This is a genomic window from Mycoplasmopsis canis PG 14 (genome assembly GCF_001553195.1).
Taxonomy (GTDB): Bacteria; Bacillota_I; Bacilli_A; order Mycoplasmatales; family Metamycoplasmataceae; genus Mycoplasmopsis; species Mycoplasmopsis canis.
Genome location: NZ_CP014281.1, coordinates 519,045 through 576,715 on the forward strand (window position 1 = coordinate 519,045; position 57,671 = coordinate 576,715).

Sequence of the window (57,671 nt, forward strand, 5' to 3'; positions counted from 1 at the left end):
GGTATTTGTAATATTCCTTAGTAAGGATATCTCAATAAATCTTATAAGCTTCTTCAATTTTTATAGCATTTTCTTTTGTGTTATATTTTTCCATAAAATATTGTCTATTTTTTAAAGACTCTATTTCTTTAATAAGTTCATTTTTTATAGTCAATGAATCTGGAACTGATTCAAAAATTACTGTTGGTTTTTCATTAGAGTCATCATAATTCTTAACTTTTTTATCCACATCGTCAAATAAATTTACTAAACTTTCAAAGTAAGTGCTTTTGTAGTTTTCTTTAGTTACAACATTTATTTTAGATATATATGAATTTATTTTATCTAGTTTTGGCGCTCCTTCAACAAGGAATGATGGCATACCATTTGGTTCAGAATCTTCTTGGAAATAAAATATGTAAGGTATGCTAATTCTTTTTTCTTCAAAATAAATAATTCTACTTTTTATATAATTAAATTTCTCTTGAGCAGCAAGTAGTTCATTGTTACTTCTTAATTCTTGTTCAACACTACTTTTTTTCAAATCTGTCTTAGGCGTAGATTTACCAAACTCATTTTTTGGATTTCCTTTATTTTTAGAGATTGGGCTAGAATCTTTTGGTTTTTCTTCCTTTTTATTAATTTCGCCATTTTTTAATGTGTTATCACTAGATTTGTTTACTTGTGTACCAACACAAGAAACTAATCCGATATTTAATAAGGAAGCGGTAAAAATTATTAAAAGTTTACTTTTAATTTTTTGCATTTCATCTCCTAATATATTTTTTATATATTTAAATTATATTACTAAATGAAAAAAATACCAAAAATGGTATGATTAAGATAATTGTATAAATCTAAAAAAGATATAAATTTTTAAAAAAATATTAAATTTTCTTGTATCAAATCATTTATTACTAAGTTTTGAATTTAACCTAAAAGTTGTATAATTAATGTGCATTGTTAGCTCAGTAGGTAGAGCAGCTGGCTCTTAACCAGCGGGTCGCAGGTTCGATCCCTGTACAATGTACCATTTCACTTTGTGGCCGAGCAAACTATAATTGGTTTGCTTTTATTTTAAAAGTATTTAAAGCACCTTTAGCTCAGTAGGTAGAGCAGTTGACTCGTAATCAACAGGTCGCAGGTTCGATCCCTGTAAGGTGCACCATTTCATTTTAAAAATGATCAAAATATGAAAAATTTTCACAAAAAATTTTTTTTATTAAACTTTTTAACAAAAATATTATAGAATAATAATAAGAAGAACAAATAATTACAACAATTATTGTGTATCTTTTTATTTTTTTATATCAAAGGAGGTTGATTGCAAATATGGAAAATGAAAATTTAAACAAAGACCATGGTTATGAAGAAAATGAAAAAAGTTCTTTTTTAAATAATTCTATTAAGACAACAAAAAATTGTGAAATTGAAGAAGCTATTATGGGTGAAGGGGTTTTTTCACATAAACTTGTTAAGAAAAATACTATTTATCATAGAACTAAGATGTCAAATTTTGGACTTAAATTAAGTTCTCTTTATTCTCAAATGCCAGCGTGAAAATTAGTATTAATTACTGTTATTACTGCTATTTTCTTTGGTGTTATTAGTGTATTTTTTGTTAAAAATGTTGGTATATATAATTTCGGGCTTGCTGCCTTTGGACAAGCACTTGCCCGTTTGGTAGTTGTGTTATTCAAAGAAGGACAAATTGATCCAATATTAAGAAATTTAATTGAGCAATTTATATTTTGAATCGCTTATATAATTTTAAGTATTCCTATTTTTATTTTCGGTTATAAGAAAATAGGTAAAACTTTTAGTAATTTAACAGTTTTATTCTTAGTTGTATCATCTGTTATTTCATTTTCAATAGGTTTAATCCCTGGAGCAAATGATGTTTATCTTATTGGTAATTTTTCAAATAGTGATGTTAAAAATGTTTTACCAGAGTTTAAACAAAAACTGAGTTCTATTATTCCATTATTATGAAAAGATGGTGGTAATATAATTGCATTATTTGTATATGCAATTGTTTATGGATATTTATTAGCATGAATTTTTGCTATCATACAAATTATAGGGGGAACAGCTGGAGTTACAGGTATAATAGGGGAATGGTATGCAAATGAAAAACAAAAATCATTTGGTTCTATCTCTGGTTATATGAATATAATAATTGTTCTTATAGGTGTTGCTGTAGGATCTTGGTTACCAGGTTCATTATTGCTTTCTGAAGCAGGTAAAAATATTGATATTAATAATCCTGCAAATAAAGAGTTATTAGAAATAACAAAAAAAGCTTGATCATTTGAGTTATACTTATCGCCTAATTTTATAGCAACTGTTTTAACAAATGTAGTATATATAATAGCTTTAAATAAACTTTATCCTAAATTCAAACTAGTGAGAGTAGAAATTTTTTCACTAAACAAGTCTAGCGAAATTTCGGAAATTATTACTCACGACAAAAAAATCGTTACAGGTCTAACAGAGTTCCATGCTCATGGTGGGTATTCTAAAGAAAAATTAAATGTAATTACAACAATTACATTATTTAGACAAGTTGATAGAGTAATTAAAGATGTAAGAAAAATAGATCCAGAAGCTTTCATTTCTGTATCAGACGTTACAAGTATTAATGGTTATATTTATTTACCAAAGAACAAATTTTAAAAAAACAACCTTATTAGACTAAAAAGTCTATTATAGGTTGTTTTTTCTTAAAAACTCTTTTTTCAACAAGTTATTCTTGAATTTTCATAACTTGTCTCTATTTTTTATAGCTCAATAAGTTATTTCTAAAACTATAAAAAACAAGAAAATTGGAAGTAACAATGGGAAAATTCTGTTATATAAACCTCTATCTTGATAGAATGATATTTTACTCGTTATTGTTATGGTTGCGAAAACACCATATGATACACCGTTTCTAGATGTATTTTCAAACTCAAAAACTACCAAAGACAAAATATCTTTTAATGCTTCTGGAAGAATTCTTTTTTTGTATATCTGCCACTTTGTTAATCCTAACGAAATATATAATTTCAACTCACTATCAGAATATGAATTAATTTTACTGTTAATATGCTTTGCCAAAGATCTAAAAGCAGCCAAAAATAAAACAATAGTTATAGCAGTTATCCCTTCTAAGAAAGTATTAAATAATAAAAAGTAAACTGAAACTGGTATCGATTTAATAATAACTAATAAACCTTTAAAAAATATTGCAATAAATGATTTAGAAACTTTTTCACTCATTAAAAATGCATATAGTATTGAAAAAAAAGTTGCAAAGTATAAACTTACATATGTCTTCATAAAAATAACAAGATAATCACGGTAATAAAACATAGGATCTTGGCTTATATCTGTAAAGTCAAATATAAAAAAGTTTTGGGTATAATTTTTTAATAATCTTATATTAATAGTTTCTTTTAGTAAATCAACTAAACTTAGTATAAATACAATTGTTATTATTGTTTTTATTATAATCAAAATAATTCTATTTCTATTGTAAATAAAAGTCCTATTGTAATTAATATTCTTGGTTTTCTTGTATATAAATTCTTTTAAGTATTTATTATAAAGAAACATAAATATTTCTATCGAGAATACAACTAAAAATATATAAAACAAACTTATACCTAGATAAACAAAATCATTTCTATTATAATCAATAATAAAACCTATACCAATAATTCCTATAGTACCTAAAACGGAGCTTCAACGTACATTTGATTCATAAGATAAAAGTGAGTTCATTGCATATCTATTTTTGTTTACTAATAAAATATTTTTATAAAAACTCTTAAATTTCCCTTTTCCTAAGTTAACATCTATTCAAAAATATTTAGTATTACTACTCTCAATTATTTCCATAAAGTACTTATGCATTCATAATCATGTACTCCAAAAGAATATTGCAAAAGCTGCTAAAAAAGCTGAAAAAATTGCTTTAAATAAAAGTATAAACATAACGATAGGAAAAGCCCTAAAAAACACCAGTATAAATTTAATTACATAAGTTCTTTTTCTACCTAAATGAATATTTGTTGATGAAAAATAAGAGGTGAAAAAAGCTAAAATTATGCCTAAAACAGTTCCACCGGTAACTGATTTCAGTGTTATTCATAAATACTTCAAGTTCCATAACCAAAGTGATCTTCCAGGTAAATCAGGATGCTCACTTTTAAATTTAAATAAGTCAGATATATAGAAACCAAATCTCCTTAACCCTGATAAATAAATGGGACTAAAAAAATCTAATTCAATCATAAAGAAAAGCAAAATAATTAATGAAACAGAAAACAAAAATATTTTTTTAAAATTTTTCTTTCTTATTTTTTTTGAAAAACTATTTTGATTACTCATAATAATACTTACCTAATTTCTCAATATCAAAATCATTACAATCTACTTCAATAATTTCTGTAGTGCTTGGTTGAAATGCAAATAATCTGTCAAATTTAGAAGTTGCAGATGTTAAGTCATGAATTGCGATTATTATATAAGCATCAATTTTGTATCTATTTAAGATATCAAATATTAATTTTGTATTAACAATATCTAAATTACTAGTAGGTTCATCAGCAAGTATTATCTCAGGTCTATTAAAAAGCATTTGAGCAATACTTAATCTTTGTTTTTGACCAGATGATAAATTAGAAACTTTTTCAAAAGCTAAATCTTCTACTTCAAGTTCCTTTAGAATATTAAAAAGTTCTTGTTTTTGCTCTTTAGTTAAAATTTTAAAAAATTTATAAATGCAATTTTTGTAGTTATTAAAATTATTTAAAACATTTTGATAAAAATCTAAAAATTCAACTAGATTATTTTCTGGTCTTAAATAAAAAATCTTATTTTTGTATTTCTTAGTCTCGTTTTTAGTAAATTTAGAAATATCTTTCCCGTTATAAAGAAAGTCTCCTTTTTTTATAATCGAAAAATCAAAAAAAGACTTTAATAGTGTTGATTTTCCACACCCACTTCTCCCTATTAAACCTGAAAGTTCATTTTTGTTAAATTTAATATTTATTGATTCTGCAATATTTTTATCAGAATACCCTATTGTTACGCCTTTTAATTCCATATTATCCTAATGTATTTTCAATTATTTCAAAAATTTTGTCTTCATCCTCTATAAATTTATAACCATGAAACCCTGCCGCTGGGCCTCATAAATCTTCCTTGTTTTTAGCTAAATCATTTAATGACTCAGAAAATATTTTTATATTTTCTTTACTAATTTTAGAATTGTACAAACCAATATTATATGGTAAGACATCTGTAACGGTTAAGAAAGTAAATTTTTGACCTGGTCTTTCAGTGCTTATTGAGAATGGGTCATTTACAATATCTTTAAATTTAGTTCAAGAATAAAGTCCTTCTGCATCAAAAAATATTTTTTTATCTTTTAAATTGACTTTATTGTTTTTTATAGGTTTTTTATCGCCTTTAAATGGACTTTTTTCCTTGTCGATTAAATCTAAAAATGACACAAATTTATTTCCAAAATGCTTTTTCAACAAAGCTTGAGGCAAGATATATTTACTTCCTGATTCTTTATCTAAACTATGGACATACCCATAACTTAAAAACTTTTCTAAATCTTTTGATTCTCAAGCTTTAATTATATTTTCGGTATCTTCATCATTTGCGATTATAAAAATAATTCCTCTATAAAATTCTGTTAATTTATCAGTGTAAAAATCCTTATATATGTACTCACTATCGCTATATGAATTACCTTTTTCTTTATCGTTTCATTTATCACGAGGAATACGGTCAAATAATTTTTGTTCTTTCTTTGCAATAATTCTTAATGGATCACTTTCTAAACCATGAATGTATTTTTCGGTATTATCATTTGTTCCTTTAAACATTTTCGTTAAAGTTTGAATACCTAATGATATATTTCCTCTTTTTAGTTCCTCTTTTTTTGAAAGAATTTTTCCTGAAGAAGTAAATACTAAGTCCTGTTTGCCTGAAAGTAAATCTGAAACATTTCTTTCATAACTGTCATTATCGCCTTCTACAGTTAATTTTATTACAAAATCACCTCCCTTTTTTCTAATTAGGGTGTTGATTTTATCCTCAAAGACTGGAATTTGATTTTCTTTTAAGTTATTACTTAATTTGACTTTAATAATATTTTTTTGTTCTTTATTTGAACATGAAATTGTTGCTATAGTTGCCATTGATGCACTTGAAACTAACAACATTCCTTTTAAAATTTTTTTTAACATATTTCTCCTTTGTTCGGACAAAAGTTGGAGAAAAAAAGACTCGCTACGCTAGCATTACCTAGATCAGCTGCTAAGAGTATTTCTCAACTATTTTAAGTCATTAAAATAGTACCCCTGTCCATAAAAATAATTATATTATAATTTGCTCGCTTATTAATAAAAAAATAGACATTTTGTCTATTTTTAATCTTGTTCAATAAGTTTTTTTGCTTCTTCTAATTCAACACTAAAGAAATTTGTAACTCCACGTTTTTGCATTGTAGCACCAAATAATGCGTCAACTCTCGTCATTGTTCCTGTTCTGTGTGTAATTACTAAAAATTGTGTTTTTTCCTTAAGTTCTTGAAGGTATTCAGCATATCTAACTACATTTGCCTCATCTAAAGCTGCTTCAACCTCATCAAGAATACATAAAGGAAGTGGTCTAGCTCTTAAGATAGCGAATAATAATGAAATTGCTATTAATGCTTTTTCACCACCTGAAAATAGTTTTAAGTTTTTAACTGTTTTCCCTGGAGGTTGGGCATATATGCTAATTCCGCTTTCTAGAATATTATTTGGATCCACAAATTCCACTTTAGCAGTACCACCACCAAACATTGATGAAAAGACTTTGTGCATTTCTTGATTAACATCGTTAACAATATTAGATAAACGAGTTACTATTTTTTTATCCATTTCATTGATAGCTGCTATACATATATTTTTTGCTTCAATAACTTCATCACGGTTAGAAACGTCTTCAGTATATCTTGCTAATACTTCCTCATATTCTTCTATAGAATCAATATTAACATTACCTAGTTCTGAAATTTCTATTCTTAGATCTCTAACGTTCTCAGCAGCTAATTGTGGAGACATTTCTAATTTAAAATTCTCTTTAGCATATTCTAATGTCATTCCATAATGAGCATTTAGTCTTTCTCTATCTAATTCTAATTCACTTAGCGCTTTTGTTAAAATAGTATTTTTTTCTTTGAATGATGACAATAAACTATTTAACATCTTATTATTTTCGATATTTTTCTTTCTAAGTGATTCAATATCAGCTTCTAAAGAATTTTTCTCATCGATTGCTGTATTAATATTGAAAACTAAAATAGATAGCTCTTTATTTAATTCTGAAATCTGCAACTCGGCATCGTTCAAATTTTTAAATTCATCTGAATTATTTTCTAAATTATTTACAGTGATATTTGCTTTTAATTCATTTGATCTTTTTTCTTCAGAAGCTATTGTTGCATTTAATGATCCTAATTGTACTTCAATATGTTTCTGTGAATTTTCTTCTTTTCTTAATTCATCTTTTTTAATTTCAACTTGAGATCTTAATTTTTCTTTTATTGCAGCAAAACCTGGTAAAAGTTTTTTAAGTTTCTCAATTTTGTCATCCATACCTAAAACATTTTCTGATGATTCAGCAGTACCACCAACCATAACACCACCAACTCTTATAATATCACCTTCCAATGTTACAACCATGTATTTTTTCTCCATAATTGTTGAAATTTCATTTGCTGTTTTTATATCTGAAACAACAATAACATTACCTAATAAAAATTCGCTTAATTTTCTAAAATCATCTTCTACACTTACTAATTCGCTAGCGATACCCACAAAACCAGGGTGATTTCTAATAGCAAATAAATAATCGTCGCGAACAAATTTTGCTTGTATTGTTGATAAAGGTATAAATGTAGCTCTACCACCATTATTCTTTTTAAGGAAATTAATCGCCTTAACAGCTGTATCAGAATGATCGACAACAATATGCTGTGCAGCGTTTTTAAGAATTGTTTCTAGTGCTACTAAGTACTCATTAGGAGTTTTAATTAAATCTGCAACAATTCCTTTAAATCCTTTAAAAATTGTTTTATTATCTAAAATTGTTTTTGTACCAAGAAATAAATTAGTTCTATTTCTTTTAAGATCTGAAAGAATATTTAATTGAATTTTTGCTTGACTTTCATCGTCATTAACTTGTTGTAATTTGATATTTAAAGAATTTATATCATTTGTAATTGTATTGATTTTTTCTTGTGATTCATGCTTATTTTTAAATAACTCATCATATGAAGATTTTAATTGTTTTAAAGTAATTTCTAAACTATTCACTTCTGAAATAATGGCCTTCATTCTTTCTTCATTGCTGATAGAACCACCACCCTCAGCAGTTATGCTTCTTCTTATTCTTAATTCTGCAATCGCTTTTTCAAGTGAATTAATCCTTACTTCAAGAGTTGTTTTCTTACCGCTATTTTCTGCGATTGACTTATTAACTTCCTTCAATAATTCTAACTTGTTATCTATATGAGATTCAATTGTTTGTATATCTTTTTTATATGATTCTTCAGTTTCATTAACACCTTCAAGTTCTTTTGAAAGCTTTTCTTCTAACTCTGAATTTTTATCAATGTTATAAACAAGATATCCAACTTCTATGCTTTTTAACATTTCACTTTTTTCTTTGTATTTGTAAGCTTTTTCGGCTTGTTTTTTTAGTACTTCAAGTCTTTTTTCTAATTCAGTAATTTTTGCATCAACAATTTTTAATGTTTGTTCAGCTGAATCTAATTTTCTTGTAGCTTCCAGTTTTCTAAATTTATATTTTGAAACTCCTGCAGCCTCTTCAAAAATCATTCTTCTATCTTCATCCGAAGATTGAGCGATATCAGAAACAGTCCCTTGAGAAATTATAGCTAAAGAACTTTTACCAATACCAGTTTCCATAGCAATGGTTTTTATATCTTTGTGTCTTGATTTTTCTCCATTAATAAAGTAATCATTTATACCTTTTCCACGCTCTAGTACACGTGAAATAGAAATGTAATCTGCATCAATAGAACTCAATCTATCTCTATTATCAAATGTTAAAGTTACTTGTGCTCTATTCATAGGTTGAACAGTTTTTGAACCTGCGAAAATAACATCTTCCATAGAATCACCACGTAATTCTTTTGAACTTTGTTCACCTAAAACTCATCTAATAGCATCATTAATGTTACTTTTACCTGAGCCATTTGGCCCAACGATACCAGCTACTCCACCATTAAAACGTAAGACAACTGGATCAGCAAACGATTTAAAACCATGTGCTTCTAATTTAATTAATTTCATTTTTTAACCCCTTATTTTAATTTTTTTAAAGCATTTTTAGCAGCATTTGTTTCTGCTTCTTTTTTTGAAGAACCTTGCCCTACACCATAAACAATTTTATCGTGAACAGCTTTAGCTTCAAAAAGCTTATTCCCTTTTTCTTCTACAATATATGATATATTTTCTCTACTAAAACTCTGAAAATGCTCTTGAAGCTCCGTTTTAGGATCTTTGATATCTGTGATAAAAAGATCGTTATTTTCATTTATTTTAGATAATAAATGTTCCTCAATAAATTTTTTAACCTTAATTAATCCTTGATCAACAAAAATTGCACCAATCATTGCTTCAAAAATATCCGCTTGTACTTTAGTTGATTCTATGACCTCTTCATGCATTTGTCCAGGCCCGGTTCTTAGTAATTTTAAAAGACCTATTTTCTTGCTAATTTCAGACAATGTTTCTGTTTGAACAATAGAAGATCTATACCTAGTTAATTCACCTTGAGAACTTTCTTTATTTTTATAAAAAATATAAGATGAAACTACAAAATCTAAAATTGAGTCGCCTAAAAATTCTAATTTCTCATAGTTAAATGTTTTACCTTCATGACCATTAAATGATTTATGAGTTGTCGCTTGATAAAAAACATCTAAGTTATTTGGTTCTATATTTTCTTTTTCTAAAAATTTTATTACATTATTTGAATAACTAGACATTTTTAACTTTATTCAACTCAGAAATTAAGTTTTTATCAATGGCATCATACATTTGTGTTAAAGCACTATAAATTGCTTTTTGATCACTAGAACCATGTATTTTTAATGCAAGACTCTTTACACCGATCACTCAAGCGGCTCCTATATTTCTATAATCTAATTTTTTCATGATGTCAATGAACACAGGTTTAAGCAGTAAAAGACCAATTTTAGTCTTTAACTTTTTAAGTGCAGATTCTTTTATAGAATCCTTGAATGAAAGAACAGCGCCTTCATAACTCTTAAGAATTAAATTTCCTCCATAACCATCAATAATAGCTACATCAAATTCGCCTTTAAGTAAATTTCTAGACTCTGAAAATCCAATGTAATTTAATGAAGAATCATTTTTAATTAATGAAGCTGCTTCTTTAACATATTCAAAACCTTTATACTCTTCAGTGCCTATATTCAATAGTGTTAAATTAGGATTTTTGATATTAAACATGGTTGATGAAAACACACTAGCAAGCTTGGCTCATTCATGTAAATTTTCAGGTTTAACTTCTAAATTAGCTCCAACATCCGTTAATAATAATTTTCTTCCATTTAAAGCGGTTATAATAGGCATAAAAGCAGGTCTCGAAATTCCTTCTATTCTACCTGATTTAAATGTTAATGAAGAAATATAACTACCACTATCTCCGCCGGAAATTACTCCATCAAATTTTCCTTCAACTACACCTGTTATAGCTTCATTCATTGAAGTGTTTTCTTTTAATGACATTCTTATATTTTTTGGATCGGTAAATTTTAAATTATTATTAACTAATATTAAGTTTTTTAAATCTTCTTTAGTCTTTATGTATTGGGTATTACCAATTAAAGTAATTTCTAAGTCACTATGCTTTTTTAAGAATTCATAAGATGCATCATAAAATACTTGTTCACCTAAGTCTAAACCGTTTATATCCAAAACAATTCTCTTCATATTATTCAACCCCTATTAAATAATGGTAATTAGGTTGATTACCTTCATTTATTTCAATTTCAATCTCATAGTTAGCATCGATATAATTTGATAATTCCTCCGCTATACTTAAACTTCCTTCATCACCGTAGTATATGCTTACTATTTCACTTGAACCTTTAATCATTTTTTTAATCAAAGTCTTTAGGGCTTGACTAGCCGTTTTTGAAGATGCAATTATTTTCCCGTTATGTATAGATAAGAAATCTCCATTATTAATTTCTACACCATTCAACTTAGTCTGCCTAATTGCTTTCGTAACTTCTCCAGTTTGAACATTTTCAATAGAATCGTTCATTATTTCTAAATTATCATCAGGGTCTAAGTCAGGACTGAAGTTTATTATCGCTGTAAGTCCTTGTATCTGAGTTTTTGTTGGTAAAACAATAACATTCTTATCTTGAATTACTTGTGCAGCTTGTTGCGCAACCAAAATAACATTTGAACTATTAGGTAAAATAAATACATTATCAGCATTAACAGATTGTATAGCGTTAATAATATCTTGTGCAGATGGATTTTGAGTCTCCCCTGATTCTACAACATAACTAGCACCAAGTTCTTTCATCTTTTCAATGATTCCGCTACCTAAATTACATGAAACTACTGCACACTTAACTCTATCTTCTTGCTTTTGTGCTTCAGTAAATTTTTCAGAATTAGCCTTCGAATTGTTTGCTTGTAATGTCATATTTTCAGATTTTATCTTAATAAATTCTCCATAATGTTGTGCAATATTTAAGAATTCTCCAGGTCTTAATGTATGACCATGAACTTTTAAAATATTATCATCACTAACTACAACTAAAGAATTTGCTTTCTTTTCAATTTTTTTTATGAATGACTCTTTATCAAATTTATCAGGTTCACTTAGATCTATTAAAACTTCTGTGCAATAACCAAATTCTCCTTCATAAACTTCCATATCACTAACAAATACAGAAACATCTTCTGTTGCATTTGTAATTTCAACAGGTCTTCCATTTAAGAATTCATTAATACCTCAAAAGATTTTATATAAACCTTCTCCACCGGAATCTGTTACACCAACTTCTCTTAAAGTTTTTAATTTATTAGGAGTTTCATCACAACTTCTTCTGCAATGTTCTAATAATCTACCTCAAACTTCCTTTAATGAAGTTGATGTTTCATCAGCTTTTTCAAATTCTTTAACAATTTGTTCAGTAGTTTCTCTAATAACGGTAAGAATTGTTCCTTCAACTGGTTTAAAAACTGATTTATAAGCTCTATCTACAGCAGATTTTAAAGCATTTAAAAAATCATTTAAATCAAGATCAACCTTACCTTCACACCCCAAAGAAAATCCTTTAAAAATTTGACTTAAAATAACACCGGAATTCCCTCTAGCTTCATAAATCATGCTAGTTGATATTGTTTTTGAAACATCAGCTATTGTAGCATCTTTGCTAACTTGTAACATCTTTGGCACTATTGAAATTGCTGTTGATGACATGTTAGTACCTGTATCTCCGTCAGGAACAGGGAAAACATTTAACGCATCAATCCTGTCTTTGGAATTTCTTAATGCATTAGCACCGGAAATCATTGCCTTAGCAAAGGTTAAACCATCTATAAATACTTTTCTAGCCATTAACGACTCCTTTCACGATAATAGTTAAATTGTTAAGTTTAATTTTTTTTCTTTTAAACTCATAAAATAGTTTTTTATAAAGTTCAGTATTAAGATCCTTGACTCTTATGTCTTCTAAAACAGAAATTGCAATTTGAAAATTTCACCCACTACTAGTTTCGTTCGCAATAACCATTTCCTCTAAAGAAATGTTCTCATCATCTTCTGAAATTGTTAAAATTGAATCAACATAAGACAAACGATGCAATTTTTTTATTCCAGGAGTGGAAGTAATTATTTTTATAAAAATTTCCTTAGTTTCATTTACGTTCATAATAACCTCTTTATATAATATTTATGAGGTATAAAAATATATTTTAATACCTAATATAATATAGTAATTATATTATAAGGTATAATGTAGTTTTTTAAAGCAATAAAAAGTTGTGAATTAGGAGGAAAAATGTCTACTAGAATATCAAAGGCTATTGTTTTGGATATTAAACTAAATGATGATAGCAATCATATTGTAACTTTTTTTACAAGTGATGGGGTTTTAAGACTTTTAGCAACAGGTATACATAAAATTAACTCTAAAAATAAGAATAATTTGCACTTGGGATCAATTGTTGAAATAGAGTTTTTTTCTGCGAGGCTAAAAAATAAAGTTGGTAGATTAAAAACCGTTAATATAGAAAAAATTTTTGATCTAACTAACGTTTCAAAAATTTATTTTTTTAGCAGAATCAAAAAATTATTTTTAAATATTAAAGAACCAAATCATCTTTTTGAGCTATATTTAAGAGTTTTTGATTTTATTAATAAAGAATACTACAACAAATTATTAACTTTTTTTTATGCACAAAGCTTGTTTTACTTCGGGATTAATCCTAGTTATGATTCATGTAGATTGTGTAACTCAAAAAGTAATTTAATTAATTTCCATTTAGAAAAAGGCGGTTTCATTTGCAATAGACATGGAGACGAAATCACTCATGAAAGTATAGAGTATTTAAATGCGATTTGAGCATCATTTCATAGTTTTAAAAAATATTTAATAATCACAGACTTTAACTTGGATTACAATATAAGAGCAAAATATATTAACATAATAAAAGAAGCCGGATATTATATCTAGCTTCTTTTATTTAGTTTTTATAATGTTTTTTTGTTTTATTAAAATTTCTCAAAGAGTTAATCATATCCGTTTCTTCACATAAACTATTATTTTTAATACTTCTATAAGCTTCGAATTTATTGTCTGTGATTAATTTATCTTTGTGCATAATTTCAAGATAATAATCAATTATTCCATCATTAAAAAAATATTCATTTGTGCTATATAGATCAACAATGTTTTTTACTTCATTGAGAATTTTAGATTTCATAATAGGTGTGTAATCATACCTTTTAGAATTTTCATTAAACTCTTCTTTATCAACAATCTGTAATTCTTTCGTAGGATAACTTTTTAAATCCAAATCATAGTCAATAAATTTAATTGTATTATCCTCAAAAATAGGCGCAGATGCTAAATTAGTATAATAAGATTTGCCAAGACCCACTTTAAACATTACTATCGTATTATAAAAAGCTTTTTTAGGAATAAATCATAATGCATCATCTTTATAAGATCAACCTTTTCGACTTTTCAATGTTTCTATAACACGCGTGCCTTTTAACGATAAAACAATATGTCTTTTGTTATGGAAAATAATTTTTGCATTTGTTCATTGACGATATAAAAAGCCATCATGTTTATATGCTTGAACATTTATCATTTTACCAACTTTTATTTCACTAAAATCTCACTCCATATTAAATTTCCTTTATAACTACTTCATTTTCATTTTTTTCTTTTTCAACAAGGAATTTTTTGAATTTAAAGTCAGAAATATTGCTAGATCTTGCTGATGAAACTGCTCTTTGTGTTGGTAATGTAACATCAATTTTAACTAATTCATCTTCTGTTGCTGAATTATCATTATTTTTGTCCCGTCAAAAGTGAACTGTTACTTTTTTACCTTTAACTTCCATAAATTTATTTGTTATGTAATTTAAATAATTAGACTCGTATCCAGCATCCTTTGGATAAATTCTATTTTTGATTTGTTTTTCTCTTTCGTCAGTAACTGTAAATTTATTATTGCTATCTAGTCCGTATAATTTAGCACCTTCATCATAGTTTTTGTGACCAAAAAAATTAAAAATATTTGAATATTCAAATTTTGATCAATCGTAAATTCCTGACTCATTTTTTAAAACTATCCCATCAATTTTTCCTTTTGATCCATCATTAGTTATTACTTCATTTGGTATAAATCCTGAAAACTTAATTTTTGAAACTTTACTTCTATCTATTGAAACATTTTTTCTATCTTCAGAGGTAAATGAATTTTCGTAATATATTTGACTTATCGTTTTACCATAACCCATTGTTTCTAGGAAATATTTATAAAATTCCACTGATCTAGATTTTGTTTTTTCTTGAGGTAATTCTTTTGTCGAAACTTCCGTTCTATAGAATGGGGTAGGATTACCAAATCTATCCAAAATAGTGTAATTCTTAACTTCTGACTCGTATCTAAATCCGCTAATATCAAAAACCGAATTCGGAAAGACTGTTGCATTGAATTTTGGTGTACCATCATATGGGTTATTTCCTACTCCATCTTGGAATCAATATTGTCTCCTGTGTGAATCAAAATTATTTAAATAAGTTTTCGATCAATCTTCAGCGTTACCTGAAGGTGAAAAAATACGCACTTCTTGACCGTCTTTATTTTTAATAAAATACCTTGTTCCGAATCAATTTATTGTAGGTTTCTTGTGTTTTTCATTCTCGTATGATTGATTTTCATCATTAATTGAAAAATAAGATTCAAAAGCATACTTAGTATATTCTCTAGGTACTAATTCCGTTAATGAAAAAGAGTACTTTAATCTTGGTTTTGTAACGGTAAATGATCCACTTGGAGATATACCCATTTCTAATGCTGGGGATGGATTTCCAACTAAATAGTCAGGTGTTTTAAATTCATTTGATAACCTTCATATGTCGTTTAAAGTTAAATTATTATAAAGTAGTTTATTTTTATCATAAACACCAAGTGCGGATAGTGATTTTTTATCGATGTAAGCCTTTTTATTAACGTCAAAATTTAAAACTTTATAAAAATTGCTGGCAAAATATGAATTTCAAAATTGACGTGATCCATGAGCATGATCAGAATTAGTTTGATTTGTTGAAGGAGCATAAAAAATTTCTGTTGTGGATCTTTTTTCTATATTTCTAGCAGACTCATCACTGACGTTTGCTTTAGGGTCCTCAATTAAACCTGTTTCCGCGTATGTAGTTGCTCAATGATGCATATATTCATGAAATATTGTGGGCATCATACCCCCAATTATTTCATACATTGAAAAGCCTTTTTCCATAAATGTAGAACCATTTATAAACATTCTTCTGCTTTCTGGCATATAAAGTCCATTAGCTTTTTCATTTATTACAGCAAAATCATTAATATTTATAGACTTTAAATCTCTAACTTCGAAGCCAAACGGAACTTTTCTTTTAAACTCTTGAATAAGCATTAAAAGACCTAATCTACCTAAAAGATATCTTTTATTACCATTTTCATCTGTGTGATAGCTAAAATCTCTAAATATAATACCTGTTTCCGTGTCTTGATATTCAATAAATACCTTTTTATCACTATCTCTTGTTTTTTCTATAATTTGATTAACATCTTTTCTTATGACAGAATTAAATTTCTCTAATGATGCTTTTTTCTCTTCTTCTGATAGACCATCAGTTAAAAATAATTCATTTTCAGTAATTGGTAAAATATCATTTAGAGTTAATTTTTCTTGCTCAATTGGAGGCTTAGGTTGAACAACAAAAGGCGGGGTTTTATCTCTTTCTGGATCATCAATTTCAGGTCCTGATATTGCTGAAATTCCATCAAATAAATTATTAAAAATACTACATGATGATGCAAAACTTGTTATTGATAATAATGAAAATAACCCAATACTTTTAACTATTTTCTTAAATTTCATTTTCCCTCTTTTCTATAATATAAAATTTTACTATATTAAAAAAAATTAGTTTAATAAATTAAGAATAAAAAAATAATGCAGTTTAAACTGCATTAAAATTAGAATTTTTTCATTAAGTTTTCAAATTCTTCTAAACGGGTTTTTGCATATTCTTGAGGGTTAACGCCAGCAAAATTAGGCATTTTTGTTCCATTAATTTCAATAAAATTAATTGATTTTGCACCAACAAACTTGAATACTTGTTCTAATCATTGTACTTGTAATGATTTAGTACCTTCTGCTTGAGGACCACCTTGTGAGGTTATTAAAATAACATTAAGATTATTTAATAAACCAACTGGATTTCCATCTTTTGACATTTTGTATGAAAATGTTTTATCAGCTACAGCAATACCATCAATAAAGTTTTTAACAACTGAAGGAACTGTAAAGTTAATCATTGTTGAAGATAAAACTAAAACATCAACTTCCTTTAATTTGTTAATTCACTTATCGCTATTAACCTCACCTCAGTAAGCTGGAAAAGTATTTTTGCATAATGTTAATTTACCAAACTCTGTATCATTTAAGTCGATTCTTTCAGGTTTGTTTAAAGATGAATGAAATTCATTCATAAGTGATGTAGAAAATGATGCTGTATTATTACTAAAACTGCTCCATCTAAAAATAATACTTTTTTACTCATATTTGACCTTTCTTTGTTTTTATGAATTAAATTATGCAAAAATTATAATATTAAAAATGATTTTTTTAAAAAAATATTAAAAAATTATTAAAAATGCTGATTTTTTTAATTTTTTTAAAAATAATTGAGAAAACATAAAAAAATAAATATGAAAAAAATGTGAAAAAGAAAAATAAAATTAGTCAAGTTTTTGTACACTTTATAGCATAAAAATATCTAAATGTTATAATATAAATATATACGGAGGTAGTTTATGTACAAATACAAAGCTAAATTATTATCAAATAGCGAGATTATCGCAAAAGCTAACACTTTAGAAGAGTTAGAAGGATTAATAAAAGGATTCCGTCGTGGACAAAAACACGGTGTTCATACTCAAGGAAATGAAAAAATTGAAATTATTCATATCGAAAGAGATCACTTGAGAGGTGAGCATCACTCCAAAGAAGTATTAATTAAAGTTGTGTAACTAAAAAAACCAAGATTTATTAGCATTTTCTTGGTTTTTTTATAAAATTTATTTAAAGATATTTATATTTTTAATTAATTAAAAAATATATCTTTTTTAAGAATTTAAAAAGAGTCAAAAAGGAATTTATTATGAAAAAAGTTTTAGTAATCAATGCAGGAAGCAGCTCAATTAAAATGAGTCTATTTACAAAAGATAATTTTGATTTAATAGCAAGTGGAATTGCAGAAAGAATAACATTATCTGAAGGTAATCTAAGTATTAAATTTAATGATAAAAAATACGAAAAAGTATTGCCTTTACCAACGCATGAAGAAGCTGTGAAAGAAATGTATAATCTTATGGTTGAAATTAATTTATTGAAATCAAAAGAAGAAATCGAAAATATTGGATTTAGAATTGTTCAAGGTGCAGACTATATTAAATCAACCTCAAAAATTGACGATAGCGTTATAGAAATAATTGATAAATGTTCAATTTATGCCCCATTACACAATCCTGGAGCATTGCAATCTATTCTAGGTTTTAAGAAAGTATTTCCAAATGCTAGATTATCAGCTGACTTTGATACAGCTTTCCATACAACGATCGAAAAAGTAAATTATACATATGCAATTAATAAAGATTTAACTAAAGAACTAAATATTAAAAAGTTTGGTGCACACGGAATTAGTCATCAATTCATAACCGAAAAACTACAAGAAATTACCAATAAACAAAAAGTGACATTTGTAAATTTACACTTAGGAAACGGCGGAAGTCTATGCGCTATTAAAGATTCAAAATCAATTGATACAACAATGGGATTAACACCTCTTGCTGGTATAATGATGGGAACTAGAAGTGGAGATATTGATCCATCAATACACCAATTTGTTATGAAGTCTAAAAATATTAACATTGACGAATTTACAGACCTATTAAATAAAAAGAGTGGTTTATTAGGTGTATCAGGTGTATCTAGTGATATGAGAGATATAAGAAAAGCTGCTGAAGAAGGTAATCAAGATGCAATTTTTGCATTGGATCTTTATGCTCAAAAAATAGCTGATTATACTGCTCTTTATTTTAATAAAGTTGGCGGAAAGATTGACGCAATCGTTTTCACAGCAGGAATTGGAGAGAATGTTCCTTTAATAAGAGAAAAAATTGTAAATAAATTACATTTTAGAAACATTAAGATTGATCAAAATATAAATTTAGGCCCAATAGCTGAATATCAATTAATTTCGACTCCTGATAGTGAAATTCCTGTTTATGTTATTAGGACTAATGAGGAATTAGTTATTGCAAGAAATTCCGTAAATATTTATAAAAAGTAATGCAAAAGGTAAAAAAAGCAATTTATCCAGGATCTTTTAACCCTTTCCATTCAGGACACAAAGAGGTGTTAAAGAAAGCTCTAAAAATATTTGATGAGATATATATTCTTGTTGCTCAAAATCCGGATAAAGAGAAAAATGATATAAAACAAAACATTAAAAATATTAAGCTACAAATCAATGAATTACAAAATGTTTTCATAATTGAAAACCACAAAAATAAACTAACTGCAGACATAGCTAAAGAAATGAACATTAATTTTTTGATTAGATCAGCCAGAAATAATGCAGATTATAGTTACGAGTTTCAATTAGCTAGTATAAATAAAAGTATTAATAACAAACTTGAAACTATTTTAATTATTCCTGATAATCAATTTTTGAAATACTCATCAACCGAAATTAGAAAAATAAAGGAGAAAAATGTTTAAATTTGTTAAATCAGCAACAAACGAATCCAATTGATACAACCACCCTAATTATGAGGTTGCATTTTGAGGGAGATCTAATGTTGGCAAGAGTAGCTTAATTAATTCTATTGTTTCTAATAAGAAAATGGCTAGAGTTTCAAAAACTCCAGGTAGAACTCAATTAATAAATTATTTCGAAAACGAGAACGGTGCTGTATTAGTTGACTTACCAGGTTACGGTTACGCAAGGGTTTCTATAGAGCAATCAAAAAAAATGATGTTAATGGTTGAAAACTATTTAGAAAATAGGAAAAATTTAAAATGCCTTTATCTTTTAATTGATTCTAGGCACGGCGTAACTAAAAATGATCACATAGTTATAGAATATTTACTTAGTATAGAAATTCCTTTTATTATTGTATATACAAAAGCAGATAAATTAAAACAAAAAGATAGAGCAAATTTATTGAAATCAATCAAACAATCTCAGGAAAACTATGGATTTTTAAAATATTTTGTCGTATCATCCGAAAATTTTTCGGGTATAAATGAGCTAATTATTAATATTAACGAGAATTTCGAAGGGAGCGAAAATGAAAAATAAAATAATCAAATTTGGTTTTCTTATTTTATTAACCTCATTCATATCTGCCTCAATTATTGGTGGATTGGTTATTTCTAAAAAGAATATCGACAAGAAGGTTGTAGGTACCGAAAATAACAATAATAAGTTAGAAGAAAAAAAGAATAATTATATTGAGAAAGATGAAATAAGTCAGTTCAAATTAGAAACTGGTAAATTAGATAAAAAAGAAGTATTTGCAAGTAAGTACGCAAATAACCCTACATTTATAAAATCTTCTTTTAATACACCACGTGGTGATTCATCTTTTTGAAAAAACCAATTAATTTTTTCTAGAATTTTGCAACAGAATGAGTTAAATAAAGACAAATTGTTTGGTCTAAATCATCCAAAAAATATTATTCTTAATAAATTCACTGATAAATTCAAAATTTCATTTAATTCTTACGCAAATGATCTTGAGGGAATTTTATACTTAAAGGTAACTTTTACTCCTAAAGATTCAACAAAGCTTAGTGATCAATTTGAGCATATTTTTAGTTTAAACGGATTTAAAAAATACAATGAAAACGATTTTAGCGAAGGAATGTTTATTAAAAATATAAATATAAATAAAGAAAATATTAAACAATTTAATAATTTTAATGCATTTATAGATGAATATAATAAAGCAAATAGTCAAGGAGAAGAGAAAAAAAGCGAATTTATAAATAAAATGTTTTCTTCTTTTGATTCTTCTCCAACCGCTTCTTTAGATTCAAAAAGTATCAATTTAGAGTTTGATAAAGCAAATAATAAAATTATATTTAAGTCAATATTAAAAGCGCTAATAAATGCTTCAACAGAAAAGGATTTGAACAAAATTATTTCTAAAGAAACTAGTATAGAAGCTAAATTTGAAATTACTTATCCTTCTAATAATTCTTAAATTAAATAAAAAAATATCCGAACTCGGATATTTTTTCAATATGGTTTTTATACTTTAACTAGTGAAATAATTTCGATATTTTTACCGATCAATTCTCTGCCCTTTAGTTCTGAAAGTTCTAATAAAACTATTACCTTTGTAACTTCAACTCCTTGTGATTCCAAGAGTTTAATTATAGCCTTTGTTGTTCCTCCAGTAGCTAAAACATCATCAACAATAACTGCTTTTTGTCCTGTTTTAACAAATCCTTTTTGAATTTCAAGAATATTAGAACCATATTCTAAATCATATGACATAGAAATAACTTCTCCAGGTAATTTATGAGGTTTTCTTACCATGATAAAGGGTTTTTTCAAGAAAGCTGCTGCTGGAGTCCCAAATAGGAATCCTCTTGCATCAGGACCAACTATAATATCCGCATCTTTTGCGTTATCGACAATTTTATTTATTGTATAATTCAATGCCTCACCATTAGCAAGTAAAGGGGAAATATCCTTAAAAATTATTCCTTTTTTTGGAAAGTCCTTTACATCTCTTATTAATTTGCTTATATCCATCATTAACTGTCCTTAATTTATTCTTACATTTTCATAAAATTCTATAACATCATCTTCTTCAATGTCATTAAAGTCTTTAATGTGTGTTCCAAAATCTTTACCTTTAACAACCTCTTTAACATCATTAAGTTCTCTACGCAAACTATCAATTAATCCTTCATGAATTAATTTACCTCGTCTATATACTTTTACTTTTGCACCAGATTTTGCAACACCAGAATCCATTAAACAACCAGCAATCTTTCCCACTTTTGAGTAGAAAAATACTTTAATAATGTGTGCATCTCCTGTTTTTCTTTCTTCATAAATAGGAGCTTTTTCACCGTCTAAAAAGTTTTGACAATCCTCAATAATCTTATATATAACATCATGTTCAATTAAGCTGATTCCTTGAGATGAAGCATTTTGTTTTATTGCTGCAGGAGTTTTTATATTAAATACAAAAATAATTGCGTTTGAAGCCTGTGCAAGCAAGATATCATTACCATTAACTTGTCCTGCGCTTGCAGAAATAACTTTTATTATCGCATCAGAATTTTCTAAACCGTTAATTTGCCCCTTAATTGCTTCGCTAGTTCCATGCACATCACTTTTAACTATTACGTTGATAACCTTCTTGCCATCTGCATTTAAAGCTGTTAATGATTTATCATGCAATAAATTCATTTTATCAGATACAGCTTTTTCATTTGCGAGTTTTTTAGCAAATTTTTCATCATTGAAACCAACAAACTTATCTCCAGCATCAGGAGCATAGTTTAACCCTGTAATAATAGCTGGTGAACCAGGAATAACTTTATCAATTGGATTTCCTTGTGAATCGGTTAAAGTTCTGATTCTTCCGTATTTTGAACCTGCAACTATAAAATCACCTTTCATTAATGTTCCGTTTTCAACAATAACCGTTGAAACTGCACCTGCACCTTTATCGATTCTAGATTCTATAATGGTACCAATAGGATATCTATTAGGGTTAGCTTTTAAATCCATTAATTCAGCTAAAAGAGTAATTGAGTCAAATAAATCTGTTATTCCTTGACCATTAATTGCTGAACCATAAACAATTTGTGTGTCACCACCGTATTCTTCGATAACCACTTCTGATTCGGCTAATTCACCTTTTAATCTGTCTAAATCTTTGTTTGGTTTATCCATTTTATTTACAAATACAATAAGTGGAACATTAGCCGCTTTTGCATGAATAATAGCCTCTTTTGTTTGTGGCATAACACCATCATCTGCAGCAACTACTAATATTATAATGTCTGTAACTTTTGCACCTCTAGCACGCATTTTTGTAAATGCTTCATGACCAGGGGTATCTAAAAATGTTATTTTACTATTTTTATGAGATATTTGATAAGCACCTGTGTGTTGTGTAATACCACTTGATTCAGTTGAAACAATATTTGAATTTCTTATTTTGTCAATTAATGTTGTTTTACCATGGTCAACGTGTCCCATTACTGCTATTATAGGATATCTTTTAACCAAGTCTTTTTCATTATCTTCAAAGTAAACTTCGTCCAAGAAATTTGAACCATCTACGTTTGTTTCTTTTTTAAAATCGTACCCATTCTCAATGCATAATTCAGCAATTTCTTCCTCATCAAGAATGTGGTTTAAATTATACATTTTTCCTTTTAAGAAAAATTTCTTAATTATATCATTGGCATTAATTTTTGTTAATTGTGAAAAATCGCTAATAGACATTTTTCCAGTAAAAACAAAAATACCATCTTTTAATTCTGTTTTTGTAGTTTGTAATTGATCTTTTATATCTTGAACATTACTTATTCTTGAATTTTTTTTGCTCATAAATACTCCTTTAGTTCTTTATCAAGTTTTTCATAAGTTTCAGAACTAACATTAGTTCTAAAGGCCCTATTTAAAGCTCTAATTTTTATTAACTTTAACCAATTTTCTTCGCTAGGTATAAAGTAAGCGCCTCTGCCTTTTTTATTTTTATCTCAATCAATAGATACTGAATTATTGTCTTTTTTAAAGTCAAATCTTATCAAAAAAGATACATCGATTATTTCATTAGTTACTATACATTTTCTTTTTAAATTATTTTCAATCTTCATCGTCAAAATTACTTAAATCAATATTTTCATCAAGTCCATAACTAGCAAGGTCTGTATCAACTTTGAAATCTTTAATTTTTTTGTATTCTTTTACAATATTTTTTTCTTCAGATTTAGAAACAGATTTTTTGTCTGAGCTAATTTCATCTACTTTATTATTATCAACAACTTCATCCTCGAACTCTTCGCCTTCAGCTGCGAATTCAGGATCTCAAACATAATTTCAACTATCTTCAGAATTATCTTTATCATCATAGTAACTTACTTCATTCAAGTTTGTATCATTTTCTGATAATTCATTGTTGAATTTATCAAACATATTATTGATTTCCTCTGATTTTATGAATGATGAGCCCTTAGAATTTGGTTTAGCAGCAGATTTTTGAGATTTAATTAATTCTTGAGCAGCTTGGTCCTTTGCTATAAATGTTTCTAAATCATCATTAAAGTTGCTTAATGCAATTTCTAATTCCTTAGAATCTAAAAACTTGGCTGTATGAGATTTTTTATTTGATTTTGTTTGTGTCTTTTTAAATAAACTTTTTTCAAATAAAGGATTTTCATTTAAATCAGAAAGATTTTGTTTATTATAAGGTAATTTTCTTTCATTAGCCTTATCTAAGCTCAGAACTTCAATTTTAATTTGAGTAAGCTTAGATGCTAACTCAACGTTAATACCTGATTTACCGATAGCTTTTGTTACTTCATCATTTTTTACAATAACGAATGCCTTTTCAAAATTTTTAGTAACCAAAACATCAATAGGTTTAATTGGTGAAATAGCGTTTTTAATAAACTCTTTTTTATTATCTGAATATCTTATAATATCAAGTGATTCGCCCACTTTATGTGAAGCAGCAAGAATACGTTTAGCTCCTTCACCAAAAATAGAACCTATAATATCAAATTGAAATTCTCTATTAGGATTAGTTCTAACAGCAACTTTAGTTCTATTACCAGCATCTCTTTCTATTTTTACTATTTCAATATCGCCATTTTCTATTTCGAAAATTTCCTCTTTTAGAGCTTTTTCAACTTCCTTAGGATCAATCATTGTGACCTCAAGCGGAGAAGCTGTCTTTTCAAGATTAATTTTTTCAAGTGTTACCTTTATTTTTGAACCTGGGTTTAACTTTTTGTTTTTATTCGCTTTATTTTTAGGGAGTAAAGCTCTAAAATGATCTCCGTCGTAATGAATCTCGATGTCATATTCATGCCTTAAAGCTGTGTTAACTTCTGCATCAAAAGATTGACCTATTTTGTCTACAAAAATACTTTGAACTCTTTGTTGCTCAGCGTTTTTAATTTCTAACTTGAATCCGTTTAAAATGGCCGCTTTTGATCTTTGGGGTAGATCATTGAAAATAAATTCAATTTCAATATCATCACCGTCTTCATATTTACTTTGCAATTCGTGAGGTAGCTCAGAAATTCTTGAATAAATAAATTTTTGTATTTCTGAATCTGAACTTTCTTCAAGAATCATATTTGCGGTTTCGTCCGAAATTGCTTGACCTTTAATGTTTATAATTTTAGCCATCTTGTTAACTTCATCAATTTCAATTTTAATCACAGCTTCTGGGTCAAATGACTTATTAACAACTTTTTGAATTTCACTTCTAAATATCTCTTTAATTGTTTCTAATGAAAGTTTTTTAGTTTCAGCATATCCATTTAAAACTTCGTAAAAACTAATTTGTTCATTTACTAAAAAATTAACAACTTTTGTTTCTTCTTTTTTTCTCATTTTATTTCCTTCTTAAAATTTTATGTATTTTTCGATCTTTTGAATTGCATTTTTTTTTAATGAAATTTTTCTTATATTACCTTTTTTATTTCATTGAACTTTTATTTCTTCTTCATTTGTATCTAGCAATTTTGCAATAATGCTTTCATTTCCTTCAAAACTTTTTGCAAAAAATATTTTCAAATCTTTACCTATGTAGTTGCTAATATTTTGAATAGATATTTCAATATCTTCTCCTTTTGATAAAACTTCTAAAAAATATTCATCCGAAAATCAATCTTGCGAATCTAAAAATTCACTAATTTCTTTTGATATTTCTTCAACTTTCTTTAAATCCGTAAAATCAACCACTACCTCTAACGTTTTTCCAAAAGTATTTGTTTGCTTTGCGGATAATATTAAGTCACCAAATTTATCAGATAACATTTTTTTATAATCCATGTAAAACTCCTTAAAAATAGCAAAGAGTTGCACGTGGCAACTCCTCTTTATGATTCGTATATTTAAATTATACACTAATGTTTAATTAATATTTTGTTTTTAATTAAAAAAACTTGCAATTGCAAGCTTTTATAATAATTTATTTTGATTTGTTAACAAATTGATCTAAACGTGAATGTTTTCTTGCACCTTTGTTTGCGTGGAAAACACCTTTAGAAACAGCTTTGGCAATAACGTGGTGTGCATTAGCAACCAATGCTGCAGCTTTTTCATCTTTAGCTAAAACAGCTTCTCTAGCTTTACGAATAGCTGTTTTTACACGAGATTTCATAGCAGCATTTTTTTGACGAGCTTGTTCCATCTTAGCAATGCTTTTTACTTTAGATTTAATATTAGCCATAATGACCTCCCTTTTTCTAAGTTTTGAAAAATCTTTATTATTATAATAAAAAAATGATAAAGCAAAACAAAATTAATTAAATTTCATTTTAAAAAATTAAATTGAGTTATCTATTAGTATGTTAAATTATATTCATCTTTAACAATATTTTTTTTCAATAATATCAATATCGGCATTAATGAATTAACGATAAGTACATAAATAGGAATAGCAATCACCGATCTTAATATAATAGGAACCATAATAATCAAATATCTATCAGAAAGTAAATAACCCTTTCCTAAATATCTATTTGCGTATTGGATGAATGCTATCGGTCCTCAAATCCATCTTGCGACAACAATCACAAAAAATACTAAAAATATTGAAAGTAGTAAATATAAATATTTTTGTTTTTTCGCTTCGCTTGAAACAGAGAAGTATACAATAACCACTATATTAAAGATCACAAATAAGAATAGTGTCAATGATAATAAACCTGAAAATACTCCAACACCTAACCTGCTTAAACCAAATGTTTTAGAAATTTTTATACCTTTTGGATCATTCATGTTTAACACAAATGTATAAATCAATGCAGCAAATGCAAGAATTAAGAAAATTTCCATTACAATTATTGATAATTTTTTGTTTTTCTTGAATAAATCAAGAAACAGACCAATTAATATGGTCATTATCACAGGTACTATAGCATATACTTCATGATAAAAACCAATTCTACCAGCTAATAGCAAACTAAAGAAATCTGCTATAAATGATAAAAATGCACCTTTAAATTTACCGAAAAATATGGCAAATATAATATAGAAAATAAATTCAAAGTCAAGTCCAATTATTCTTAATGGGGTGTAATTTTTTATTGCTGTCATAATAAAAAATATTGATAAAAGAACTGCTGCTAACGAAATGTCATAAATGGTAAATTTTATCCGATTCTTTTTTGTTCCTACTTTTCAATTTGAAATAATTATCCCGTTTTCTTCGAACAGAGAAAAAAGAAATAATAATCTATAAATATCTAAAATAGGTAGAAAAAAAGAAAAATAAACTTTTTTTCAAGTAAAAAATTTTTGATCTTCAAAATAAATTAAATCCCTTATGCCGCTTCAAAATTTGTTCTCATATAAATAAAAAAATAAATTTACAAAGAAAATGAAAATGACAAATATTCATAAGGAAGTTAAGTAAAAATTATGAACTATATTATTTTTAAATAAAAATGGATTAAAAATTTTTGTAGTTATTAAAACCGCTAGTATTAGCAAAATAATGAATAATATTTTAAAAAAACCTATCGCTAATATTGAGTTTTTTATATTATTAAAATTGTTTATTTGTTTTGTGTTCATACAATGAATTTTAACACACTTAAAAAGTTTAAAAAAATAAATAACAAATAAAAAAGTTATTTATTTTTTTACTTTAAACAAGGGTTCTTTTAACGAATTAAAGTTTTGCTTAATATTTTTAATCCTTACTTTTGTTATCATTAAATATTTATTAATTTCAAATTCTACACAAGTTAACGTAATGTAAAGAATATATAGCAATATATAAACAAATATCCCTGCTATGCTGAAAATCAATGGCGAAAGTGGTCACATTGAAAATTTTCCTAGCGTCGAAATCCCTGTAGAACCTAGATAAAACCAGTTTGAGTTTCATTCAATTTTTGTTTTATCATCTAAGTTTTTAGTCACGAAATATAAAATAACATTCAATATAACAACAATACATAATAAAGTAAGCAAGTACATTGCACCTCTTAAGAAGACTGATGTTGTAATTTTTGCTTTTTCTCAATATATAATATGAGTAAATACTGGGATAATAAAAACAAATGAATGAGCTAAAATAAAATCTAACACCATCATATCCAACATTGTAACCGGCTAATTCATATTCTTTTGTCCCTGGAACTAAATCATGGTATTTAATATCATCAGCAATAACCTCAGGTATTACACCAAGATTAACAAATAAAAACCCTAGAACAGCACCTATTATTGCAATTGGACTAAATAAATTAATTTTATATCCTTTTCTAAAAATAAATAAGACTGGTATTAAAAAGGTAAAGAAACGACACAAATGCAATGGAATCAATTCTGATTTAAAAGGAAAATCTATAAATATCAAGAAAAATAATCTTAAAAAATTAAAGAATAGCGCTATAAAACCAATAAGCATCAATAATTCTTCTAATGATAAAAGATTAAAAATAAATCTTCTTTGACTTTCGTTAAAATAAGTGTGAATTTTTTTTCTATAAATAAACATAATTAAAACAATAAAAATTGCAATTCCGAAAAATATATAAAAGATACCCTTTGAACTTTCGAAATCTACAATATTTCTTCTATAATGTAAGAATCCCACAAAACCTCCTAATGTTTAAATTATATTTAATTTATTAAAAAAAATAAATATTATAAGTTTTGTCTTAAATTTGGACTTTTTTTATATATGTAAGTTAACTTTACATTTGAATTGTAATCATCGAACAATTTTTTTATGTTCTCTAATATTTCAAGTTCCTTTCTTTTTCCTATCTTATTTTCATCAACTACTTGTTCATCCAAAAAAATATTATTTTCTAAATTTTTTTTAGAAATTTTATAAAAACGATCCAAATTCAACTCAAAAGCATTTTCCTTTTCATTATAAACGTTCAATGCTGTCTCTTTCGACTTTTTTGTCGAAATAACACCAAACAAAACATCATCAACCATATCAACAACTGGCATTATAAATTCACAATCTAATTTTGAAAAATTTTCTATGCCGTCTCTTAAATTATTTTTAAGTTTGTATATATTAAAAATTTTTATTTTTTTCATTTTACCTCTTTTCGATTTTTAGATAATAAAAAAATCTAGATGAACTAAAAGTGTACAAAATTGTAGAATAACATGTATTTTGAGCTTATTTTTGAACATTTAACTCCTTATTTAGGAGTTAAATGTTTTTTCATTTTTTATTTATAGAAGTCTGCACTTTTTTGAAAAAAAGTGGCAAAAAACTTAAGCAAAAAAATTTTTTTATTTTTTTGCTTTTTTAAATTTATAAATTTACGCATTTTTTCTAAATTTCCCTACATCAAAAGAGCAATTTTTATTTTTAAAATTTTCATAAAAAATATTAAAATTATTATGCATCAATTCTTATATCATCATTGATGCTTCTGTGCAATGCTCGGAGTATGCTTAAGTATTCGGACATGATTTTATTAGCTTCAAGATTACTATCTTGCGCATTCACGGAAATACTATTAAATTTTGAGATATATAATTCAAGAGTTTTAAAAAATGAATTTGTTTTATTATAGATAAATGCTAGTTTCCCTACGGCTGGAATAGAGTAATCTAATCCTTTCTCTAAAGCTCACATTTCTGTTAAACTTAGATATTTTCCGTTAGGTTCCTTAGCAAAGTATTTTTTATCATTATATTTAAAATACAAATTATCATCCGAAGAATGCACTAATAAAACGTCAGAATTATAAGGGAAGATAATTCTTTTGTTATACATATCAAAGGCTGCGTAATTTTTACCTTGGTATCTAACAACACCATTTAAAACTTTTCTATTAATCTCTAAATCAACGGCTCAATTGCCGTTTTTCTTTCCCTCTTTTTGAAAAACATTTTGTTTAGAAATTATTTTTTTATTCCTGATATTGTAATAATTTTGAAATACTTCATTATTTTTCTTCAAATCATCAATATTTTTATATCCGTTTTCGTGAATAAGTAACGGATATTGGTCTAGTGATGTCCTAAAAGATCTTTCAACATGTGGTTTATGTTTTGGATTTGATGAACTTAGTACTTCTATTCCCTTTTTATTTAAAACTTTTTCAAAGACTGTTTGTGTGTTTTCGCTTCCTCAAAAACTTCTTCTTTTATCAGTATAGATTTTCTTTGGGAATCCATACTTTTTAAATACAATTTCTAGTAGTCTTTGATATCCTAATGTTGTTTCTTGTTCTTCGAATCATGCTGCTAACAATGTTCCTGTTGCTACATCTATTGCATGATAAAGATATAATGGTTTATCATTTTTCAAGTATGGTTCAAGTTGTGCATCAATCTCAACAATTTCGCCGAATTTTAGATTTTTCTTTAGATTTAAAACTTGTCTTTGTTTTTCGTTTTGTTTAATCTGTTGATAATAATTTTTTAATATCAATGTTATATCTTCTGAGGTTTTTTTCTTTGATAATCTTGCAACCCTTCTTCCTCTCTTGGTTGTATGTATATTAAATAAACCTAATTGATTAAATCTCTTAACTAAAGTTTTGTAAGAAATTTTTTCTCTTATAAAAGAACCATACTCAGAATTGAAGTATGTTTTAATTGAAAGTTGATTATTTGTTAGATCTCTATTCAAAATAAACTGACATGTTTCTAAATAATTTTTAAAGACTAATTCTATTTCTGCATCAGTTATTTTGTAATTTCTTTGATGATATTTATTTTTATGTGAGACAACAATTTCTTTTTTGCTTTTAATAACTTTTTTATATCTTTTTACAGTTGATAAACTAAGGTTTGTAATCAAGCTAAGATAAGATAAAGATTTTTCGATATTTTCAGCAATCAATTTTAAAGATTGTTGTTTTTTTATTTCAAATTTTGTTAAATTTTTATACTTAAATAAGTTGTGTGTTATTTTCATAAATAACTTATACCACTTTCTTGTTAAATAGGCTCATTTTATATGAGATTAATATGTGGCTCAAAATATATGTTATTACACATAATAAAAAAATCTAGATGAACTAAAAGTGTACAAAATAATATTTATAGTATAATAAATAAAAATATAAGATTGATAATCAGAAAGAGGAATTATGATTAATGTAAACGAATTTAAACCAGGTATTACTTTCCAAGATGAAGGAGATATTTTTGTTGTTTTAGAAGCGCAACACTCTAAACAAGGACGTGGACAAGCTAATGTTAAAGCTAAAGTAAAAAATTTAAGAACTGGATCAACAACCATTAAATCTTACACAGGTGGTGATAAAGTTAAACCTGCGCACATCGATAAAAGAAAAATGGATTACTTATATTCAGATGGTGAAAATATTATCTTAATGGATAGAGAAACTTATGAGCAAATAGAAATAGCTTTAAATCGTGTTGAATGAGAGCTAAATTTCTTAAAAGAAGGTATGGAAGTTCAAATTAGAAAATTCCAAGACGAAGTTTTAGATATTGAATTACAGGCTAATGTATCATTAGAGGTTACATCAGCACCTGATGCAGTAAAAGGAAACACAACAACAAATCCACAAAAAAAAGTTATTGTAGAAACTGGATTTGAATTAGAAACACCTATGTTTATTAAAGAAGGTGATGTAATTATCATTTCTACTGAAACTGGAAAATACGTTGGAAAGAATAACAAATAATGTCAAATTGAATTAATGTTCCATATCATTCAAATCAAGTTTATATCGTTAGAGAAAGTGCGATTAGGGACGTTTTGAAAAACTTAATAACACAGAATAAGAAAGTTAAAATGTCTTCTTCATCAAAAATTTTAATTGATGAGAAGCACTTAGATTTACAAGTTTTTTTAGATATAAAAATTAAAAAAGTAGAAATGAATGATTCATATAACATAATTAAAAATTTAGTCGCATCAGTTGAAGAAGCAGTAAGAAAATTAATTGACAAAAAACCAAAAAATGTTCAAATTTCTTTAATTGGGACATATTAGTGAAAAAAGAATTAAACTCACCGGAAGATTTTGCTATTTTAAGATCTTTGTTTATTCGAGATGTTGAAAAAGAATTAAAAAAAAATAATAAAAAAAAGCAGACACCAAAAAGACAAAAATATAATAATCTTCTTAATGGGTTGTTAAAACAACTTAAAAATTTTGAAATAAAAAATCAAGACCTTAAAATAAATAAAATTGCATTTGAAAAAATTAAAAGAGATGAATATTTAGCTCATATTAAATGATATTTTATTTCTGGGTTAATTATTTTTATAATTTTAACTATTTCAATAATTTTGATAGGAATATATTTAAAATAAAATGTTTAAAAAAATTGTTAAAAAAATTAAACAATGAAACTTAAGGGATTGAACAACATTTTTTATCGGGTTAATCTTAATTAATTTATATATCTTTGCAGTGTTTTGAAATTGATATGATGAATCAAGAAATATTTGACTTACTTATAATAAAAATCCGGATATTATTGCTAAAATTAATGAATTAGCCAGAAATGCCACAACTAATGAGGAAAAAGGAAGGATTTACTTAACACTTTTACCTAATGCAACTGAAAGCTTATGAGGTGGTACATCCTATTTTTACACATTTATAAGTAATGTTTTAATGGGTTCATCTATTATGTTTTTTCCTTTTTTCAAAAACACTAAATTAGGGCAAAGATTATATTTTGGCAGCATTGTTTTTATTATAAGTGTTGTTTTAGGTTTTTGAGGTGGAGTTTTAGTCGATAAAGAATTGCTTGGAAAAATGAAAGTTAATGATTTTCCAAGAACTTTAATATGACACGCTATAGCTCCAGGATTAGGCATTCTTACTTTATTTTGACAAAGAAAAAATATAAGAATAAGTAACAAAATAATTTGAAGTTTATCTATTTATCCAATAATATATTCAATTTTTATGGTTGCTATATACATGTTTGGATATAAGTTTATGAACCTACATAAAGAAGCTTTTCTTCCAGATTTTTATAATATAAATGATCCCAACAATCCTATTCCACAAGAATATAATTCAGAAATAGAAAGAGGAATTGTATTTTACTCTATAATTTCTATTTTAAAACCTTTTGGTTATTCAGGCGACAATAATTATGTAAGAATTGTTTTATTAATTTTGATGACATTGTTTATGATTATGATGGCTCCTACAATTGGTTTTATTGTTAGAAAATTTTGAAGAATTAAACAACCAAATCAAAAGAGTTTGCCAAAATTAATATTTATAGATAAGGATTCAAAAATAAAAGCATTTTTTGAAAAAAGAAAAAACAAAAATATTGCTACTAACAAATAGTAATATTTTTTAAAAACATGTTAAAATGTAATCACACAAAAGGAGCATATGAATAAAGAAAAATACATAGCTTCATACTTTAAAAAGACACAAACAATTTTAAGTAATGAGCTACCAAATAATAAAATAATTATGCAATTCTTTCAAAGACAAGATAATTCTTTATTAGCCGGAATGGGAGAAGTTTTATCTCTACTTGAGGAAGTTACAGACACATCAAAATACATCATACGTTACTTACCTGATGGTTCTAAAATAAATAACCTTGATATAGTTTTAGAATTAGAAGGTAATTACCAAGACTTCGGAATTTGAGAAGGAATGATTGATGGAATTTTAGCCAGAAGTACTTCTATTGCTACTAATGCTTATAAATGCAAGGTTGCCGCTGGCGACAAGAAAGTTATATTTATGGGTGATAGAGCTGATCATTATATCAATCAAGAAGTTGATGGAAAAGCTGTTGCTATAGGTGGCATTTCTCTTGTATCTACTTTAGTGCAAATGCAAAAATCAGAAAATAATGATAATGTTTTTGGTAGTATGCCTCACGTATTGATACAAGGTTTTGGTGGTGATGTTGTAGCTGCAACAAAAGCTTATCATAAAAACTTCCCAAATAATAAGCTAATTGCTCTTGTTGATTATCATAACAATGTAATTAGAGAATCCCTAAAAATATGAGAAGCATTAGGCGATAAAGTATGAGGTGTTAGAATTGATACTTCTAAAAACATGGTTGACCACATGTTCGACGGAGAAGAACCTCAATATGGAGTAAACCCTGAACAAATATTTAGATTAAGAAGAGCTTTGGATAATGCAGGTGCAGTTAATTATAAAATTGTTGTTTCTTCAGGGTTTGATGAAAAGAAAATTAAGTTATTTCAAGATTTAGAAGTTCCTGTTGACTATTATGGTGTAGGTCAAAGCATCTTTAAATTAACAAATTCTTTTTCAGCTGATGCAACAATATTGAACGGTAAACCTGAAGCTAAAGAAGGCCGTGGTTATAGAAATAATTTAAATTTAATTACATATAAAAAATAATCCGCTAATGGATTATTTTTTAAATTGTAAAGTCTTTAATCTGATTTATTTTTTATAAGTAAAATTAGGACTAATTTACACAATTTATCTTATTATTCATATTTTGCATCTTTATATTTTTTATTAAAAATTAAGTTTCCAAAAAATATCGACATATTAATAAGTGTTAGAATAGAAATTGGGACTATTAATAATATATATAGGTAAGTCTTATTAAAATAATTAGTCATAGAAATAACAAAGTTAGCAACACCAAAAGCGAATAGTATTAATCAAATAATAAATAAAAAAATCTTTTTATTCCTTGAAAATTCTTTGGTATCTGATTTTAGTTTTTTAATCTGAAAATCGGGAATAGCGAAGTTAAAAAACTATTTTTTTAGCTATAAGTAAATAGAAAAAACTAAAAAGTATTATAAAAACATTAATTAAAACATTTGCTGCATGATGTAAAGAAAAATGCGCTCACATTGGTCTATAATACCCATACGGTTTATCTTGAACAACACTTTCAAATAATCTAGATTCATACATTGGGAAAAATGTTATTATGAAAAATATTAAAAGAATAAATGATATTAAATAAGTTATACCAAAAATTTTATTGTAATCTTTTTTCATCTTTACTCCTGTCTTGCTTTTTAGAATAATTATATTTTCGTAGAATAAATGAATTGAAAATATAAATTAAATAATTTAATTATTTTCTATCATTTCAGTTATTTTTTTACCAGTGTACTTTGTATCTTTATATTTTTTGTTAAAAAAATAAGTTACCAAAAAATATCGACATATTAACAAGTGTTAGAATAGAAATTGGCATTATTAGCAATATATATAAATAATCCTTATTAAAATAATTAGCCATAGAAATAACAAAGTTAGCAACGCCAAAAGCGAATAGTATTAATAAAATAATAAATAAAAAAATCTTTTTATTCCTTGAAAATTCTTTGGTATCTGCTTTTATTTTTTTTAATCTGAAAATCGGAAATAGCGAAGTTAAAAAACTATTTTTTTTAGCTATAAGTAAATAAAAAAAACTAAAAAGTATTATAAAAACATTAATTAAAACATTTGTTGCATGATGCAAAGAAAAATCCGCTCACATTGGTCTATAATACCCATACGACTTATCTTGAACAACGCTCTCAAATAATCCAGCTTCATACATTGGAAAAAATGTTATTATGAAAAATATTAAAAGAATAAATGATATTAAATAAGTTATGCCAAAAATTTTATTGTAATCTTTTTTCATCTTTACTCCTGTTTTGCTTTTTTAAAATAATTATATTTTTATCAAGAAAATAAATTAAGAATATAAATTAAATAATTTAATTATTTTCTATCATTTTAGTTATTTCTTTACCAGTGTATTTTGAACCTTTATATGTAAATAGCTTATCCAACTTTTTATTATTATTTTTAGATTCGATTGTGAAAAAGTAAGAACCTCACGCTTTTATTCAATATGAATATAACACAGTGTTTGAGTCACTCCTTCCAAAACATTGAGACCCTAAAAACATATCCGAATTTGAATCATATCCATACATTATGTAAGCATGATTTGTATCATGCCACATCATTGCTGAAGATAGAATTACCGGAACACCTTTCAAAATATATTCTCAAGCCCTATAATAACCACCATATTTACCATCAAGATTTCATTTTTTAATACTTTCTCCCTTAATTATAGAGTTAGTAGCTGGCCAATAATATGATGATGTTCATAAATTCAATGATTTATCGGCGGCTTCAAACAATTTATATGGTAATGAGTTTCTTTTTTCTTCAGCCGAAGAAAAATAATTTAACCCTTTAAATATGGGTGAGGAGTGCTCTAAATCGTCGTCATAACGATTATTTTTTATGTATTTATCCCATGTTAAAGAATCGAAAATAGATGAATCAACAAAAAGATGATTATACAGTAATAATTCAGATAAAGCAACATATTCACAAATTCCAACCTTTGGTTTATCCTCAAATTTTAAGTCTAAATATCCTGCTTCTTCATCATTCTTTCTTGTTGCAAATCATCAAGCATGATCAACAACATGTGAAACATTAAATTTATTTTTACCAACATAATCTAATTTAGGAAATTCATAACTTGAAAATACTGATCTCTCATTGGAAGAAGTTGATATTTCTATATTTCTTTTTCTTATCTCTTCCTTAATAAAATTATTGTCACTAGGTAATTCTATTGGTTCTAAATTTGTTTTTAGTTCATCTATAGAAATTTGTTTTTCTTGGTCGATAGAATAATAATCATTATCTTTTTTAATTAAAAATCCCAATTGATGTGCATAAATAATTTCTTTGCTCTTATCTATATTAATTTCATTAAATCTCATTTCAATTGTAATAGTTGTTTCTAAATCTACTATTGATGTAGCATTTTTGGTAACTATTAAAAAAATTTTCTATTAAAAATATCAGTAATTTCCTTTGATCACAAATATTTTGTATCCTTATTTGTTAACCTTTTTATCCTCATTATTTCAGAATGTAATATAAATTCTTTTTTTTCAGTGTATTCTTGATTATTTTCATTCTTATTAGCACTAATAGCGCTTATTCCTAATATTGAAGGAACTAAGCCCATCATAAATAAATATTTTAATTTCATAAAAACCTTTAAATATATTTGAATTAAATTGGCCATGATAGCCATAATAATTATATAACTTTGTAAATAGTGATTTAATAATTGTTTTAAAAATATGGAATTAATATGGAAATGAACCCAAAACATAAAAAATAAATATTCTATTTTGTACAAACTAAATTCAACAATATACACTAATAAAAATTTCAATTTTATTAGTGTTTTTATGTTGAAAAGAGTGCTTTGAATTTCTGTTTCAAAAATTCAAAAACAATTAACTAATCTAGATTGATTAAAGAAATATTAAAATAAAAAAGAAATAATATTTTTAAGTTTTGAAATGTTTAAATTTCCTTGAGTAAAGAATAAGATTTTATTTAATAAAAAATGTTAAAAAAACGAAGCATATAGCTTCATTTTTATTTTATCGATTAAGTTTGAAATTATTCAACTGAAACATCAGCACCAGCTTCTACTAAAGCAGCACGAATTGATTCTGCTTCTTCTGGTTTAATGTTTTCTTTAATTGTTGCTGGTAATGCATCAACAATTTTCTTTGCATCCATTAATGAAAGACCAAGAACTGTTTGAACTGCTTTAATAACAGGGATTTTTTTACCGTTATCAGCTTTTAAAACAACTTTAACACTTGTTTTTTCTTCTGATCCACCTTCTGCTGGAGCAGCTGCAACAGCCATAGCGGCCATTGGGTCAATTCCAAATTCTTCTTTCATTGCTTCTACAAGTTCCATAACTTCTTTAATTGACATTTCTTTTAATGATTCGATAAATGTTTCTTTTGTTAATTTAGCCATTTTAAATCCTTTCTATATAACTAATTTTAGTTTAAATAATTATTCTGATTTACCTTCACTGTACATTTTAAGTGATAAACCTAATTGTTGTAAAGGTGACATCATTGAACGTGCAAGTATTGCAAGCGCTTCTTCATATGTAGGAAGAGTAGCAACATCTTTAACACCTTGAGCATCAATAACTTTTCCTTCGAATGTTCCAGCTTTGATAACCATTAGTTTGTGTTTCTTAGAAAAAGAAACTAATAATTTAGCAGCTGACATTCCGTCATTTTCTGAAAATAAGAAAATGTTTGGTCCAACTAAGTGCTCTGATAAATCTGCTAATCCGTTGTTTGCAGCAGCAATTTTAAATAAACGGTTTTTGTAAACTTTAACTTCAACACCAACTTTTGCTGCTTCTAGTCTAAATTCTTCTAATTCAGCAACTGTTAAACCACGGTATTCAGCAAACGCAACAGCTTGAGAGTTTTTAATTTTTTGTGATATTTCTAAAACAACTTCTCTTTTTGCTGCTTTGAATTTTGATTCTGCCATTTTGTGTCTCCTTTCAAAAATATTTGTAATGCAATACTTCAAGGTAAGACATACATTCGGTAACATATTTAAGCATATAGCAGTTACTGTCTTCACGTATTGCTTACATATTATATTAAAAAAATGAAAAAAAGTAACAAAATAAAATAAGTATAATTTTGCTTTTCAAACTATAATAAAAATCTTAAATTATTAAATTATTTATAGCTAATTGAAATCTTTGACAAAATTAAAAATATAAATAGTGATCAATTTTTTTAAGTTTACTATTAATTAAATTTTTTTACAACAATATTTTATTAACAGTTCATAAAAGAATTTTTGATAACTTTTACAAAAAAAAAAAAAAACAAGCTAAGGCTTGTCGGTCAATTTCTTGAAATGGAGCGGGTGAAGGGAATCGAACCCTCATAGTCAGCTTGGAAGGCTGAAGTTCTGCCATTAAACTACACCCGCATTTGCTTGATTGCTAGAATATTATAACATCTTTTTTGAAAAGCAAAATATTTTTTTTATTTTTTTACAATTTTTTTCAATAACAAAAAAAGCAAGTTACTCTGAAGCTACTTGCTTAATTTTTAAATTAATTTTATTTTTTTGCGATTCTAAAATAAAGTTCTCTTTTTCTAAAATTAGAATTAAGTCATCAATAGTATCTTCCATATCAATATATTCAAGTAGCTTTATAATACTCTTATCACTAACAATGCTAGATAATACCTTTGTGTAAAAGTTATTTAACTTAAGGGCTGCTTGATCATTTTCTTTTCGCAATGTTGTTTCTTCGATTTTATAATTTAATTTCTCAATAAACTCGCTGATTTTTATGTTTGAAGGTAATGAAGAAATTTCTATTGTTTTTTGGATACCATTAATACAGTTACAAATTCTAGAAGAAGTATTACTTATTTTATTTTTTTGATAAATAAATGATTTTATTAAATTAGCTACTTCATTAGTTTTATCTTTATTTTTTTCAATATAAGATAATTTAACTACATCATCTTTATTATATGAAAGCACATCACTTATAATTATTTCAATATCTTCATCACTTAAGTGCCTAGATAATTTCGACTTTTTAAAATAAAATGGATTGCCATTTATAATTAGCAAGGCTCCTAGACAAGCTGCAATGCGCCCGCTAGATGTTTCGTTATTAAATTTCACTTTTGGAGATAACTCATTTATCTTGCTTTTAAAGGTTTTTTCAAAATATTCTGACTTAAAAAGAGATTTTGGTACAAGTTTGTCTAAACCAATATTAATTCCATTCGAAAGATCATTAGACTTAAGATTAAATAATTTTTCTAAAATAGGAGACTCTAGTGTATTATTTCATGAATAAAACTCTATATTATCCAAGATATTATTTTCTCCATTATAATTAATTAATTGTTTAATATCAGAGAGCAATATTTCTCTTGCTTTTATCCAAAAATTATTAATATTTTTCATTTTAAATAAAGGGGTTAGGTCAAAAATATTTGATAATGTTTTAAAGTTCTTCTTTTTATCTTGATTTTTAAAGTATCCTATAGTATAACAATATGGCAAATCTATTTTTTCTTCATCAAGTTTTTTAAAATACATGTAGTTTATTCTTGCAAGATAATTAAAAGTTATTGCCTCAAAATCTATGTATATTTTAATTTTATTCATTTTCTAGTTTTATTTTTCTATATTCAATATGCACTTCAAGTAATTCTTTTTCAAGATCTTGAATACCTGATAATTCTTGTTCTAAAGCTAATGCTTGCTCTAACGAAGGCTTAGTAGTGGGTTCTTTAGGCGCAAACAATTCACAAGTTTCGTTAGCTTTAATAATTGATATATCGTATGTTTTGATTTTTTTAGCAATATTAATAATTTCATTTTTATCAAATGTGAGCAATGGTCTTAAAATTTGCATTCTAGTTGCAGCACCAATTGTTGAAAGAGATTCTAAAGTTTGCGAAGCAACTTGTCCGAGATTATCCCCATTCGAAATGGCTAATGCACCATTTTTTAAGGCTATTTTTTCAGCAAGTCTATAAAAGCTTCTTCTCATTAATGTTATTTTGTAAGATTCTTTGGATACAAAAGAAATATAGTTCATTAAATAAGCGTAATTAGCAATTATTAAATTACTAGACACTTGATATTTATTTAAAATTTTAACTAGATCAGTAATTTTTTGAACAGTTCTTTCATCAGTTTGTGGAGGTGTAATAAAGGTTAAAAAATCAACTTTTAAACCTCTTTTCATAAGTTGTAAGGCAGCAATCGGAGAGTCAAAACCTCCAGAAATCAAATGTAAAACTTTGCCTGATACGCCTACTGGTAGCCCGCCTAATCCGTTAATATAATTAGAAAATAAATAAGTTCTTCCATTTCTTACTTCTATATAAAAAGTTTGATCAGGATTATGAACATCAACCTTTAAACCTTGTATTTCAGAAAACTTCCTTAATAAATGGCCACCTAGCTCTCTATTTAACTCATCTGAAGTTAATTCAAATTTCTTATAATTTCTTCTTGCTGAAATTTTGAAAGTTCTAGTTTCCGGCAACAACAATTTTTCTATATTACTTTTAAAATCCTCAATATTATTTTCGGATACGATTACAGGCGAAAATGAGCTAATCCCAAAAACATAGTTTAACTTATTTATATTTTCTTCGCTATAAGGTATATACATACGGTCAAATTCAACTTCTGGTTTAATACCAACAATATGAGCAATATTATTACTTAATTGATTGATAAAAGTTTTTCTATTTTTCTTTTTAAGGACAAGCTCGCCATATCTTATTAATATTTTTTTGTACATATTTAACTCCTATATTCCTTTATTATTGACTTTAATGTTTTAAATGCTTTTTTATAATTTTGATTTTTTAAATAAATATCTATAACTTTCATAGAGTCTTGTAATTTAGAATCATTCTTTATAAATTTACTTTTGAAAGCGAAGAATTCTAGTTCTTTATACATCTCTAAATATTCTTCGTTTTGATATATTTGTTTTATTAAATGTGTTAATGTTTTTATAAACTGTTCTTTTAATTTTGCATCCTTATAAAATAATTGAAATTTAGAATCAACTAACATTTTATAAAGTTCACTAAGTTTATTTACTTCTTCATTGATATCGCTAGTTTGTGGTAAAAACTTATTCTCAATAACAAAAAAGAAATAACTTGTGATTTTTGTGACTTCAGCTTCTTTTAATTTGTTGTAATTTTCTTGAAACTTTTTTAATAGTTCACTAATTTCTATATTATCTATTGAGCTGAAAAATAGATTAAAAATTTTTGAAATTGCTTCTAAAATATCGTCATTGGAAAATTCTTTTACCTTTAAATGTTGGAAGTTATTTTTTAGAAGTTCAATATTATTTTTGATCAAATTGTTTTTATTTTTCTCTAAGTAATTAACTAATGCAAAGAACATATTTTCAAAGTTCTTCAAAAAATTATCCAATAAAACATTTTCAAATTTTAAGGTTTTAAACTCGGAGATTTCCTTACATAATTTTCTTACTGTGTCGTGAATTTCGAATATTGATAAATGATTAAATTCAGATACTAATTTTTTTCATTTATCATGAATGTAATTATAAAACTCTTCATCATTATAATTTTTTAATGTAGTTATGCTAACAGGTAAATATAAAAAAACAAAGTATTCTGTTTTTTCGATATTATTAAACTTCATTATTAAATCATTCAATTCAGAGTTTATACTTTGAATTTCTTTATTAGCCGAAATAAAAGATCCTGAGTATTGGTTTTTTCTTACAGGTTTAATATTAGATCTTATTCTATTGTTTTCGTTTAATAAAAATAAAAATGAATATTTTAAAGTTTTTTTCTTTGTGAGCAAGCTATTTTTAATATGAAGAGTTTTATCTAAAAATACAGATATATCCTCATCTATTTTATTTCATTTCTTGCTAATGGGCGTAAAAATGATATCAAAAGAACTTTGAATCCTTTGATAGTCTTTATAAAGCTTTCTAATAAAAAAGATTGTGTTAATTGAATCTAAAACCTTCTTCTTATTTATTCTTTCTATCAAATATTCATTATTTGTATCAATTTTATTAAAAAGATTATTTAAAGAAGTGCTGATTGTTTCCAATTTATTCTTTATTTCACTCATTGATTTATCACTTGCAGAAATTATATTAATATGTTCTAGTGAAGTTTTATTAGTATTATTTATAGTCTGTAAATTATTAAAATATTTTTCTCTTGTTTTTTCTATGATTTTTAAAATAACTTTTCTAGTCAAAAGAAAAAAAGAAATAATTATAGCTAAAGAGAATACAGAAATCAAAATATAAAATAATCATTTTAAATCCATAATTCTCCTTTTTTATTATTTTTCTTTAATCATTCCTCTTTGAGAAATCTCTCTTTTTAAGTCTCAATCGACTCTGTATAGATAATCATCGATCGCCTCTGCTAAACCACTTTGCTCAACTGTTGATGTATAAAATTTAGCAAACCTCATAGTATAAGGGTCTGTGTTTTCCATCGCATATGAAAATCCGGCTATTTCGAACATGGAAATATCGTTTTGACTATCACCAATTGCCATAACATCACTCAAAGGTATTTTGAATATATTTTCACAAAATCACTTTAAACCTGATCCCTTCGAAACTCCTGGTTTAGTTATCTCTATATGCTTTTCTAAATTAACAATATTTAAATTAATTCCTCTTTCTATTGCTAAGTCTGAAAAATTTTTCAATAATTCAGGATCACCATATGTCTCTATTTTATGAAGATCACTTGGTATTTCTCCATTTTCAATTCACTTATTGTATTCGCAAAAATTTGTAAAAAAATCTTTTTGTTCTTTAGTTGCATTTTTCAAGAAAAATCTATCGGTTCCAAAATAATATAATGGTAAGTTAAGTTCGGATGCTAAGTCTCATACTTTCTTAGCTTCTTGAAGGTCTATATACTCAATATTTAGCACTTTTTTCTCATGGTTATCATATAAAAATGCTCCATTAGAAAAAGAAATATATCTTCCTCCTAATTCATCAGCTAACTTTTTAATTTTTTCGTATGGACCATTTCCTGTGCTAATCACAAAATGAACTCCTTTTTTTGTTATTTCATTAACTTTCTCCTTATTTTTTCTAGGTAATTCTCTACCAGGAAAAGGGTAAATTGTGCCATCTACATCACTAAAAATTGCTACATTTTTCATAATATATAATTATAAACTATTAATAATTAAAAACTTATAAAATTAAAACTTAGTGCTAAAATTTTTATTATGTATGAAATAATAAATAAATTAAAAGAAAAGCAAATTATTAACAAAAGGAAATTAAGAATATACTCAATATTTGATAGTATTATTTCTTTTGCCATAATAACACTAAATATTTCTTCAATAAGCTTAGCAATTTTTGCGCTTGTTAAGCTAGTTCTAATTGCTAAAAAAGCTCCAGAAACAACACAAAGTGTTTCTTTTGTTTTGCTTATAGTTTTTGCTGCGTTGCTTGTTTTTTCATTCTTTTTAACAATAGCTTTGTCAATATACAAACATAACAGCAATTATGATGAATATAATAAAATTTTAAACACCTTAGATTACATTCAAGACAAATACATGGCTAAAAAACTAAATGATGAACAATTAGAAACGATTTTGGATGCTTTATGAGAAAAAGCTTCTATGAAAAGAAAGTTAGCTATTAAAAAAGCGGTTAAAAGTGATCTAAAAACATCTAATAAGGCGGTGAAATAATGGCTAGAAAAAAACAATCACAATTTGTATCACGCTTTGGGGAAATACAAAAAAATACTGAAATAAAAAAATACATTTTTGGAACACTATATTACACTTTAAACTTAGTTACTTTTCTATCTGCTTTATATGTAGCTATAATAGCTGTTTATTTTTTAGCAGGAAATAACAAAAACTATCCAGGAGACGTAAATCCTTATAGATTAGAATTTTGAAAAGATAGCTCAAATTATATTTTAACTACTACAATAATCAATTCTATAACAAGTATGATAAGTTCATTTATTGCATTTTTTGCGATTAATTCTAAATTTGAATATTACAAAAAGAAATCTAATTTATTAAAATTTGAATATATATTATTTATAAACAAAAAGTGAATATACAATTCAAATAATTCATCTGACAATGAGTTTATTTTATTTAAAAGAGGGCTTAGTATTTTAGAGACAAATAGGTATAAATCTTCAGCTTTCTTAAACTATAATGAATACAAAAAGTAGGTAGAAATGACAAAAAGTAATTCTGAAAAAATTAAAAAAATAGAAAAGAAAACTTTGAAAAAATATTTAATTAGTAAGTGAGTTTTTATAACTTTAAATTTAACGGGTATTGCAATTGCAGCACTAATAGTTATACTCAACTTATATGCAATTCGTTGAAACGAAAGGCCATCTGAAACAATGCACTTTTTCGTTCAAATTGCATTAATTTCGGCATTTACAACATTTTTCTTAGGTGTTCAGGCTTTTTTGAACATTTCTAACAAAAAAGCTAAAACAAAACAAAATATCCAAAAAATTGAAGAGATAATAAATATATTAGAAAAAAAAGAAAATATTGAGCAAGAAGACTTAGACAATATTTCAGAGGTTCTTTAATTATGGTTTCAAAAAATATTGATTTAAGCAAACTTTCCTTATCTGAAATTGATAATTTTGTTTTTGATTTAGACGGAACATTATTAAATAGTAATTCTGAATTAATTAACGAAAACCTTGAAACAATTAAAAAATTGCAAAGTTTGGGTAAAAACATAATAATCGCTACAGGTAGACCATTATATACTGCAAAAAGAATAATTGAGCAAATTAATACAAAGTTTCCGGTTATCCTAGCGAATGGCGCATTAATATGAGATGTACTTAATGATAGATTATTTAAAAGTTTTGCAATCGAAAAGTCAATTGCAAAATCGATTTATAAAAAGCTAAATGATGAAAATTATGAATTTTTAACATATGTTCCTGGTTATATTTTAGGTCACAATACATTTAGAACTGATTTTTTTGAAAAGAAAAATTATAAAGAAAGAATAGGTGCTAGTCATTATATAGAAGGTGATTTAACAAATGAAATTCAAAACTATGATGCATGTAAATTTTATATTGTAAAAGAATCAAATAACGAGTCAAAATGAAAAGAATTGCAAAAATTTTTAAAAGATATAAATGGTATCCATGCATTAGTTTCGGAATGACCTAACTTAGATGTTATGTCAAATGATGCTTCTAAAGGTAATGCTCTTAGGTTTCTATTTAATAAATTTAACCTTGATTTAAGCAAGACTATTTCCTTTGGTGATGCAGAAAATGACGTATCGATGTTTAGTGTAACCAAATTTTCTGGTTCTTTTAATAATACAAGGCATAAAGATGTTGCTGCAAAAGCAAAAATTGTTTTTGAATCAAATAATATTCCATGATTAACACAATTTATTACTAAAATACAAAACAACAAATAGTTCTTGCTGTTTTGTGTAGAATAACATGTATTTTGAGCTTATTTTTGAACATTTAACTCCTTATTTAGGAGTTAAATGTTTTTTCATTTTTTATTTATAGAAGTCTGCACTTTTTTGAAAAAAAGTGGCAAAAAACTTAAGCAAAAAAATTTTTTTATTTTTTTGCTTTTTTAAATTTATAAATTTACGCATTTTTTCTAAATTTCCCTACATCAAAAGAGCAATTTTTATTTTTAAAATTTTCATAAAAAATATTAAAATTATTATGCATCAATTCTTATATCATCATTGATGCTTCTGTGCAATGCTCGGAGTATGCTTAAGTATTCGGACATGATTTTATTAGCTTCAAGATTACTATCTTGCGCATTCACGGAAATACTATTAAATTTTGAGATATATAATTCAAGAGTTTTAAAAAATGAATTTGTTTTATTATAGATAAATGCTAGTTTCCCTACGGCTGGAATAGAGTAATCTAATCCTTTCTCTAAAGCTCACATTTCTGTTAAACTTAGATATTTTCCGTTAGGTTCCTTAGCAAAGTATTTTTTATCATTATATTTAAAATACAAATTATCATCCGAAGAATGCACTAATAAAACGTCAGAATTATAAGGGAAGATAATTCTTTTGTTATACATATCAAAGGCTGCGTAATTTTTACCTTGGTATCTAACAACACCATTTAAAACTTTTCTATTAATCTCTAAATCAACGGCTCAATTGCCGTTTTTCTTTCCCTCTTTTTGAAAAACATTTTGTTTAGAAATTATTTTTTTATTCCTGATATTGTAATAATTTTGAAATACTTCATTATTTTTCTTCAAATCATCAATATTTTTATATCCGTTTTCGTGAATAAGTAACGGATATTGGTCTAGTGATGTCCTAAAAGATCTTTCAACATGTGGTTTATGTTTTGGATTTGATGAACTTAGTACTTCTATTCCCTTTTTATTTAAAACTTTTTCAAAGACTGTTTGTGTGTTTTCGCTTCCTCAAAAACTTCTTCTTTTATCAGTATAGATTTTCTTTGGGAATCCATACTTTTTAAATACAATTTCTAGTAGTCTTTGATATCCTAATGTTGTTTCTTGTTCTTCGAATCATGCTGCTAACAATGTTCCTGTTGCTACATCTATTGCATGATAAAGATATAATGGTTTATCATTTTTCAAGTATGGTTCAAGTTGTGCATCAATCTCAACAATTTCGCCGAATTTTAGATTTTTCTTTAGATTTAAAACTTGTCTTTGTTTTTCGTTTTGTTTAATCTGTTGATAATAATTTTTTAATATCAATGTTATATCTTCTGAGGTTTTTTTCTTTGATAATCTTGCAACCCTTCTTCCTCTCTTGGTTGTATGTATATTAAATAAACCTAATTGATTAAATCTCTTAACTAAAGTTTTGTAAGAAATTTTTTCTCTTATAAAAGAACCATACTCAGAATTGAAGTATGTTTTAATTGAAAGTTGATTATTTGTTAGATCTCTATTCAAAATAAACTGACATGTTTCTAAATAATTTTTAAAGACTAATTCTATTTCTGCATCAGTTATTTTGTAATTTCTTTGATGATATTTATTTTTATGTGAGACAACAATTTCTTTTTTGCTTTTAATAACTTTTTTATATCTTTTTACAGTTGATAAACTAAGGTTTGTAATCAAGCTAAGATAAGATAAAGATTTTTCGATATTTTCAGCAATCAATTTTAAAGATTGTTGTTTTTTTATTTCAAATTTTGTTAAATTTTTATACTTAAATAAGTTGTGTGTTATTTTCATAAATAACTTATACCACTTTCTTGTTAAATAGGCTCATTTTATATGAGATTAATATGTGGCTCAAAATATATGTTATTACACAACTAAAATACAAAACAACAAATAGTTCTTGCTGTTTTGTATTTTTATAATATAATTTGAACCTAAAGGTATAAAGAGGATGGTAGCTTGACAGCAATAACCATCGCCAACCTGCATATGCAAGGTGGATAGTCAGGAGCTTAGGCTTAGCATACTATAAAATCTTTATGCCTCTATTTAACAAAAAGAGAGGTTTTTTTATGAAAAAATTATTTACAAGCGAATCAGTAGGAAAGGGTCATCCAGACAAATTGTGCGACCAAATTTCAGACTCAATTTTAGATGCTTATTTAACGTTAGATCCTGCTTCAAAAGTAGCTATTGAAACTATGGCGAGTGGTCATAATATTTTTATTGCAGGGGAAGTTCAATCAAATGCTGATATCTACGTAATCGAAATTGCGATAAATATTTTAAAATCTTTGGGGTATTTCACGAGCCAAACCAGTATTGTGACAGATATAAGAAAACAAAGTGCTGATATTGCATTAGGTGTAAATTTAGAGAATGACGAAATAGGTGCAGGTGATCAAGGAATTATGTTTGGGTATGCAACAAACGAAACAAAACAATTCATGCCACTAGCAATAACATTAGCTCATGAATTAGTTAAAAGAGCCGAGAACCTAAGAAGCAATGGTGCATTCCAATGAGCTAAAGCAGATATGAAATCACAAGTAACATTAGACTATACTAATGAATCAAAAACGGAAGTTGACACAGTCCTAATGAGTATTCAACACTCTGCAAAATATGATGAAAAAGAATTCAAATCATTTATAAAAAATGAAATTATTTTGCCCACATTAAGAGAATACAATTTAGATGAGCCTAAAAAGATTTTAATAAATCCTACAGGTAAATTTATTATTGGTGGACCTATAGGTGATACAGGTTTAACTGGAAGAAAAATAATTGTTGACACTTATGGTGGTGCATCACGTCATGGCGGTGGTGCATTTAGCGGAAAAGACGCAACAAAAGTTGATAGATCTGCCGCATATGCAGCAAGATGAGTTGCTAAAAATTTAGTTGCCGCCGAGTTAGCTGATAGAATTGAAATACAATTATCATATGCTATTGGTGTAGCAAAACCAGTTTCAATATTGATTGAAACATTTGGTACTGAAAAAGTTGATAAAAATATTATTGAACAAGTAGTTACTGAGTTATTTGATTTAACTCCAAAAGGAATAATTAGAGACTTGGATTTAAGAAAACCGGTTTTTGCAAAAACTTCATACTTCGGGCACTTCGGAAGAACAGATGTTGAGTTTAGTTGAGAAAAACTTAATAAAGTGGATGAAATTAAATCAAGAGTTTTAGAATTACAAAAATAAATTACAAAAATCTACATGCAAATTAATTGCATGTAGATTTTTGTATAGAATTTATCCACAATAATAGTTGTTTATAAATTTAATAAATTTATATAATTATTAAAGAGGTGTATAATTCAATGTTACTATGAAGGGGGGGATATATGAAGAAACGTATGCTATGAAAAGTATTATCCGGTTCTATCACAGTTGGCATAGCAAGCTTTTCTTATATTTCCGAAGAAAATAAAGAAGTGTGAAAAAATAAGCAATTAGCTTATGGATATTACCCAAGAAATTATGATCAATATAACTTCTCATCTTGAATGGAAGGAGTAAATGATAATAAATCATTTTTTGATTTAAGCATTCCGGGAACTCATGACTCAGGGATGTGATCTAGCGGATTTGAAATAGCAAACACACAATCATTGAATATTGAAAATCAATTAAAAATGGGTATAAGAGGATTCGATATTAGATTGAATTCAAACCTTGATATAGTGCATGGGATAACTTTTTCTAAAATAAATTTTGATAATTGATTAAATTCAATCCAAAATTTTTTAAATAGCAATCCTTCTGAATTTGTTGTTGCTAGAGTAAAAGATGAAAACTTTGATGTTAACAACCCTTCCTTAGCAGCAAGTGCTGCTCAAAAATATAATTCTTTGTTAAATAAATATAGAAATATTTTATTCAATCCAAATGGACAAATTTTAGATAATGATAAATGAAAATTAAAAAACTTAAGAGGTAAACTTGTTATCCTTAATTTGTGACACCATAAGGTTAGTCAATCTAAAGTTGGTGGTGACTTATATTGAAATGTTGTTGATAGATATAATACTCAACAAGACGCATACGAAGAAAGAGATGAAAATACAAAGCAGAAATGAATAAGAACTAATATGATAAACGCTAATGGTTCTCCATTAAATAACTATCTGCTTTACGTTAATTTTTTATCTGTCTCAGGAAGAGTTTTTGGTTATAATCCTGGTGGTTGGGCAGAGATACATAATAATTCAACATGAGACTTCTTGTCTCAAAATGAAAACTTATATAAGTTAGGCCTTGTTTATATGGATTATCCAGGTCCTTCGCTAGTTCAATCTATATTTAAAAGAAATTACAAAATCACTGATAAAGAATTGGAACTAGGTTATCTCGGAGAAATAACTGAATCAGTACAAGTAAGTGAGTTAACAAATGATTCGCGTGAAATTAATTTTTATGGGCTGTTAAGTAATTTTAATATCGAAATTATAAAAGGTGATAGAGTTCTTAAAAGCTTTTATATTGATAAAGATCATGTAGGAAAATATTCAATCACCTTAGACGAAGATATAGAAATTAATATACCTTATAAATTTAGATTTTATAAAAAACTAGATAGAAATATTTTTTATGAGGGGAAAAAATTTAATGAATTCATTATTTCAAAAACAGCTACAGATTCTAGTTTTTGAAATAAAGTAGCTTCTTTAAAAAGCGAAGTAAATAATTATATTAATCTTTTTAACAAAAAACCTTTTCCTATAAAAAGATATTTAAATGGATACTTTTTATATCCGCTTGAAAGCTTTAGATCATCTAATTCACAAAACAAAGAAACATTAGCAAGGTTGCAAAATGAATTTAACTTTATTAAAAATTTACTTGATAATTTAAACTTAAAATTTGAGGAATTAGAAGAAAATAACAAGATAATACCTAATTTAGAAAGTAATTTTAGAACTATTTTAGATTCAAATAATATTAATAATTTAAAACAAATAAATAGTCAACTAATTTATACTTCAGAGGTAATTTTTGATTTAAATATAAAACCTAATGCTATTAAAATTCATGATTTAATTAATTTTATTCAAGGAAGAATAAACTTAATTAATAATATAAAAACCTCTTTCGAAATATGGGATAGATCAAATATAACTAATTCATCTAATTTGTTAATAGAAAAATTTGTAAACTTTAACTACGGTAAGGATCATTGATTAAGCAAAACAAGAGAAATTAATATTTTAATTAACGATCAACTGAAAGAAGTTTTTAATAATAACTTTAATCAAGAAACCTTTCAGGAAAAAATAAATTCGCAAAAGGATAAGATTGACACTTTAATTAATAATATTGACCAAATAAAAACAAATATTTTAGGCGCATTTGAAGAAAAATATATTTTACTATTCCAAGAAAAAATTAATAACTTGGTTATAAATAACCGAAACCCTATTTCATTAATAAATGAAATGCAATTATTTCAAACATCATCAGAAGAAGCAAACGATATAATAAGTAATGATAATGAATTTAGAAATTCTAATAATTTTTCGAGATCAAGCGAACTTAAGGATCTATATGTTGAAAAAATTAATATTTTAAATAGACAAATAAATAATATTCAACAAACTGACGAAGTAATTAGGCTAATAAATGAAATAAGACTTCTAAAACAATCAATAAAGAATAACTTTACATTACTCGAAAACGCAAAACGTGAAATACAAAGAATGACAAAAATTTTTGATGGACAAAAAGAAGTGTTTTTAAATGAGTTAAAGGTTTCAAATATAACAAATGAACAAATTAATAACATCTTAAATCAAGCAAGTATTTTAAATGAAATTAATTATATTCAAAAGTTTAATAATTTGTCTAATTTAAATGAAATACAAAGAAACAATTTTATTCAACAAATTAACAATGAAGTATCAACGAAATTAATTGAACAAAATTATTCAGAAGCCGTAAATTTTGACTCTATTGTGTTATCACTAAAAAATAAAATTAGTCTTTTTGATAATTTTATCGATAGTATTGCGACAAGGATATTAAACCAAGATGAGGTTTCTAGTATAATTGCAGAATATGAGAATTCTAAAAATCTATTAAATTCAAATGAAGGAAAAAGTTCATTTGTAAGGGCTATTGAAGTTTTGAGTAGTTATGAAGGTTTTTTAAACACTGAGTTATATAGTGATATATGAAATTTATGAATAAGAGTTAATAATTCTCAAATTCTTTACGATTTTGAAAAAACATTTTTATTAAATAAAATCAAGAATTTAAGAAGTAGGTATGAGTACGAAACTTATGTTGTTGAGATAAACGAAAAGTTAAGTAGATATACTAAAAGATCTGAAAGAGAGACCTCATATCAAGGATTAAACTCCGAAAGAAAAACAGCAATTATAACTGCATTAAATAATTCATTGTCTGATAAAGATTTTGAAGATAAAAAAGCTATCTTTAGAGACTTATCAAATACTTATAATATAGCAAATAATGTTTTCAAAGATTATATAAACTATAAGCAAAATCAATTTTATAAATTTAGCAATCCAATAATAAGAGAAAAAATAGATAACGCATATAAAGTATTAATTCAAAGTCTAGAATCTGAATCATTAGACAAAAACGAAATCAATCAATCTAAGGATGATTTTTTAAGTATTGTCGAATCTGCGAAGAAGTTATCTAAGGTAAATATTATTGAAAATAAATTAAGTTTCTTAAAACAAAGATATCAACTAAACTATAATTCAACTGATGATCTTTTTCTAAAGGTTTTTCAAAAAAGATTTAATGAAAAGGCAACAAAATCAGTTAATCAGTACTATAAGGAATTTGTAGATATAAATGAAGAGGAAATACTTAAGTCAAAATCAATTACATTAATAGAAAATGAAATATTGAAAATCAATAAGATTAACTCAGCTTTAAATGAAGTTATAAATGATGCATCCTTGATAAAAGTGGAAGAAAATAAAAAAATACTTGATTCTAAATCTTTAAAAATAAAAATTAAAAACTATAAAAAACTTGCTTCTCAAATAACAAAGGAAGATTTGTTTTTCGAAAATATTGATGAAAACTTGATTGAAATAAAAAATACAATACCTAACGATGAAAAAGGGACTTTAACAATTGAATTTATTAACAAAGATGATCCTGATAATTCATTCTCAAGAGTTTTTGAAGGTTTTGAACTAGTTAAAAACAACGAGGAATCTAATGTAGACCCTAACTCAAAAACTGACACCACTCCTACTGATCCGAAAAATGTTGCTAAACCAAAAAATAAGGATAAAGACAATAATAAAGAAAGGTCGTGAAATAAGAATTGATTATGATTCACTACACTTTCAATACCATTAGTTGTTTTTATTACCTGAATTTTCAAGAAGATTATAAAAAAATAACATCTTATTAAAAAATATTTGACAAACCATCAAATATTTTTTTAATTATTTATCAACAGTTAAAATTGCTTGTTCTACTTCAACAATACCATTTTTATCGTATTCTGAAAATACAACTCCCTTGATATTACTTTCAGGCAATATTGTCACTATTGCATCTGTAATGAAATTATTAGATCTTATTTTTAATAAATCAACCTTAACTAATGGTTCACCAGCTTTAACTTCTTTACCGACTTCAACTAAAGGTTCAAAACCTTCTCCTTGAAGATTTACAGTATCTACACCAATATGTAATAAAACTTTTATTCCGTTTTGTGATTCAAATGCATAAGCATGCTTTGTTGGAAAAATTAACTCTAATTTACCAGATACAGGAGCTTTTAAAATAACTGATTCAGCTGATTCACTAAATTCTATAGCAAAACCTTCTCCCATTGCTCCTATACTAAAAACTGGATCATTAACTTCGTTTAACATCTTTAATTTACCTGGATAAACAGGATAAAGTCTAACAACTTCGCTACTTATTTTCTTTTTAAATAAACTTGAAAAAAATCCCATAATAATCTCCTTATTTTTTAATTAAATTAATTATATAACTTTTAAAAACTATTTTTTATTTAATTCAGTTTCATTCATTTTTTTCTTTTTTATTCAAAAAGCTAATTTTTGAATAAAATTTATATATTTTTTGTATTTTTTTCTAAATCCACTAAAAATAACATAAAAAAAGAATAATTTTGAGTGTGTGATATAATGCTATCCGGAAAAAATAAAAAAATTTAGAAAGGTTGTTATATGTATAAAAAACTAAAACTACTATCAATAATTACTTCAACAACACTTCCTTTATTCATAAGTGTTTCATGTAATTCAATTCAAAATGATACAAAAAAAGAAAATAATTCTAATAATCAAGAGTCTTCAAATACTAATCCTAACTCAAATGCAACAAATGGAAAAAGCACAAACAAAGATGAAATAAATAAAAATGTTATAGGAAATAACATTAAAAATGAAAATGGAAAAGAAGACAATACTTCAAATCCTGAGAAAAATAATTCTAAAGAAGGTGTTCAGGATTTAAAAAAACCTATAGATGAACCAAAAAAACAGGATGACACTAGCGTTAATGATAAAAACAAGAACAATACCAAACCTAGCGACAAAGAAACAACTGAAACTCATTCATCAGAAGTAAAGGAAGAAGATAAATTTAATCTAGAAGAAGTTTATATAAACCACGCAAGACCTAAGTACCCTTGAGATGAAACTAGATGACAAAAGTTCCTACAAAAAGGTAATAGAACTAATTTTCAAAAAGAATTAATCTACTATAGATTAACTGGTAATACAGGAATTTTAAATGAAGAAAAAAAAGTTAATCCCAAAAGAGAAGTAATTGAAAAAAATACACTAACTATGAACCAATTGATTTGAGGTCAAGAAGGATCTTCTTCTGCTGAAAGTAGCTTTAATGACTTCTCAAATAGATACAATAACACTAACTCTTCAATACTGAGAAAAATGATTGAAGAAATTTACTTCATGATTAAATTAACCCTTAATCATGAAAACTTATACAATACTGTGTTTAATAATTATGAAATAGATAATTCAAAAACGAATCTAAGAAATTATATTAAAGAAAACTATAACCAAATCAAACAACATCAAAAAGGTGTTGATAAAGAAATTTTGGTTGTTGATAGAGGAGATGGTTCATTTGATTTAAAAATTTCAAAGGACTATATTGTAAAGACTATTGATAAAATAGTTAAAAACGACCAATACCTCCCTTATTATTATGAATTAATAATCATATATTACTATTTATTTAATTTCGTTTCTAAAAACTAATTACTTTATCTAAAACCATATTAAATACAATGAATGCTGAAAATATGGTTTTTAATTTAAATTAACATTAAAATTAACTTAATATAATAATATAAATAATTATTTATATATTTATAACTTTATAAATGAAAAATCTAAAATTATTAGGTTTTTTATTTTTTTATGTCCATTTTTTTGCATTCTAATGTAGAATAACATGTATTTTGAGCTTATTTTTTGAACATTTAACTCCTTATTTTGGAGTTAAATGTTTTTTCATTTTTTATTTATAGAGTTGTGCACTTTTTTTTAAAAAAAAGTGTCAAAAAACTTAAGCAAAAAAATTTTTTTATTTTTTTGCTTTTTTAAATTTATAAATTTACGCATTTTTTCTAAATTTCCCTACATCAAAAGAGCAATTTTTATTTTTAAAATTTTCATAAAAAATATTAAAATTATTATGCATCAATTCTTATATCATCATTGATGCTTCTGTGCAATGCTCGGAGTATGCTTAAGTATTCGGACATGATTTTATTAGCTTCAAGATTACTATCTTGGGCATTCACGGAAATACTATTAAATTTTGAGATATATAATTCAAGAGTTTTAAAAAACGAATTTGTTTTATTATAGATAAATGCTAGTTTCCCTACAGCTGGAATAGAGTAATCTAATCCTTTCTCTAAAGCTCACATTTCTGTTAAACTTAGATATTTTCCGTTAGGTTCCTTAGCAAAGTATTTTTTATCATTATATTTAAAATACAAATTATCATCCAAAGAATGCACTAATAAAACGTCAGAATTATAAGGGAAGATAATTCTTTTGTTATACATATCAAAGGCTGCGTAATTTTTGCCTTGGTATCTAACAACACCATTTAAAACTTTTCTATTAATCTCTAAATCAACGGCTCAATTGCCGTTTTTCTTTCCCTCTTTTTGAAAAACATTTTGTTTAGAAATTATTTTTTTATTCCTGATATTGTAATAATTTTGAAATACTTCATTATTTTTCTTCAAATCATCAATATTTTTATATCCGTTTTCGTGAATAAGTAACGGATATTGGTCTAGTGATGTCCTAAAAGATCTTTCAACATGTGGTTTATGTTTTGGATTTGATGAACTTAGTACTTCTATTCCCTTTTTATTTAAAACTTTTTCAAAGACTGTTTGTGTGTTTTCGCTTCCTCAAAAACTTCTTCTTTTATCAGCATAGATTTTCTTTGGGAATCCATACTTTTTAAATACAATTTCTAGTAGTCTTTGATATCCTAATGTTGTTTCTTGTTCTTCAAATCATACTGCTAACAATGTTCCTGCTGCTACATCTATTGCATGATAAAGATATAATGGTTTATCATTTTTTAAGTATGGTTCAAGTTGTGCATCAATTTCAACAATTTCGCCGAATTTTAAATTTTTCTTTAGATTTAAAACTTGTCTTTGTTTTTCATTTTGTTTAATCTGTTGATAATAATTTTTTAATATCAAAGTTATATCTTCTGAGGTTTTTTTCTTTGATAATCTTGCAATCCTTCTTCCTCTTTTGGTTGTATGTATATTAAATAAACCTAATTGATTAAATCTCTTAACTAAAGTTTTGTAAGAAATTTTTTCTCTTATAAAAGAACCATACTCAGAATTAAAGTATGTTTTAATTGAAAGTTGATTATTTGTTAGATCTCTATTCAAAATAAACTGACATGTTTCTAAATAATTTTTAAAGACTAATTCTATTTCTGCATCAGTTATTTTGTAATTTCTTTGATGATATTTATTTTTATGTGAGACAACAATTTCTTTTTTGCTTTTAATAACTTTTTTATATCTTTTTACAGTTGATAAACTAAGGTTTGTTATCAAGCTAAGATAAGATAAAGATTTTTCGATATTTTCAGCAATCAATTTTAAAGATTGTTGTTTTTTATTTCAAATTTTGTTAAATTTTTATACTTAAATAAGTTATGTGTTATTTTCATAAATAATTTATACCACTTTCTTGTTAAGTAAGCTCATTTTATATGAGATTAATATGTGGCTCAAAATATATATTATTACACACACAAAAAAAATATTTTTTTATTAATTAGAAAAGTCATATGCAAGTTAAGCATGCATATGACTTTGTTTTTATGTATCCTGTAATAAAATAAATGTGCAAAAACAAGAAAGGATACATTAATATTATAATGAAAAATTTAGGAAAATGAATTTGTATTTTTGATCAATCAAAGAAAGAAAATAAATATACTCATTATGAAATTGCAGAAAATATTGATACTATTTGAAAGTTTCAAGGAAAATTAGAACTAACTAGAAATTTACAGAAAAAACAAATGGATATTGATTCAATTTATAATGCTTTATTTGAAATTAGCCAAGGTATATCAATTCAAAAAGCCTCTAGAAAAATAAAAAGAGATGTGAGAACAATAAAAAACAAAATTGATCTTATGACTAGTAAACATTCAAAAGATTTATTAAAATATCAAAGATTTCAATGTAACA

General features: G+C 25.9%; 55 protein-coding genes, 3 tRNA genes and 1 riboswitch (2 of these 59 cut by a window edge). Of the genes, 22 read left to right on the forward strand and 36 right to left on the reverse strand.

The features are described from left to right. Nucleotides 1-745, reverse strand: the 5' portion of a protein-coding gene (locus AXW82_RS01995) for a hypothetical protein (protein WP_004794493.1). The gene continues 1,175 nt to the left of window position 1, outside the view; 745 of the gene's 1,920 nt are visible here — the first part of the coding sequence; the start codon lies at nucleotides 743-745; the stop codon falls past the left edge of the window. Between the two features lie 191 nt (nucleotides 746-936). Here AXW82_RS01995 and AXW82_RS02000 point away from each other — a divergent pair. The 3 genes from AXW82_RS02000 (at nucleotide 937) to AXW82_RS02010 (ending at nucleotide 2,655) form a co-directional block, all read left to right on the forward strand. Then, nucleotides 937-1,012, forward strand: a tRNA-Lys gene (locus AXW82_RS02000). Nucleotides 1,013-1,071: 59 nt separating this feature from the next. Further along, nucleotides 1,072-1,147 (forward strand) — tRNA-Thr (locus tag AXW82_RS02005). Nucleotides 1,148-1,311: 164 nt separating this feature from the next. Beyond that, complete coding sequence (locus AXW82_RS02010) at nucleotides 1,312-2,655, forward strand: DUF2179 domain-containing protein (RefSeq protein WP_004794491.1); 1,344 nt, start codon at nucleotides 1,312-1,314, stop codon at nucleotides 2,653-2,655. 30 nt (nucleotides 2,656-2,685) lie between these two features. Here the strand turns inward: AXW82_RS02010 and AXW82_RS02015 are convergent, their stop codons facing one another. The 8 genes from AXW82_RS02015 to AXW82_RS02050 form a co-directional block, all read right to left on the reverse strand. Continuing rightward, nucleotides 2,686-4,353: a hypothetical protein gene (locus AXW82_RS02015; protein ID WP_004794489.1), complete on the reverse strand. Its 1,668-nt coding sequence runs from the start codon at nucleotides 4,351-4,353 to the stop codon at nucleotides 2,686-2,688. Beyond that, nucleotides 4,346-5,071 carry an ATP-binding cassette domain-containing protein gene (locus AXW82_RS02020; RefSeq protein ID WP_004794486.1) on the reverse strand — a complete coding sequence of 242 codons (726 nt, stop codon included), beginning with the start codon at nucleotides 5,069-5,071 and terminating at the stop codon, nucleotides 4,346-4,348. Before AXW82_RS02020 ends, AXW82_RS02015 begins: the two co-directional genes overlap by 8 nt. 1 nt (nucleotide 5,072) lies before the next feature. Beyond that, nucleotides 5,073-6,227, reverse strand: a complete 1,155-nt coding sequence (cypl, locus tag AXW82_RS02025) for an ABC transporter thiamine pyrophosphate-binding lipoprotein p37/Cypl (RefSeq protein ID WP_004794484.1) — start codon at nucleotides 6,225-6,227, stop codon at nucleotides 5,073-5,075. A gap of 23 nt (nucleotides 6,228-6,250) precedes the next feature. Further along, nucleotides 6,251-6,353: riboswitch (TPP riboswitch) on the reverse strand. Between the two features lie 57 nt (nucleotides 6,354-6,410). After that, on the reverse strand, nucleotides 6,411-9,344 hold the full coding sequence (locus tag AXW82_RS02030; RefSeq protein WP_004794482.1) for an AAA family ATPase: 2,934 nt from the start codon (nucleotides 9,342-9,344) through the stop codon (nucleotides 6,411-6,413). An 11-nt stretch (nucleotides 9,345-9,355) separates the two neighbouring features. Next, nucleotides 9,356-10,042 carry a ribonuclease III gene (gene rnc, locus AXW82_RS02035; protein WP_004794480.1) on the reverse strand — a complete coding sequence of 229 codons (687 nt, stop codon included), beginning with the start codon at nucleotides 10,040-10,042 and terminating at the stop codon, nucleotides 9,356-9,358. Then, nucleotides 10,035-11,012: a phosphate acyltransferase PlsX gene (gene plsX, locus AXW82_RS02040; protein WP_004794479.1), complete on the reverse strand. Its 978-nt coding sequence runs from the start codon at nucleotides 11,010-11,012 to the stop codon at nucleotides 10,035-10,037. The genes rnc and plsX overlap by 8 nt, the downstream gene beginning before the upstream one ends. Before the next feature lies 1 nt (nucleotide 11,013). Beyond that, nucleotides 11,014-12,663, reverse strand: coding sequence for a DAK2 domain-containing protein (locus tag AXW82_RS02045; RefSeq protein ID WP_004794477.1), 1,650 nt, complete (start codon nucleotides 12,661-12,663; stop codon nucleotides 11,014-11,016). Then, entirely contained in the window at nucleotides 12,656-12,976 is a 321-nt protein-coding gene (locus AXW82_RS02050) for a hypothetical protein (RefSeq protein ID WP_004794475.1), read from the reverse strand. The genes AXW82_RS02045 and AXW82_RS02050 overlap by 8 nt, the downstream gene beginning before the upstream one ends. A gap of 129 nt (nucleotides 12,977-13,105) precedes the next feature. On the opposite strand from AXW82_RS02050, the gene recO reads away from it, so the two are divergent. Further along, nucleotides 13,106-13,780, forward strand: a complete 675-nt coding sequence (recO, locus tag AXW82_RS02055) for a DNA repair protein RecO (RefSeq protein ID WP_004794472.1) — start codon at nucleotides 13,106-13,108, stop codon at nucleotides 13,778-13,780. A gap of 10 nt (nucleotides 13,781-13,790) precedes the next feature. On the opposite strand, the gene AXW82_RS02060 is transcribed toward recO, so the two are convergent. The 3 genes from AXW82_RS02060 to AXW82_RS02070 form a co-directional block, all read right to left on the reverse strand. Beyond that, nucleotides 13,791-14,459: a DUF402 domain-containing protein gene (locus AXW82_RS02060; protein WP_004794468.1), complete on the reverse strand. Its 669-nt coding sequence runs from the start codon at nucleotides 14,457-14,459 to the stop codon at nucleotides 13,791-13,793. A gap of 1 nt (nucleotide 14,460) precedes the next feature. Then, nucleotides 14,461-16,704: an MYPU_1760 family metalloprotease gene (locus AXW82_RS02065; protein WP_004794466.1), complete on the reverse strand. Its 2,244-nt coding sequence runs from the start codon at nucleotides 16,702-16,704 to the stop codon at nucleotides 14,461-14,463. A 98-nt stretch (nucleotides 16,705-16,802) separates the two neighbouring features. Further along, the gene (locus AXW82_RS02070) at nucleotides 16,803-17,318 is read right to left on the reverse strand and encodes an FMN-dependent NADH-azoreductase (protein ID WP_004794464.1); all 516 of its coding nucleotides are present in this window, start codon (nucleotides 17,316-17,318) and stop codon (nucleotides 16,803-16,805) included. A gap of 324 nt (nucleotides 17,319-17,642) precedes the next feature. On the opposite strand from AXW82_RS02070, the gene AXW82_RS02075 reads away from it, so the two are divergent. The 5 genes from AXW82_RS02075 (at nucleotide 17,643) to AXW82_RS02095 (ending at nucleotide 21,101) form a co-directional block, all read left to right on the forward strand. Continuing rightward, the gene (locus tag AXW82_RS02075) at nucleotides 17,643-17,858 is read left to right on the forward strand and encodes an MAG6790 family protein (protein ID WP_004794463.1); all 216 of its coding nucleotides are present in this window, start codon (nucleotides 17,643-17,645) and stop codon (nucleotides 17,856-17,858) included. Between the two features lie 131 nt (nucleotides 17,859-17,989). Next, on the forward strand, nucleotides 17,990-19,180 hold the full coding sequence (locus AXW82_RS02080; protein ID WP_004794461.1) for an acetate/propionate family kinase: 1,191 nt from the start codon (nucleotides 17,990-17,992) through the stop codon (nucleotides 19,178-19,180). Next, nucleotides 19,180-19,611: a pantetheine-phosphate adenylyltransferase gene (gene coaD / locus AXW82_RS02085; protein ID WP_004794459.1), complete on the forward strand. Its 432-nt coding sequence runs from the start codon at nucleotides 19,180-19,182 to the stop codon at nucleotides 19,609-19,611. The genes AXW82_RS02080 and coaD overlap by 1 nt, the downstream gene beginning before the upstream one ends. Further along, entirely contained in the window at nucleotides 19,604-20,194 is a 591-nt protein-coding gene (yihA, locus tag AXW82_RS02090; RefSeq protein WP_004794457.1) for a ribosome biogenesis GTP-binding protein YihA/YsxC, read from the forward strand. The genes coaD and yihA overlap by 8 nt, the downstream gene beginning before the upstream one ends. Then, entirely contained in the window at nucleotides 20,184-21,101 is a 918-nt protein-coding gene (locus AXW82_RS02095) for an MAG1430 family protein (RefSeq protein WP_004794455.1), read from the forward strand. The genes yihA and AXW82_RS02095 overlap by 11 nt, the downstream gene beginning before the upstream one ends. Nucleotides 21,102-21,148: 47 nt before the next feature. Here the strand turns inward: AXW82_RS02095 and AXW82_RS02100 are convergent, their stop codons facing one another. The 10 genes from AXW82_RS02100 to AXW82_RS03625 all read right to left on the reverse strand — a co-directional run bounded on the left by AXW82_RS02100 (nucleotide 21,149) and on the right by AXW82_RS03625 (nucleotide 31,013). Beyond that, nucleotides 21,149-21,658, reverse strand: coding sequence for an adenine phosphoribosyltransferase (locus AXW82_RS02100; protein WP_004794453.1), 510 nt, complete (start codon nucleotides 21,656-21,658; stop codon nucleotides 21,149-21,151). A 12-nt stretch (nucleotides 21,659-21,670) separates the two neighbouring features. Next, entirely contained in the window at nucleotides 21,671-23,476 is a 1,806-nt protein-coding gene (gene infB / locus AXW82_RS02105; protein ID WP_004794452.1) for a translation initiation factor IF-2, read from the reverse strand. Then, complete coding sequence (locus AXW82_RS02110) at nucleotides 23,452-23,745, reverse strand: YlxR family protein (RefSeq protein ID WP_004794450.1); 294 nt, start codon at nucleotides 23,743-23,745, stop codon at nucleotides 23,452-23,454. The genes infB and AXW82_RS02110 overlap by 25 nt, the downstream gene beginning before the upstream one ends. Continuing rightward, on the reverse strand, nucleotides 23,729-25,492 hold the full coding sequence (locus AXW82_RS02115; RefSeq protein ID WP_004794448.1) for a transcription termination factor NusA: 1,764 nt from the start codon (nucleotides 25,490-25,492) through the stop codon (nucleotides 23,729-23,731). The genes AXW82_RS02110 and AXW82_RS02115 overlap by 17 nt, the downstream gene beginning before the upstream one ends. Before the next feature lie 12 nt (nucleotides 25,493-25,504). Further along, a complete protein-coding gene (locus tag AXW82_RS02120; RefSeq protein WP_004794446.1) occupies nucleotides 25,505-25,933 on the reverse strand; it encodes a ribosome assembly cofactor RimP in 429 nt (142 codons plus the stop codon). 139 nt (nucleotides 25,934-26,072) lie between these two features. After that, nucleotides 26,073-26,333, reverse strand: a complete 261-nt coding sequence (gene rpsT, locus AXW82_RS02125; protein WP_004794443.1) for a 30S ribosomal protein S20 — start codon at nucleotides 26,331-26,333, stop codon at nucleotides 26,073-26,075. Between the two features lie 113 nt (nucleotides 26,334-26,446). Next, a complete protein-coding gene (locus tag AXW82_RS03795; protein WP_235666629.1) occupies nucleotides 26,447-27,202 on the reverse strand; it encodes an ECF transporter S component in 756 nt (251 codons plus the stop codon). 823 nt (nucleotides 27,203-28,025) lie between these two features. Continuing rightward, nucleotides 28,026-28,712 carry a TMEM164 family acyltransferase gene (locus AXW82_RS02135; protein ID WP_004794437.1) on the reverse strand — a complete coding sequence of 229 codons (687 nt, stop codon included), beginning with the start codon at nucleotides 28,710-28,712 and terminating at the stop codon, nucleotides 28,026-28,028. Nucleotides 28,713-28,762: 50 nt separating this feature from the next. After that, nucleotides 28,763-29,173, reverse strand: a complete 411-nt coding sequence (locus AXW82_RS02140) for a hypothetical protein (protein WP_004794436.1) — start codon at nucleotides 29,171-29,173, stop codon at nucleotides 28,763-28,765. Between the two features lie 310 nt (nucleotides 29,174-29,483). After that, complete coding sequence (locus tag AXW82_RS03625) at nucleotides 29,484-31,013, reverse strand: DDE-type integrase/transposase/recombinase (RefSeq protein ID WP_060913308.1); 1,530 nt, start codon at nucleotides 31,011-31,013, stop codon at nucleotides 29,484-29,486. A gap of 175 nt (nucleotides 31,014-31,188) precedes the next feature. On the opposite strand from AXW82_RS03625, the gene efp reads away from it, so the two are divergent. The 5 genes from efp to AXW82_RS02170 are packed head-to-tail and all read left to right on the forward strand — an operon-like array spanning nucleotide 31,189 to nucleotide 34,436. Beyond that, nucleotides 31,189-31,752, forward strand: coding sequence for an elongation factor P (efp, locus tag AXW82_RS02150; RefSeq protein WP_004794434.1), 564 nt, complete (start codon nucleotides 31,189-31,191; stop codon nucleotides 31,750-31,752). Continuing rightward, a complete protein-coding gene (locus AXW82_RS02155; protein ID WP_004794432.1) occupies nucleotides 31,752-32,063 on the forward strand; it encodes an MMB_0454 family protein in 312 nt (103 codons plus the stop codon). The genes efp and AXW82_RS02155 overlap by 1 nt, the downstream gene beginning before the upstream one ends. After that, nucleotides 32,063-32,386, forward strand: a complete 324-nt coding sequence (locus AXW82_RS02160) for a hypothetical protein (protein WP_004794430.1) — start codon at nucleotides 32,063-32,065, stop codon at nucleotides 32,384-32,386. The genes AXW82_RS02155 and AXW82_RS02160 overlap by 1 nt, the downstream gene beginning before the upstream one ends. A gap of 1 nt (nucleotide 32,387) precedes the next feature. Beyond that, entirely contained in the window at nucleotides 32,388-33,386 is a 999-nt protein-coding gene (locus AXW82_RS02165) for an MAGa3780 family membrane protein (RefSeq protein WP_004794429.1), read from the forward strand. 48 nt (nucleotides 33,387-33,434) lie between these two features. After that, nucleotides 33,435-34,436 (forward strand): nicotinate phosphoribosyltransferase, encoded by a 1,002-nt coding sequence (locus AXW82_RS02170; RefSeq protein WP_004794427.1) that lies wholly within the window; start codon nucleotides 33,435-33,437, stop codon nucleotides 34,434-34,436. A 363-nt stretch (nucleotides 34,437-34,799) separates the two neighbouring features. On the opposite strand, the gene AXW82_RS03735 is transcribed toward AXW82_RS02170, so the two are convergent. The 11 genes from AXW82_RS03735 to AXW82_RS02225 all read right to left on the reverse strand — a co-directional run bounded on the left by AXW82_RS03735 (nucleotide 34,800) and on the right by AXW82_RS02225 (nucleotide 43,622). After that, on the reverse strand, nucleotides 34,800-35,057 hold the full coding sequence (locus AXW82_RS03735; protein ID WP_223212168.1) for a hypothetical protein: 258 nt from the start codon (nucleotides 35,055-35,057) through the stop codon (nucleotides 34,800-34,802). Nucleotides 35,058-35,196: 139 nt separating this feature from the next. Next, the gene (locus AXW82_RS02180; protein WP_129721210.1) at nucleotides 35,197-35,697 is read right to left on the reverse strand and encodes a hypothetical protein; all 501 of its coding nucleotides are present in this window, start codon (nucleotides 35,695-35,697) and stop codon (nucleotides 35,197-35,199) included. Nucleotides 35,698-35,773: 76 nt separating this feature from the next. Further along, nucleotides 35,774-36,805, reverse strand: a complete 1,032-nt coding sequence (locus tag AXW82_RS02185) for a putative cysteine peptidase (RefSeq protein WP_060913332.1) — start codon at nucleotides 36,803-36,805, stop codon at nucleotides 35,774-35,776. 56 nt (nucleotides 36,806-36,861) lie between these two features. Next, a complete protein-coding gene (locus AXW82_RS02190) occupies nucleotides 36,862-37,080 on the reverse strand; it encodes a hypothetical protein (protein WP_060913333.1) in 219 nt (72 codons plus the stop codon). A 422-nt stretch (nucleotides 37,081-37,502) separates the two neighbouring features. After that, complete coding sequence (gene rplL, locus AXW82_RS02195) at nucleotides 37,503-37,874, reverse strand: 50S ribosomal protein L7/L12 (protein ID WP_004794423.1); 372 nt, start codon at nucleotides 37,872-37,874, stop codon at nucleotides 37,503-37,505. 39 nt (nucleotides 37,875-37,913) lie between these two features. Further along, a complete protein-coding gene (rplJ, locus tag AXW82_RS02200) occupies nucleotides 37,914-38,411 on the reverse strand; it encodes a 50S ribosomal protein L10 (RefSeq protein WP_004794421.1) in 498 nt (165 codons plus the stop codon). 382 nt (nucleotides 38,412-38,793) lie between these two features. After that, a tRNA-Gly gene (locus AXW82_RS02205) sits at nucleotides 38,794-38,867 on the reverse strand. A gap of 96 nt (nucleotides 38,868-38,963) precedes the next feature. After that, on the reverse strand, nucleotides 38,964-40,073 hold the full coding sequence (locus tag AXW82_RS02210) for a hypothetical protein (protein WP_004794419.1): 1,110 nt from the start codon (nucleotides 40,071-40,073) through the stop codon (nucleotides 38,964-38,966). Then, nucleotides 40,066-41,223 (reverse strand): tRNA uracil 4-sulfurtransferase ThiI, encoded by a 1,158-nt coding sequence (gene thiI, locus AXW82_RS02215; protein ID WP_004794417.1) that lies wholly within the window; start codon nucleotides 41,221-41,223, stop codon nucleotides 40,066-40,068. Before thiI ends, AXW82_RS02210 begins: the two co-directional genes overlap by 8 nt. A 2-nt stretch (nucleotides 41,224-41,225) precedes the next feature. Next, nucleotides 41,226-42,761, reverse strand: coding sequence for a hypothetical protein (locus AXW82_RS02220; RefSeq protein WP_004794415.1), 1,536 nt, complete (start codon nucleotides 42,759-42,761; stop codon nucleotides 41,226-41,228). Between the two features lie 15 nt (nucleotides 42,762-42,776). Continuing rightward, nucleotides 42,777-43,622 (reverse strand): Cof-type HAD-IIB family hydrolase, encoded by an 846-nt coding sequence (locus AXW82_RS02225; RefSeq protein WP_004794413.1) that lies wholly within the window; start codon nucleotides 43,620-43,622, stop codon nucleotides 42,777-42,779. 69 nt (nucleotides 43,623-43,691) lie between these two features. On the opposite strand from AXW82_RS02225, the gene AXW82_RS02230 reads away from it, so the two are divergent. The 4 genes from AXW82_RS02230 to AXW82_RS02245 are packed head-to-tail and all read left to right on the forward strand — an operon-like array spanning nucleotide 43,692 to nucleotide 45,912. Next, complete coding sequence (locus tag AXW82_RS02230; protein ID WP_004794410.1) at nucleotides 43,692-44,168, forward strand: hypothetical protein; 477 nt, start codon at nucleotides 43,692-43,694, stop codon at nucleotides 44,166-44,168. Beyond that, nucleotides 44,168-44,671 carry a DUF4231 domain-containing protein gene (locus tag AXW82_RS02235; protein ID WP_004794408.1) on the forward strand — a complete coding sequence of 168 codons (504 nt, stop codon included), beginning with the start codon at nucleotides 44,168-44,170 and terminating at the stop codon, nucleotides 44,669-44,671. The genes AXW82_RS02230 and AXW82_RS02235 overlap by 1 nt, the downstream gene beginning before the upstream one ends. Before the next feature lie 6 nt (nucleotides 44,672-44,677). After that, nucleotides 44,678-45,049 (forward strand): hypothetical protein, encoded by a 372-nt coding sequence (locus tag AXW82_RS02240; protein ID WP_004794405.1) that lies wholly within the window; start codon nucleotides 44,678-44,680, stop codon nucleotides 45,047-45,049. A gap of 2 nt (nucleotides 45,050-45,051) precedes the next feature. Then, nucleotides 45,052-45,912, forward strand: a complete 861-nt coding sequence (locus AXW82_RS02245) for a Cof-type HAD-IIB family hydrolase (protein WP_004794403.1) — start codon at nucleotides 45,052-45,054, stop codon at nucleotides 45,910-45,912. A gap of 263 nt (nucleotides 45,913-46,175) precedes the next feature. Here AXW82_RS02245 and AXW82_RS03630 read toward each other — a convergent pair whose 3' ends face one another. After that, on the reverse strand, nucleotides 46,176-47,705 hold the full coding sequence (locus AXW82_RS03630) for a DDE-type integrase/transposase/recombinase (protein WP_060913308.1): 1,530 nt from the start codon (nucleotides 47,703-47,705) through the stop codon (nucleotides 46,176-46,178). 281 nt (nucleotides 47,706-47,986) lie between these two features. Between AXW82_RS03630 and metK the strand changes: the two genes are divergently transcribed. Both metK and AXW82_RS02260 read left to right on the forward strand, forming a co-directional pair. After that, nucleotides 47,987-49,126, forward strand: coding sequence for a methionine adenosyltransferase (metK, locus tag AXW82_RS02255; protein WP_004794401.1), 1,140 nt, complete (start codon nucleotides 47,987-47,989; stop codon nucleotides 49,124-49,126). A 143-nt stretch (nucleotides 49,127-49,269) separates the two neighbouring features. After that, nucleotides 49,270-53,313, forward strand: coding sequence for a PI-PLC domain-containing protein (locus tag AXW82_RS02260; protein ID WP_004794400.1), 4,044 nt, complete (start codon nucleotides 49,270-49,272; stop codon nucleotides 53,311-53,313). Nucleotides 53,314-53,358: 45 nt separating this feature from the next. Here the strand turns inward: AXW82_RS02260 and AXW82_RS02265 are convergent, their stop codons facing one another. Continuing rightward, nucleotides 53,359-53,877: a PTS sugar transporter subunit IIA gene (locus AXW82_RS02265; RefSeq protein WP_004794398.1), complete on the reverse strand. Its 519-nt coding sequence runs from the start codon at nucleotides 53,875-53,877 to the stop codon at nucleotides 53,359-53,361. Between the two features lie 237 nt (nucleotides 53,878-54,114). Here AXW82_RS02265 and AXW82_RS02270 point away from each other — a divergent pair, with 237 nt between their 5' ends. Then, complete coding sequence (locus AXW82_RS02270; RefSeq protein WP_060913334.1) at nucleotides 54,115-55,176, forward strand: hypothetical protein; 1,062 nt, start codon at nucleotides 54,115-54,117, stop codon at nucleotides 55,174-55,176. A gap of 437 nt (nucleotides 55,177-55,613) precedes the next feature. Here the strand turns inward: AXW82_RS02270 and AXW82_RS03635 are convergent, their stop codons facing one another. Beyond that, on the reverse strand, nucleotides 55,614-57,068 hold the full coding sequence (locus tag AXW82_RS03635; protein WP_060913335.1) for a transposase: 1,455 nt from the start codon (nucleotides 57,066-57,068) through the stop codon (nucleotides 55,614-55,616). Between the two features lie 284 nt (nucleotides 57,069-57,352). Between AXW82_RS03635 and AXW82_RS02280 the strand changes: the two genes are divergently transcribed. Then, a protein-coding gene (locus AXW82_RS02280) for an IS30 family transposase (RefSeq protein WP_052746216.1) crosses the window boundary here: on the forward strand, nucleotides 57,353-57,671 show its start. The gene runs 854 nt beyond the window's last position; the window shows 319 of its 1,173 coding nt (coding positions 1-319); its start codon is at nucleotides 57,353-57,355; its stop codon lies off the right edge, out of view.